Raw genomic sequence first — 55,818 nt, forward strand, 5'->3', positions numbered from 1 at the left:
CCGTTGTCCGACAGCGTGGCGGTCCCATTGAACGTGGTGGCGGTGCTGGTGCTGGAGCAGAACTTGGCCGGATCCAGTGATTTGGAGAATTGAATGGTTATTGTGTCGCCCTTGTCCGCTTGATACTGCTTAGGACCACCGTCCGCCATAGTGATGCCTGTTACTACAGGCGCCACTGTGTCCTTGGTGGTCGTACCGGCAGCGCTCGCCGTTCCACTGTTACCTGCCGCGTCGGTAGTGGCGGCTGTATAGGTCAGGGTGCCGTCTTTCAGAGTGGAGATGTCTATCGTCGTCGACCAGGTTGTGCCGGTGGGGGTGACCTGGCTGGTCACCGTCTTGAACACAGAATCCCTGACCGTGACGTTGACGACGGTTCCCGTCTCCGTGGTGCCGCTGACCTTGCTGCTAGTACTGGCGTACATCGGTGCGGTAATGCTGAGGACCGGTGCCACAGTGTCCTTGATGTCTGAGGTAGTGGCGGCCGCGCTGGTGTTCCCCGCGGCGTCTTTGACCGTCACGGTGTAGGTCACCGTCTCATCTTTGAGCGAGTCGAGATTGAGGTTCAGCGACCAGCTGCCGTCATTAGCCGTTGCCGTGCCTGTCACGGGTAAGGCCGATCCGGGGCTCGTTGCAGTAACAGTCAATGAGGCCCCGGCTTCTGCGCTTCCGGAAACAGGAACTGCAGCAACATTGCCGATGTTCACGTACCCCGGCACGCTCAAGCCCGTTGCCGCGGCCGGCGCCACTGTGTCTTTTGTGCTGGTAGCCGTCTTCGCAGCGCCCGTGTTGCCTGCGGGATCAGTTGCGGTGGCCGTGTAAGTCACGGTGCCTTGATTGAGGCTCGTCAGGTCGGGGCTGGCAGACCAGGTTCCCGTGCCGGAAGCGGTGACAGTAAACGTTACCGAATGGGCAGCGCCCGCGTCAGTGGCAGTAAGGGTGACTTTGGCCCCTGCTTCCGCCGTTCCGGTGACGGGTACGGCGGCAACGTTGGTGGGATTCACAAAGACCGGAGCCGCAAGCGAAGGCGCGTACGGCGCCTGGGTGTCGATCCACACACTCTGGTTCTGAGCAGCCCCGGAGTTGCCCGCGTTATCAGTGGCGAAGTAGGAGACGGTGTGGGTCCAGTCGCCCGTGACGGGAACGTTCGCGACGGCGCCGCTCACGATCTGCTTTGCGCCGCCGTCGACCGCGTAGCTGATGGCGGCCACGCCTGAGCCGCCGGCACCGTCGTCGGCCGTGATGGTCACGGTGACGGGGCTGGTGTTGTTCCAGCCGGCCGCGTTCGGGGTTGGCGAGAGACTGGATACTGTGGCCACCGGGGCGGTGGAGTCGCTGCTGACGCCGCTGCTGCGTGGGCTTTCCGCGCCGGTCCACAGGGCGATGGTGGGCGTGACGGTGTAGTACCAGATACCGCCGGGGACGCTCTGCTCGGTGCAGGTCAGCGTGGTCACGGTCCCGGCGCAACCGCCCGTGGCCGTCGTTCCGGTGCCACCCGTGGCTGCTGCGTACCTGGTGACGGTGTACCCGGTGGCTGCACGGCCGTTGGCGGTGGTGCCGGCTGCCCAGCTGACGCTGAGCGAGGCACCGTTGGCGGTGACGGACGGCTTGGAGCCCGGCGACAGCGCATCCGCAGCGGCGGCCGCGTTGTTGCTGCTGGTGGTGGAGGCCCAGAAGCCGTAGGCCGCGGTGGTTGTGCCGAGCAGGAGCAGGAGTGCGGTGACAATCCAGGGGAGCCGGCGGGAAGTGCCGCGGATCAGCAGGGTGCGTATGGCGAGGCTCATTTCCGGACCTCCGCCGTCACCGGGAGGCTGAAGGTTGCGCCCTGGCAGGCTGCGAGGGAGGTGGTATCCATGGCGGCCGCTCCGGGAAGGGTGACTAGTGCTGATGAGTTCGCGGCAACGGAGGTTGCGGGGGACAGCGGCGCGGCCGTCCCGGTAAAGCTGACGCCGGTGGTGGTGCAGCCGGGGTGCGCTGTATCGGCCGTCGCCGGGCCGTTAGCGGTAACGCTGTACACCTGCACCGAGTAGGGGTTGGGATTGCTCAGGCGGAGTGCGACGTCGGCGCTGCCGCCAGGGATGAGGGCCGTCCTGGGGTTGTCGCCGGCTACGAGCGCATCAACGGTGACTGCCTGCATGGTGCCGGCGGCCGCGGACCCAGTGCCGCTGCCTCCTGCCCCGGTCCAGTAGGCGTAGGCGGTTCCGGCGCCGGCGGTGACCAGGAGGCCGGCGAGTGCCGCTGCCCTGACTCCCCGTCCATGGCGGACCGTCCTTGTAATGGCAGTCATCTCAGTTCCCCTGTCCTGATCCTGAGTATGTGAGCTTGAGGCTTGCGCCTTTGCAGCCGTCCTGGTTCGCGGAGGTGTCCAGCATGGCCACCCGCGGCCACGCGTTTGGTGCGACGTTGAGCCCGGACAGCGCGCTGGTCCCGGTGGGTACGGCCAGCGGGTACGGGCCGCTGTATTGGGTGACCGTGAAGTCCGCCGGCGTGCAGGCGAGGTTTTTGGCCACGGCGTCCACGCTCCTGTTAACCCCCGCGATAGCTACGGACAGGTTTGTGAGGGCGAGGGACTTGCCGGTGGGATTGCTGATTTGCAGGTCCAGGCCGGCGGACGTTCCGGGGGAAAGTGTGCCGGGAACGTTGCCGGAGAGGGCGAACTGCTTGATGCTGGAATCCAGGACCAGCTGGACGTTCGCGTAGGCGTATTGTGCCTTCCCGCTGGAATCCTTGCCCGTGCCCACCAGGCAAAGGCTGGACGTTCCGTTGGGTGACGCCGACGTTGTGGTCACCTGCAGGGTGGTGGAGTTGCCCGTTGCGGGGTTTGGCGAGAACGATGCCGTGGCCCCGGCCGGCAGGCCGCCCAGGACGTTGAAGTTGACGGGACCGCTGAGATTGTTGCGGGTCAACTGCAGGGTGTAGACGGCAGTGGCTCCGGGCGGGATGGTCACCGAGTCCGGGGTGGCGCTCACGGAGAAGGACGTGGACATCTTGTAATTGACGGTGAGGCTGGCCGTGGTGCTGCCCGAGACCTTGCCGCTGGTACCCGTGATGGTGAGTGAGCTGGTCCCCGCCGGCGTGGTGGCCGCGGTGGTGATATTCAAGGTTGCGGTTGCGCTGCTTCCGGACTTGAGGGAGACGGACGACGGCGTATAGGCACCGGCTGCTCCGGCCTGCAGTCCTGCGGTGGTCAAGTTGACCGCACCGCTGAAGCCTCCAGTGGATGTAAGCGTCACGGTATACGTGGCTGACTGGCCCTGTTGGACGGACTGGCTGGCAGGGGAGATCTGCACGGTGATGCCCGGCTTGGGATTGTTCGCCGCCGCGATGAGCGCACCGGCGCTGATCAGTAAAAGCAGAAGTGCGATCAGCGCTGACTTGATGACTCTCCGCTTGCGCCGCGGATGTCCGTCCTGGTTGTGCACCCCGTGCCCCCTCTTTGTTTGGTGCAGTTGACGGCAAGCCGGGGGCGGATTCTCACCGCCCCCGGCCCGCTCGGGTTCTTACTTGCTGGTGACGTTCACCGTGATGGTGGCGGTCTTGCAGGCGTCCTGGTTGGCCGCCGTGTCAGTGAACGTGAGAGTTCCGGTGCCAACGGTCGTTCCGGTCGTCTTTGCCAAAACGGTCGTCGGTGTATTGGACGCGTCTACCGTGAACCAGCTAGCGAGACAGTTCGTCGGATCACTTGTGGCAACGCTCGCAGCCAGGGAACCAACGACGGTGCTGGACGTGTTCGAGTTATCGGCCGTGTAGGTTACAGCCCTTATTTCGCCGGGGGCGATGCCGTCAGCGAAGGTGCTGTGCAGGACAACGGTATTGTTCCCGGACGAAGCCACGGCTGATCCGTTACCAGCACCCGTGGTGCTCCAGTAGGCGTATGCGGTACCGCCACCGACGGCCACCAGCGCGGCGGACATTGCAACAGCGGCGATCTTGTTCTTCTTGGTCATAGGGCGCATGGCAAGACTCCTTGTAAGTGTGATTGAGAACCCGTTCCCCCATAGGTGGCTCCATCGAGGTGCCTTCCGGTGGATCGATGACCCAATAGTTTCTGCTGGAGCAGGCCGCAACAACACGTACCCGTACCCGAATTTCCAGACGGTTGAAATTTCCAGTACTTGGATTGGTACGCCACTACGCGCAGGGCTCAACGCCACCTGAAGTGCGCGATTACTCCCTGGCCCGCCACATCAGGGGCGCGTCGCCCCAATAAGTGGTGCCTGCGGATGGTGCCGGCTGACTCCTCCGACGATGTCCTGGAGCGCCCAGACCTGGCGAGTTACCGCGTCCCCAGAACGTCAAAATAAAGAAATGTTGTCATGCTCAACGGCGTGGTGGATATTGTCCGGTGCTAGGCTCCGGCCATGGGTTCCGGGATCTCAGTGGCGATGTGCACCTACAACGGCGCCCCTTTCCTATCGCGGCAAATAGACAGCATCCTCGCTCAGACTGTCCGGCCATCTCAGGTAGTGATTCGGGACGATGGTTCCACAGACGGCACCCTCCGCATCATTGAGAGCTACGGCGACGCGCTCACCCTGCTTCCAGCGGGACCGCGGTTGGGCGTGACCCGTAACTTCGAGCAGGCGATGTCTGCGTGCAGCGGCCAGTACATCGCCCTCAGCGACCAAGACGACGTATGGGAACCCCACAAACTGGAGCGGATGCGCCAGCCGTTCACCGCTGACGACACACTCCGGCTGGTCGGGGCGAACGCGACGGCGATCGATTCGAGCGACCAGCCAATGGGCTTCGACCTGTTTAGCGCGATTGCCCTCACAGCCGCAGAAAAGGCCGCAGTCTCAGACGGAAGGGCGTTCGACGCCCTGATCAAACGCCCGCTGTTCACAGGGGCGACGATCATGGTCCGGCGTGATCTGCTCGACGCCGCCCGTCCCTTTCCCGAAAACTGGCTCCACGACGAATGGCTCGCCATTATCGCCGCGGCAACAGCGCACGTCCTGCTTCTCCCGGATCAGTTGACCCGCTACCGGCAGCACGGGGCCAACGTCGCTGGAGTGAAGAAGAAGACTGCCTTCCGGAGGCTGAGCACAGCGCGGAAGCTCATCGCCCCGCGGGCGGCGCGCAACCAGGCCCTCTGGGCTCGGCGTGAGTCGTTGCTGGAGCAGCTGGAAAGGATTAACGCACCAGCCAGCGCGATCGCGAAAGCTAAGGACGCGCTGGTCCACGAGGAGTTCCGGTCCGGGCTGCCCAAGTCCCGGGCGATGCGGATCGCACCCATCGTGGGCGAGCGCCGGACGGGCCGCTATGACACCGTCGACTACGGCAACCGTGAGGTGCTGAGGGACCTTCTCGCGTCGCCGCGGTGACCCCCGGCGGCGGTCCCTCGTGTGGCTGATCCCGGCGAGCAGGCTTTCATATCACCCTGTCCTTCCGAGCACCGCCGCCTGTACCTGCAGAGCCGTAGCCCGCTGGAACAGTAATATGGCGCACTCTGCGTCCGTCCGTTTACCGCGTATCCACGTCTTCGAAAACCAGGAACGTCTGGGTGTCCAGCACTCCCGGCATGGTCTGCAGCTGGTCGAAGATGACACGGCGCAGGTCGATGTTGTCCACGGCGCGGACCAGCAGGATCACATCGAAGTCCCCGCCCACCAGGGCGATGTGGTGCACCTCCGGGATAGCACCGAGCTGGTCGCGCAGTTCCCGCCAGGAGTCCTGCTTCAGCTTCAGCGTCACGTACGCCGAGGATTTCAGGCCCGCCTTGATGGGATCCACCAGCGCCGTGAACCGGGTCAGAACACCGTCCCCGGTCAGCCGCGCAATCCGGCTGTAGGCATGGGCCCGGGAAATGTGCACGTTCTCCGCCACCTGGGTTACGGACATCCGGCCGTCCCGGGTGAGCTCACGGATGATGCGCCGGTCGATCTCGTCCAGTTCCGCCGGATCGCTGCCGGCATCCTTGCCCGCCATCTTGCCCACTCCCGCCGGTAATCCAGATCACGCTTACAAATCGTCTCCCATCCTAGGCGGATGTGAGCACGTTTACGTGACTGGAGCCGGCTGCCAGATACGAAGCAGGCAATGGGAGAGGCCTGGGGCTAATAAGTGATATCGAAGGACGGCTACCGCCGAGCCTGTCAGAAGCGCTGGGACGAGGCTTCGCCGTGGGAGGACTCGAACCAATCCGCTGCGCCGCGGATGAAATCGCAGTCGCCGTCGGAGAGCACGGTTTCGCCATGCCGGTCCTGTTCCAGCTCGGCCCCGGTGTTCTTCATGATCGCAGCCGCCACCGTGCGCGGGAGAATTTTGCACCCGGGATTGTCAATCAACCATTGCCGTGTTTCAGGTTCCAGTTGGTCCCACAACTTGGCTATTTCCATTGTTAACGCCCCACCCTTGTCGCTGTTGTTCGGGAAATGCCGCCGGGCCCGGATGTCCCAGGACCCGCGTGTCCAGCTTTTCAACTTCTGCATGCACGGCTGATGCGAAAACCTATGGAGAGGCGGAGGGGACCACGCTGTCCCCTCCGCGTCCATCCCCGCACCATGAACCCCCAATTGGGAACTCCCTGCAACTTGGTGCGAAGTCTTTTCCCTGAGACGAGCGGAAAAGCACGGGACCGACAAAAAGACATTTTCGTCAATTCCCGTCATCAGAGTGTGGCCCCTCCAACGGGGAGAGGTCAATGAATTTCTTCAGACTGGGGGAACCGTGACGCGGGAGAACACGGGGGTTAGGGGCAGGCTCCCACGTCACGAACAAGTTAGGCGCCGGCCGTGTTCCGGAGTCAGCCGTCGCTGCGGCCCTCTGCGGTGCGCAGTTCATCCAGGGCGGCCTCCAGCAAGGTCATGTGGCAGGTACGCGCCGTCATGATGAGGCGCCCGGCGGCTGCCTCAACAGTACAACCGGTCCGTTCAGCTATCGCCTGGCACGCGTCCGCGATTGCCGAGCGCGATACCAGTGCCGCCTCCGGAGCCGAGATCCGTTCGCCCCAGGCTGCCGTGAAGGGCTCTTCCTCCGGCATGGGTCCAAGGGAGTTGAGGGCGGCGGTTATCCGTGCCTGAAGGACGGACCGGGCAGCACCAAGCAGTTCCGCGGCCTCCGGGTAAGTTAGCCGGTAGACCAACCGGCCGCCGGAACGCACGCACTCAATCAACTGCTGGGAGCGCATCTGTGCCAGGTGCCGGGACAAGTGCGTGGGCTTCACGCCGGTGCCGTCGCACAACTGCGGGATGGACAGCTCGCCGCGGGACAGCAACTCCAGGATTGTGGCCCGGACCGGATGCGCTACCGCCTTGAACAACTCCGCCGCTGCCAGCATTGAAGGCCCGGCGCTGCCCCCGTCAACAGGCCGGTCCACTGGGGCAGCCTGGCGGGTTTCAATACCAATGTCGTAACTGCTCATGCCTCTGCTCCCTTCGGCCCCACATTCCATTATCCGGCGACGCAGGATCGCTGTCCGCGCTTTCTTCGAAAAATCGCAACTTTGATATCAGTTCGGACTTCCGCGCCCGGCATTTTGTCCACAACCTCTGCCGGTAACCCACGTCACACTTGCAATTCGTCTTCCAAAGCACGCCCCTGGCTACAGCTTCTCCACAATTCGCCCTGCCGGTGGATACGAAACCTGCCGCAGGACCATACTGGGAGCGAATAGTGGCTACCGAAGGACGGACCAATGACGATCTCCGCAGACCACACCGCGCCGGACACCACCAGCACCGAAGCAGCAGAAAATGCGCTCACGGAAGCTGTGAAGAAGTTCGGCATCACGGTGGAGGACTACATGCTCCCCGCCCGGCACCAGATCCAGATGGTGGACCCGGACGGCCGGCTCATCCCCGAAAGCGAGCAGGGCACCCAGCCCGGCCACGAATACCCCGTGCCCGGCGATAACGAACTGCTGGCCGCGTACGAACAACTCGTCGTCGGCCGCCGCGTCAATGACCAGAATTCCGCCCTGGTCCGGCAGGGCCGCATGGCCGTCTACCCCTCCAGCCACGGCCAGGAAGCGTGCCAGGTGGCCGCCGCCCTGTGCCTCGCCGACGGTGACTGGATGTTCCCCACCTACCGGGACGCCGTGGCCGTGATGACCCGCGGCGTGGACCCCGTGCAGGTGATGACCATCTTCCGCGGAGACTGGCACGGCGGCTACGACCCCCTCAAGAACAAGGTGGGCATCCAGTGCACCCCGCTGACCACCCAGCTGCTGCACGCCGTGGGCGTGGCGCACGCCGCCAAGCTCCGCGGCGAGGACACCGTGGTACTGGCCATGTGCGGTGACGGCGCCACCAGCGAAGGGGACTTCCACGAAGCCCTGAACTTCGCTGCCGTCTTCCACCTGCCGGTGATCTTCTTCGTCCAGAACAACAAGTACGCCATCTCGGTGCCGCTGGCACACCAGTCCGTGGCGCCGTCACTCGCGCACAAGGCCGTGGGCTACGGCATGGCCGGCGAACGCGTGGACGGCAACGACGTGGTGGCCCTCCTCGCCGTCCTGGACCGTGCCGTGACGCTCGCCCGCGAAGGCTCCGGCCCCCTCCTGGTGGAAGCCAACACGTACCGCATGCAGGCGCACACCAACGCCGACGACGACACCCGCTACCGGGAAAACAGCGAAGTTGCGGAGTGGCGGGCCAAAGATCCTGTCAACCGGATGCGCACGTACCTGACGGACCGGGGGCTCCTGGACGACGGCGGCGAGGTACGGATCAAGGGTAAGGCGGAGGCCGTTGCGGCCCAGCTCCGCGAAGGCCTCAGCGAGGACGTCCCCGTGGACCCCCAGGAACTCTTCCGCCACGTCTTCGCCACGCCCACACCGCAGTTGAAGGAACAGTCCGCCATGCTCGCCGACGAGATTGCCCGCGACGCAGCAGCACAGGAGGCCGCCAAGTGAGCCCCACCATCACCACCTCGTCCGAGGCCAACGGCAACGTCAGCGCCGCCACCGCCCGGGCAGCAGCCTCGGCCGCGGCGTCTGCCGAGGCCGCCGGCCCGCAGCCCGTTACCATGGCCAAGGCACTGAATACCGCCCTGGCCGACGCCATGCACGCCGATTCCTCGGTCCTGGTGTTCGGCGAGGACGTGGGCATGCTGGGCGGCGTCTTCCGCATCACGGACGGCCTCACCGCCACGTTCGGCGAGCAGCGCTGCTTCGACACCCCGCTGGCGGAGTCCGGGATCGTGGGCATGGCCGTGGGCATGGCCATCAACGGGATGCGCCCCGTCATCGAGATGCAGTTCGACGCATTCGCCTACCCGGCCTTCGAACAGATCGTCAGCCACGTGGCCAAGATGCACAACCGCACCAAGGGCGCCGTGAAGCTGCCCATGGTCATCCGCATCCCGTACGGCGGCGGCATCGGGGGAGTGGAGCACCACTGCGATTCCTCCGAGTCCTACTACGCCCACACCGCCGGCCTGAAGGTCTACACCCCGGCCACCGTGGCGGACGGCTACCGGATGCTCCGCGAGGCCATCGACTCGGACGATCCCGTCGTCTTCATGGAACCCAAGAAGATGTACTGGACCAAGGATCAGGTGGACTTGGGCGAGCTGCGGCGCCTGCACACGGAAGGTACGACGGCGGGACGCACCACCGAAGGCCGTGCCGCCGTCGCCCGTCCCGGCACCGACGCCACGCTGATTGCCTACGGACCGTCCGTGCCCACGGCGCTCGCCGCCGCCGAAGCGGCCGCGTTGGAAGGGCGCTCGCTGGAAGTCATCGACGTGCGCACCATCGTCCCGTTCGACGATGACACCGTGTGCGAGTCCGTCCGCAAGACCGGCCGGGCCGTGGTGATCGCCGAGGCGCACGGCTTCGCGTCCGTGTCCTCCGAGATCGTGGCCCGGGTCCAGGAGCGCTGTTTCCACTACCTGGCCGCCCCCATCCGCCGGGTGACAGGGTTCGACGTCCCGTACCCGGCGCCCAAACTCGAGAAGTACTACCTGCCCGGCGTGGACCGCATCCTCGACGCCGTTGACGACCTTCAGTGGGAGAACTGACCATGAGCGAACCACGCGTTTTTTTGTTGCCTGATCTGGGCGAGGGCCTCACCGAAGCCGAACTGGTGGCCTGGCATGTGGCCGTGGGCGACGAGATTGCTGTTGACCAGCCGATCGCCGAGGTGGAAACCGCCAAGTCCGCCGTCGAGGTCCCTTCCCCCTATGCCGGGATTGTCACGGAACTGCACGGCCAGCCGGGCGAGACCCTGGACGTGGGGAAGCCGCTGATCTCGGTGACGCCTCTCTCTGTCGTGAACAACGCGGATGATGCCGCCCCCGCCCCTTCGCCGGACGGCCATGCTGCAAGCAGCATGCCGTCCGGCTCAGGAAGGCCCGATGCCACTCCCGGGGCGGCATCATCCGCGTCGACGGACGCTGACACCGCAGCCGAGACCTACCGGGAAGAGGAGAAGGCCGGGTCCGGAAATGTGCTGATCGGGTATGGCACTCCTGGCGGTCATGGCGTTGCCCGCCGTACCCGTGCGCCTAAGACATCTGTCTCAGTACTGGAACCGCAGGAAACCAAGCCCAGTCAAGATGACCTCGCCCTCCTGCGCACCCGCGTCCCCGGCAAACTCGGGGCCGTGATCTCGCCGCTGGTCCGGCGCATGGCCCGGGAGCACGGCGTCGATCTCGGCGACATCTCCGGCTCGGGTGACAGCGGCCTGATCATGCGCCGCGACGTTGAGGCCGCACTGCGGACAGCGGCTCCGGCGGCTGCGCCGGAAGCCACGCCCGTAGAAGCACCGAAAACCACGGCACCTCGCGGAGCCCAGCCAGAGGGAACCGACGCCCGCACCGGCCTCGCCATCGCCGCGCGCACCCCGGTCCGTGGAGTACGCAAGGCCGTGGCCGCCAACATGGCCCGCAGCCGGTCCGAGATTCCGGAAGCAACCGTGTGGGTGGACGTGGACGCAACCGCGCTCATGGAGCTTCGCGGAGGACTCAAAGCCGGTGGGGCGGAGGTTCCGGGGCTGCTCGCGTTCATTGCCCGCTTCGTCACCGCGGGGCTGAAGAAGTACCCGGAGCTGAACACCCGGATCGAAACGGCGGCGGACGGGTCGCAGGAGATCATCGCTTTCGACGGCATCAACCTCGGCATCGCCGCCCAGACCGAGCGCGGCCTGGTGGTGCCCTCGGTGCGCGCCGCGGAGAAGCTGACCGCCCGGGAACTGGACGCGGAGATCCGCCGGCTGACCGACGTCGCACGCCAGGGCAAGGCGACCCCTACCGAACTGGGCAGCGGCACGTTCACCCTGAACAACTACGGCGTGTTCGGCGTGGACGGCTCCGCGGCCATCATCAACCACCCGGAGGTGGCCATCCTCGGCGTCGGCCGGATCATCGACAAACCGTGGGTGGTCAACGGCGAACTGGCCGTCCGCAAGGTCACCGAACTCACCCTCACCTTCGACCACCGGGTCTGCGACGGCGGAACTGCGGCCGGCTTCCTCCGCTTCGTCGCGGACGCCATCGAAAACCCGAATAATCTCCTGGCCGATATTTGACCCCTCCTTCCGCCCCACCCTCTATTGGAGTTTTTGGGCAGATATCCCGACTTCAGAAGCCCGGAAGTCCCCGTATCTGCCCAAAAACTCCTCCAGTCGTGGAAACCTCACCCCTCGCTCCTCGCGGCATTTGATGCACCGGACGGACCGGACCTGCATCACCATTTTTGGGTTGTCGCAGTGGTGGTTCTTATCTTTCATTTCCTTCGTGGCAGGTCCCGGGTCTGACAGTTCCCCTGAGCCTTCCCGGAGAGCGGCGGCCTGACCGCGATGCAATCCTGCCAGCTACATTTTGAGGGGCGGTCCTGGTGATGCAGGAACGGGCCTCAAAACACCCAGAGCGGGTAGCCGCACCCCCTAAGGACCAAAAAAATTGAGTACCCACTACTGGTGACCCCCTAGGGGGTGTGCCCGTAGGGTGAACCGAATAGGGGATCAGGCTCCCGCGCAATGTCTTGGGGAAGGGGTGGAAGCCTTGGAAAGAATTCAGCGCCGCGCGTGGACTTGCGCCGTCTTCGTCTTGATATTGACGGTCTTGTCCGCTGTTGCGTGTGGCGACATCAGTGGTGCTCCAAGGTCAGCGCCGTTCCAGGGTGCTGACCCGGAGAGCACGGTCTCCGGCTCTGCCCAGCCTGGCCAAGAGGAGCCTCCAGCCTCCGAATCCGCACAGCCGCCAACTTACGAGCCATCGCCGGCGGCAGAGCACACTCCCGCCTTCGAGCCTTCCCGGCCCTCAGACCCTTCAGCCGTCTCCGAAGCCATGCCTGTGGGCGATCTGCCCGGCTGGAGGCAGGTCTTCGTGGAGGACTTCGCCGAGGGAGATGTAGGCCCTGGCGCATTTCCCGGTCCCGTCTACGGCTCGCGATGGAGTGAGAACTACCGCGACGGCACGCCGGACACAGCTGCCCAACAGCAAAACAAGGGCGAGAGAACGTCCGGGTATTACCCATCGAAGGTCTTGACTGTCCACGATGGGGTTTTGGACATGTTTCTGCACTCCGAAAACGGCGTAGCAATGGGTGCAGCTCCGTCACCCAAAGTTGATGGAGCCGCTCAACGGCCCTACAACAGCCTGGTGTATGGGCGCTACTCGGTGCGCTTCAAGGCCGACGTGTTGCCCGGATTCAAGCTGGCATGGTTGCTGTGGCCTGACAGCAAGCAGTGGCCCCAGGACGGGGAGATCGATTTTCCAGAGGGGGACCTGTCAAAGGTCATTTACGCCGCCGTGCATGGCGTCGAAAACGGCGTCCACGATAATGAGGTCCTTCGTCCCAATGTGCCCTTCGGCGACTGGCACACAGCCACCACTGAGTGGCGTGCCGACGGCATCGAGTTCTTCCTTGATGGCAAATCGTTGGGCGTTTCCCGGCGGTTCACACCAACCAAGCCGATGCACTACATCCTGCAGACCGAGTCCTGCTCGCCCACATGCCCGTTGCCCGAAACACAGGGACATGTCCTGGTTGACTGGGTAGCCATCTGGGCGCCGTCCTAGCCACGGAGTCCTGACCACGGCACGACGGCGGCCCGCACCGCCGTCGTGCTTCTTCAATTTTTTCGCGGGAGGGTCTTTACGCACTGGCCGCGGATTATTAGAGTGGGTTGGGTCATAGTCCGGATGGACGCCGGGGGCGTCCGGGAAGGGGGAGTGCATCACCACTGACCGTAACCAAAAGACAAATGACCACTACGTTGAAGGCCCCTCCTAGGAGGGGCTTTCCCTTTGCCCCCGTTCCCCTGCTTGCCCTGACCCGCCAGCCAGTGCACCCATGCGGGCCCGGAGGGAACGCCGTTCCGCTTCGTTGTCGGCGAGGATCAGCGCTTCCTGGAACGCCACCCGGGCCTCCTCCTCCCGGCCAAGCCGGGCCAGGAAATCGCCCCGCGCCGCGGCAAGGTACGGGTACCGTGCCAGCTGCGGCTCCGCCCCCAGCGCATCCAGCTCTGCCAGGCCCTCCGCATACCCCAGGGCGAAGCCGAGGGCGATGGCCCTGTTGAGCTGGACCACGGGTGAAGGCCACCGCTCCATGAGCAGGTCATACAGGCCCAGGATCTCCCGCCAGTCTGTGTCGGACCAGATTCCGCTTTCATCGTGTACGGCGGCAATTGCGGCCATGAGGGCGAACCGGCCGGGCGGCCGGGAAACCAAGGCCTCCCGCAGCAGCGCCACACCTTCCGCGATGGCACGCCGGTCCCACCTGGAGCGGTCCTGGTCCTCCAGCAGGACTTGTTCATGGAACTCATTGAGCCGGGCATCCCTGCGGGCGTCGGTGAGAAGGATGAGGGCCAGGAGCCCGGCGACGTCTGGGTCGGCAGGGAGCAGGGCCCGCAGCGTACGCGCCAATTCCAGGCCGCGTTCGGCAAGGTCCGTGCGCATCAGCTGAGCTCCCGACGGAGCGGTGTGTCCGGTGGTGTAGACGAGGTACACGACCGACAGGACGCCGTCGATACGATCGTGCAGCTCGGACGCCGGCGGCACCCGGTAGGGGATGTGCGCGGCGGCAATCTTCTTTTTCGCGCGGGTAATGCGTGCCGCCATGGTGGCCTCCGGGACGAGGAACGCGCGCGCCACATCGGCCGTGGACAGTCCGCACAGGAGCCGCAGCGTCAGGGCAACCTGGGCTTCGAATGCCAGGGCAGGATGGCAACAGGTAAAGATCAGCCGGAGGCGGTCGTCAGCGATCCCTTCATCGTCCAGGCCCGGGCCGTCGGGCAGATACTCCTCCGGGCCGTGAAGCTTGGGGAGCGCCCGCTGTTCCGTCGCGGCGTGGCGGTGCATGTCCAGGGCGCGGTGCCGTGCGGCCACGGTGAGCCAGGCGCCGGGTTTGTCCGGAATGCCCCGCTCACCCCATGTGGCCAATGCGCTGGCGTAGGCGTCCTGGACCGCCTCTTCTGCGGCGTCAATGTCGCCTGCAACACGCACGGTGGCCGCCAGTACGAAAGCCCACTCCCGCCGGTGCGCGTCGGCAACCGCGGCAGCGACCTCCGAGCTGGCAGCCTGCGGCATCAGCTGACCATCCGCACCGGGCGGACCTCCACGCCAATGCCAGCGGGGACTTCCTTTGCGATCTCCAGGGCCTCGTCCAGGTCGGCCGCCTCGATCAGGAAGTAACCGCCCAGGACCTCCTTCGACTCGGCGAACGGACCATCTGTCACCGAATGTCCGCCCGACCCATCGCGCCGGATGGACGTGGCAGTCGAGGCTGACTGGAGTGCGGCCCCGTTGAGCAGGGACGCACCGCGGCGTTGCATGAACTCCTGATAGGGGGCGCTTATTGCTTCGCCTTCGGACTGTTTCGTGGCCGCTTCGTCCTGGAAGATCAGGATCAGGTACTTGGACATTTCGTGTTCCCTTCGCATCTTTCGTATAAGAGCCCCTCATTGCAGCTCTACCCATACGACGCGCACCGGAAGCGAAAATCGACAGCAGCGGGGGGATGTATTTCCCCTTCCATTACCAAGGTACCCCGCCCCCGGGGCCTTGCCGCAAGGCCCCAGGGGTGCCGCATACTGACGGTCGACTGTCGAGGTGAAGAGGGGCACGGCATGCACGACGTGGTGATTGTGGGGAGCGGGCCCACGGGATTGATGCTGGCGGGCGAGCTGCGGCTGGCGGGGGTGGACGCGGTTGTCCTTGAACGGCGGGAATCCCAGGAGCTGGCGGGCTCGCGCGGGGGCGGGATCCATTCCCGCACCCTTGAACTGCTGGACCAGCGCGGCATCGTGGACAGGTTCCTCGCGGAGGGCAAAACGATGGACACCGCCACGTTCGGCAACACCCCGCTGGGCCTCGGCGGCCTGCCCACGCGCCATCCGTACACGCTGGCGCTGTTCCAGAACCACATCGAGCGGCTGTTGCTGCAATGGGTGGAAGAGCTGGGGGTGGAAGTCCGGCGGGGCGCAGAGGTCACCGGGGTAGAGGCGGACGACGACGGCGCTGAGGTCCAGCTTGCCGCCGGCGGTCTGGTGCGGGCCAGGTTCGTTGTGGGCGCCGACGGCGGGCGCAGCATGGTGCGGCGTTCGGCAGGCATCAGGATGGCGGGCCCGGATGCGACCCGGAGCAGCCTGATTGCCGAGGTGAAGGTGGCGGGGGAGCCTGAACAGCAGGGGAAGGTGGACGCCCGCGGCATCCACGGGCTGTACCCGATGGGGGACGGTATGGTCCGGGTGGTGGTGACCGAGGCCGTGCTTGGTCCGGCAACGGAGCCCACTATGGCGGATCTGCGGCAGGCGCTGACTGACGTGTTCGGCACCGACTTTGGCGTGCACAGCCCCACCTGGCTGTCACGGTTCACCGATGCCACGCGGCAGGCGGAGTCCTACCGGAAAGGGCGGGTGCTGCTGGCCGGCGACGCGGCGCACGTGCACTCTCCTACGGGCGGACTGGGGATCGGCCTGGGCGTGCAGGACGCCGTGAACCTCGGCTGGAAGCTGGGGCAGGTGGTACAGGGCATCTCCGGCGAAGAGCTGCTGGACACCTACCACGCGGAACGCCACCCGGCGGGGGAGCGGGCGCTGAAGTACACCATGGCCCAGTCGCTCTTCCAGAAAGCCGACCCCCGGCAGGAGGCCCTGCGCGATTTGCTCGGCGAGGTGCTTCTCGTGGATGGGGCGGGTGTTCCCATCGCCGCGCTGGTCACCGGGCTCGACGTGGCCTACCACCCGGGTCCCGGCCACCCGCTCCTGGGGCGCCGGATGCCGGACCTGGACATCGGCACCGCCCAAGGTCCTGCCCGGGTGTTCGAGCTGCTGCACCAGGCCCGGCCCCTGTTGCTGGAATTCGGCGGGCAGGAGCTGGGAGCAGGCCTTTCCACCGGCAGCGTTTGGCACGTTCCGGCCACGTACGACGGCGGGTGGCAGCTTCCCGTGCTGGGTGCGGTGCCAGCGCCCTCGGCAGTCCTGGTCCGCCCCGACGGGTACGTGGCCTGGGTGGGGGACGGGTCAGCGGACGGGCTTGCCGGGGCGCTCGCCCAGTGGTTCGGCCACGGTTAGCCTGACGAGCCCGGGATTACGTGTTCTGTGCCTCCAAAAGCAGGGGGAACAAGGGGGCTTTTGCCCATAATGCGTGCTTGCTAAGCTGTTTCTCGGGTCAGGCAGACGGCCTCGAGCTGCCGTCCGAGGAAACGATGATGACCCCCAACTCCGCCACAAACCCCCACCCCTCGGGCGCGCCTTCGCCTTGATAGCCGGCGGGGATGTGGCCCATGGAATTTCCAAATTTCGGGGGTGGGCCACCTCCCTGTCCTGCCCTCCGGGAGCCAGCAGCGTGGCTGGCTCCCGGGCCGGAGTGGACAGGTCAGTCGTCGAAGTAAGCCGCTCCGGATCCAGGTCCTGAAAACCTGTCCACCAGGGTTTGGGCGAGATCATTGAGTTTCTGGTTCCGGGTATTCGAAGCGTGGCGGAGAAGGTCGAAAGCCGCCTCCTTGCTGCACTTGTTCTGTGCCATGATGATCCCGCAGGCAAGGTCAATGACCGTGCGGGTGTCCATGGCCGCCTTCAGGTGCTCGGCGCGCTGGTCCGCTGACACTATCCGGACGGCAAGCCGCAGCGCCTTCCCGGCCACCTCGGCGCACCTGATGCCCTCGGACACCGCCTGCTCAGTGAATAGTCCGCTGACCGGAGCAAAAAAATCCAGGACTGCGCCGGCGTCGTCATCCAGCTTCATGGGGATGCCCAGCGCGCCGGCGACGTCTGCCGCCGCAAGGGCGCTGCGGTACTCCGGCCATCGCCGGTCGGACGAAACATCCCCGAGGAGGACGGGAACGCCGCCCTCCAGTGCTTCCACGCAGGGCCCGTCTCCCAGCGTTTGTTCAATCCGGTCAAGCACTACGGCCCTGCCGCTGCTGCCGCCAATCGTGGCTGTACGCTTGCGGCGGTGCAGCGTTACAGCGCATTCGATGGGGACTCCGGTGGCCCTGGTCATGGTGGCTGCCGCAAACCCGGTGAGGCCGTCCAGCACGGATTTGATGTCCTCCGTACCCGCGATCAGGTCCACAAGCTGTTCAAAATCGTCAGCCATCTCTTGGTCCGCCATGAGTTCAATGTAGAAGCGGCGGCAGCCAGCCACAAGGGCGGGAAAACCGGCCGCGATGCCAGCTACCTCCCAGCAACCACCAAGCGCAGTTATGGAAACGTTATATATGCTTGTTTGGTGGTTCTGAGGTCAAGCAGCGAAATTTTGCCAGCACAGGAACGTCCGGCGGCGTCCGAAACAGGGCTCATTGCCGGGCGCAAGCATGCCCTGGACGGGCTCCGGACCATCGCGGTGGCGGGCGTGTTCTTCTTCCACACCGCCACCGACTCCATGCCGGGCGGGTCCATCGGGGTGGACGTGTTCTTCACGCTGAGCGGCTTCGTGATCACGCTGCTGATCATGAAGGAGCGGATTGCCACCGGCCGCCTCCACCTGGGCATCTTCTACGCCAAGCGCCTGGCCCGGCTCTGGCCGGCGCTCCTGGCACTCTGTGCGGTGATCGTCGCCGTCGGTTTCCTGTTCCCGGCCTCAGGCTGGGGCGGGCAGGCGGGGTTCGTCCTTCCCGCCGCCGCCTACGTGATGAACCTGGCGCACTTTGGCATGTTCGGCGACTCCATTGCCGGTGAGACCCTGGGCCCCACCTGGACCCTCGCCGTCGAAGAACAGTTTTACCTGGTGTGGCCGCTGCTCCTGCTGGTGATGCTCCGGTTCTGGAAGGTCCGCAGCGCAGCTATCGCCACCGTGGCCCTGGCTGCCGCTTTTGTGCTGAACCGGTTCCTGCTGGTCAACGCGGGCGAACCGCTGGACCGCATCTACAACGGCCCGGACACCCGGGCGGACGAGCTGCTGGTCGGCTGCGCGCTGGCACTGCTGTTCACCGCCGTGCGGCACGGTTCGCGGCTGCACCTTGCGCTCGCATCCGCCGCCCGCTGGGGTGCCCCGCTGTCCGGCCTCGCCCTGGTGGCCGCACTGTTCCTGCTGAAGGAGCCGGACACCCCCGGGGCCTGGTTCAACACATTCTGGACGGCCGGCCCCACGGCACTCGCGCTGCTGGCTGCCGTGCTCATCGGCTCCCTGGTCCTCCAGCCGGCCGGCTTCCTGTCACGCATCCTCAGCCACCCCTGGCTGGCCCGCCCCGGCCGCGACCTGTCCTACGGCATGTACCTCTGGCACCTTCCGGTCTACCTGCTGCTGATGCCCCTGATCCCGGCGCTGCCGCTCCGCATCGCCCTGACCGCCGCCCTCACCGTGCTGCTGGCCTGCGCGTCCTTCCGCTTGGTTGAGCGTCCGCTCCGCCGCTGGGCGAACAAGAGGCTGGAACCCGCCGTCGTGGCTCCGACCCCTGTGCCCTTCACGGTGCGGGATGCCACCCCCGTGCGCCCTGTTTCCGGGCAGTCCGCGCCTGAACGTGAGCCTGCGGGCCAGCTGATCACCTGACGCAAGAAGCCGCAACGTCAGTCCTTGCGGAGGCCGGGCATGCCCACGGACTGCGGTTTGGTGGTGCTGCAGTCCGGGCAGCATTCGGTGTTTTCGGCTCGGCCTGCTGCGGGGTTGGGAACAGCGCAGCAGCCGTCTCCGCGCCAGGCGTTAATGCCCTCACGGATGGCAATGCCGGCGATCACCAGAGCCGCGCCGGCGTCCGCCCACCACCAGCCCATAGTGCTGTTCAGGACCAGGCCCGCCAGCAGCACGGCTGAAAGATAGGTGCACAGCAGCGTCTGCTTGGAATCAGCCACCGCCGTCCGTGATCCGAGCTCCCGCCCCGCCCGGCGCTGGGCCCAGGAGAGGACCGGCATGATGGCAAGGCTCAATGCAGCGATGACGATGCCGGGCACTGAGTGCCGGGCTTCTCCCGCCCCGGCCAGGGAACGGATGGCCTCCACGGCCACGAACGCGGCCAGGGCGAAGAACGAGACGGCTATGACCCGCAGGGCCAGATGCTCCCGCCGCTCAGGGTCCTTGGCGGAGAACTGCCAGGACAGCGCCAGTGCGGAGGTTACCTCGATCACGGAGTCAAGGCCGAAGCCGATCAGTGCGGAGGAATCAGCCGTGCCGCCCGCCCACAGCGCCGCGATGGCCTCGAGGATGTTGTAGGTGATGGTGGTTGCCGCGAGCAGCCTGATCCGCCGGCTCAAGACCCGCCGGCGTTCCATGCTGGGCGCAGTGACTGCGGCGGTCATGCCAGGCACTCCCCGTCGGGGGCGCAGCAGGCGGGATCCACCGCGAGCACGACGTTGATCAGGTCCTTGATGGCATGGCCAATCCGGCTATCCGCCAGGTCATAGCGGGTCCGCCGCCCGTCCGGGACCGCGACCACCAGCCCGCAGCCGCGCAGGCAGGTCAGGTGATTGGACATGCTTTGCCGGGACACCCCCAAGCTGTCCGCCAGGTCCGAGGGATAGGACGGAGCCTCCGCAAGTGCCAGGAGTACACGGGCGCGGGTGGGGTCCGATACCGCATAGCCGAAGCGGGCCAGTACCGGAGCGTGGGTGAGGGTCTGCATGTCTTCAAAGTACAGACGGCGCTGTATTCACGCAAAGATGGATTGTCCCAGCGGTTACGGCGTGGGCCCGGGGGTGCCCCCACTGAGAGGTATGGGGAAATGTGGAGGCCATGCGGTCATCCACAGGAGATGTTTGATGTCCTTGTGCCTGTGATGGGTGGTGATTAGGTTTGGAGGTCCTGGGACGGCACGTCCGCCGCACCGCACGAAAGGCCTTACCGTTGGCTCCCTACACGTTCCTGGCCCTTGGCCCGGCCTCAGCGAAGGCTGACGCCTCGTGGATTAGCCATCCCATGATCAAGGCCATCTGCCAGTACGAGGGCGCGGCCATCACCGGCAAACGCTGGGGGTCAAGAATCCTGGGAATAGGTTTCGATGCACTCGTGCTGGCCCTGAAAACGCTCAGCCCGTCCGTCAGCGGCCCCTACTTTGCCACAAACCCGTGGATTGGAGCCGCGTTGCGGCTCACGGGCAGGAAAGACTTTGTGGTCACCGGAGTCTACGCTGAGCCCTCCAGCCGGAGCTGGAAAATCCTGCGCCGGCTCATTGGCGACGCGCCCGTCATCACCATGTCCCAGTCCGAGACCCTGCCTTGGAACGCCGATGGCGGTCGCGCCTGGTGCGTTCTCTACGGAAATTCCCTGGGGTACCCGCCCAACAAAAGGTCCGAAGATTTCCACATATTTATCGGCGGCTCATCGGACCGCGACCCCGAGGCCATCAGGGCGCTGGAGGAGGAAGTGCTGGCAAGCACCACGCCCGTTCGGCTGACCATTGCCACTGGCGGGACTGCGCGCGAAATCCGCCGGGGTGGAAACGTGGTCACCCATCCCGGATATGTGGATCAGAAGGAGTTCGGCGAGCTGCTCAGTACCGCATCTGTGGTCTTCCTACCACTGGCGCGGGGGACCAGAGCAGCAGGGCACATGGTCCTGGTGGGCGCGGTTGAGAGCGGCATAGCAGTGGCCGTCACCCCCAATGAAGGCATGAAGGAGTACATGATGGAGCCCGGCATTGCCCGCTGCGACCCCCACCAGCCACTCCTTCCCCAGCTCCGGGAACTGGCGGACGCCACGCGTCACCGGCAGGCGGAAATACGCGGGCTGTGGGAAGAGAAGCTCAGCCTTGACAGTTACATTTCGCGGATCATGGAGTTGCTGGAGTCAGCCCGAGGATCTGCCTAGTACGCGGTGGTGTTGGTGGACTGGCAGGTCTGGTCGCTGCCCGTCTGGGCCACCACACCGCCGGAGGAATCGGCGGAGGCCGGCGGTGCGGCGGGCTTGGTGCCGGCAGCAAAGTCCGTACCGGCGTACAGTTGCACGCCCTGGATGTTCGCCACCTGCTGCACGCTGCCGGCCGGCAGTCCGAACAGCGCGGCCACGTCCGCGGCGACGTCCTCGAACCCGGCCGAGTAGTACACCATGGTCCTGTCCTGCGCCTGGGCCTGGAGCTTGGTCAGGTTGGTGAAACCGGCGTCCGAGAGCAGTCCGGCGATGTCGTTGCTCCGGCCCGTTACGCCAGTGCCGTTGGCCACCGAAACCGGCTGCAGCGACCTGTCGTAGGCGGGCGCCGCGGGAACCGCGGGCGTCTCCGTGGGGCTAGCGGGGGCTGGCTGGCTCAGGTCGGCGCTGTTGCGGAGCACCGCAAACAAGTTCGAGGCTGCCGGTTCATCCAGGGCGAGCCGGTTGGGATCCTCCGGCGCCGGCACCGTGGGCGTGGTGATGAAGTTGATGTTCGCGGGATCGATGTTCTTCAGCCGGTTGGCGATGGTCAGCAGCGATGGGATGGAGGAAAGGTCCGAGTCAACGGTCAGGTTCCTGGTGATGGTATCGGCGATGGTCAGGGTCTTCTGCGGGTTGCCCAGGGTGCCCTCGGACTTGAGCTTCCGGCTGAGGGAAGCCAGGAAGCCCTGCTGGGCCTGGATGCGGCCCAGGTCCCCGCCGTTGGCGAAGGCGTGCCGGGTGCGCAGGAACGCCAGCGCCTGTTCGCCCTGCACCTGGGAGGTGCCGGCAGGCAGGTTCAGGCCGCTGTCCGGATCGCGCACGGCGTCGCTGACACACACATCCACACCGCCCACGGCGTTGGACAGCTCCTTCACCGCGTTGAAGTCGGCCATCATAAAGTGATCCACTTCCAGGCCGGTCAGCTTGTTCACGGTGTCCACCGCGCAGCCGAGACCCGCCTGTTTCATGGCGCTGTTTATCATGGCATCCTGCTGCGCGGGATACTTCTCGCCGGTCTTGGAGTCCGTGCACGAAGGCACGTCTACCAGCAGGTCGCGGGGGAAGCTGACCACGTTCACGTGTTTGTTGTCCGCCGAAATGTCCAGCAGCATCATCACATCGGACTGGCCGTAACCCGAGGAATCACTAGCGCTTCCGTACTGGCTGTTGTTTCCACCCCTGGTGTCCGAACCCAGGACCAGGATCTGCAGCCGGTCTGTGCTGTCATTCACGGCGCCTTCGGTGCGTTGCCCGCCTGCTGTCAGCTCAGAGATGCTGATGTTGGCCTGCAGGCGCCACGCCCAGTAGCCGCCGAACGCCAGGGCGCCCAGCAGCAGCACGGACACCACGGCGGTAACGGCCTTGAGCCAGCGCGGAAGCCGACGGCGGCGCGAACTTGCGGAGTACAGCTCGCCTTGGCCAGGGTAGGCAGCGGGGTTGAAGCCTTCCTGTTCCGGGCCGGGGGATTTTCTGGAACCGAACACGACAAAATAACCTTCGGGAGGGGACAGGTTCCGGCAACCCTACAGGCCCAAGCTGGCAATTCCCCAAGAATGGCGGCCCGGCAGCCGCGCCGCCACCGTCCAGGCGCCGACGGGGGCGTACTCTGTTTTCTCGGCGGTACCGCCCCGGCAATGGGCCCGGCCGTGGGGGAAGCCCGGGTGTGCAGGCTGAGGAACGGACAGATGAATACAGGACAAAAGCAGCGCGTGACGGGCCGTCCTGCCCGCCGCGGGCTGGGGAAACTGGCGGTGTGGCTGGAGGACGAGTCCCCGGGACGCCTCCGGCCGCTGATCCTGGCGGTGGTCCTCACGCTCTCGGCGATCGGACTCGTGGAGGTGGCGTCGGCGTCGTCCGTGGAATCCGTGGCGCAAGGAAACAATCCGTACGATCTTCCCCTGAAGCAGGCCATGTGGACTGTGGCAGGCGTGGTGATCATGCTGCTGCTGGCGCGGATGTCCGTGCGGCGGATACGGTGGCTGGGCTGGCCGCTGCTGATCGGTTCCCTGGTTGCCCTGGTGCTGGTGTTCACGCCGCTGGGCATGTCCGTGAACGGGAACCGGAACTGGCTGAGCGTGGGTGGTTTCACCGCGCAGCCGTCCGAGTTCGCCAAGCTCTCGCTGATTGTCTGGGCCGCCGGCATCCTGGACCGCAAACAGGCCCTGCTGGGGCAGTGGAAGCACGCGGTCATCCCGTTGCTGCCCGCCGGCGGACTCATCATGCTGATCGTTGGGCTGGGACATGACCTGGGCACCACCATGATCATCATGATGATCCTCGCGGCCACCATGTTCTACGGCGGCGTGCGGATGAAGGTATTTTCCGTGGCGGGAATGATCTGCGTGCTGGCAGCCCTGGTGCTCGCGGCCACCAGCGGCAACCGCATGGGCCGGATTTCGTCCTGGCTGGGCATGGGATCGGAGGAGGACGCCCAGGGAGTGGGGTACCAGGCGCAGCATGGCGCCTACGCCCTGGCCTCCGGTGGCTGGTTCGGCGTGGGCCTGGGACAGAGCCGTCAAAAGTGGAACTGGATCCCGGAAGCCCACAATGACTTCATCTTCTCCATACTCGGCGAGGAACTCGGCCTGGCCGGCACGCTCCTGGTACTGGCGCTGTTCGCCATTCTGGCCATCGCCGTGTTCAAGACCATCGCCCGCACCACGGACACTTTTTCACGGATTGTGGCTTGCAGCGTGATCTCCTGGATCCTGGGGCAGGCGGTAATCAACATCGCCATGGTCAGCGGACTGCTGCCGGTGATCGGCGTGCCACTGCCGTTTATTTCCTACGGCGGCTCGGCCATGGTCTCATCGCTGGCCGGCATCGGGGTGATCCTGGCGGTTACGCGCCCCGAAGGTTTGGTTCCTGGTCCCGGCGCCCCCGCCCGGTCGGACCGCTCGAACCGCGCCGCAAAGCAGGTCCGGGAGCATGCATACCAGCGGTAGCCCTACCTAGGCGACAGCCCCCGCAACCTCGGGGCACTCAACGCAGCGGACGTTCGCAACCAAGGCGCCGGCGTCGTCCTTTTGGAAATGGGTGACGTGCTTGGTGGTCCTGCCGCAGGTGGGGCAGAAGCTTTGGCTTTGTTTTGTCCACATGCATGAATAATACGGAACGCCCCGACAAAGAGAAGATCGCGGGGAAAAGTATGTGGATCACCGCAGTTTTCCTTTACCGGATCTTGACCAAACCTGCTGGCGATCCTTCGGGGAACGATGAGTTTGGCCCCGTAGCTTGGGCCCATCAGGCAGTACGGAAGGAGCGCAGGACAATGACCATCACCGACTACTTCATGGCTCTTGGCGGCATGCTGGCTTCACTCGCGTGTGCAGGACTGGTGGCAGGCGGCCTTATCCGGTCGCGGGCGCGGCACTAGGATTTCTCGCGGCAGTTCTACGCGATTGCCGGCGGCTCGAACCGCGTTCCAGGCGTGCCGCTGGGCATCGACTTCAGGATGTTCTCCGCAACGCTGCGGACCTTGAGGTTGCGGTGCCGTGAGCTGCCGGCGAGCTTGCTGAACGCCTCCGCGTAGGAACAGCGGTTCTGCGCCATGAGCACCCCGCAGGCAACGTCGATGCTGGTCCTGCTCTCCAGCACCTGCTTCAGGTTGTCCCCTGCGCGGATGACGCCATGCACTTCAAGGGCCAGTTTCAGGCTGTGCGATGCCACCTCACCGAACCACGCCCCTTCATTGATCACCCTGGCGTTGAATCCGTAATTGGCCGGGCCCAGGAAGACGAGGGCACCGGCCGAACCTGGCTGCAGTTCCAGCGGGACGACCAATGCTGCGCCGAAGCCACTGTCCAGCAGCCGCCTTCGGTACGCCTGCCATCGAGGGCCGGTCTGGTTGATCACTGCTGGAGCAATCAGTGCCGAACCCAGTGCTGTGGGGCCGTCCCCGTGCTGGTCCTCGGATAGTGCCAGGCTGGCCGCGGCCGGGGTGCTTCCGGCGGTGGCAGGAGCTAACCGCTGCCTGTGCAGCACGGCGGCACATTCGAGCACCCTTCCGGCCGTGGCGCTGATCCAGCGGGCGGCAGCATCGGAAAGCTTCTGCAGGGACGCCCCCTCGCCGTCGGCCCCTGTGACCAAATCCAGCAGGAACCCCTGCCTCTCGGGCTCCCTGTTGTCTGCCGGGCCAACCGCCACCCTGCACTCCCGTCTCGTCACGCCCCTCGGCATGTGGCGCCGCGGGTTTCATAGAAATGTAAGGGGCCAGCATGATGTAGGCACGAGTAGCCGGTACTCTACTTTTCCGCACCGCGCGCGGGGGTACTTGCCTGCTGGTTTCCACGTGCGGAGGTGGGCCCGGAACAAGAGCCTCCAGTGGGAGCTGGATGCGGCGCAGGAGCGGTTAGAGACCGCAGTCCGGACCGCTTCAAAGCGGGGTGCAGGGCAGGAAGCCTTGGGCAGGGCGGCTGGCCTCGCGGTTGAGGAGCTTCAGGACATCCAGGGCGCCGGCGTCCAGATGCTGTAATCCGAGATAGCTGTAAGCCGAAAAAGCCCCGCCGGTCCCCGAAGTGCAGCCATCCGTCTGTTCAGATGCAGCTGCACTTCGGGCCCGTTGGAGCGGAATGAGAAGCGGGGGTCGGCCGGCTCTGGCCCGAAAAGCGGGCGCGGCGAGGGGCCGGAAGTTTTATGCGGCCAGGCGCCCTGCCGTTTGGCGCGGATGTCGGCGGTGGGCCAGCACGCTGATGGCGCACGGTGCCTGTGCCGGATCGATCCTGGCGGGCAGGTGCCTGGTTTCGGAGGCGGCGCGGAGCATCTCCAGCGCCTCTTCATCCACCCAGGCGCCGGAGATGTCGAGCTCCAGGTCCAGGCCTCCCTTGAGGGAGTTGGCACGCTTTGCCACTACATAGAGTGCGTTGACGCTGTGGATGGTGATATGCCCCTTTGCAATCACCTTGGCCTTGCTGTGGTCCAGATCCACCCGGACCACGATGTTCAGCTTAGAGTTCAATTTGTAAAGCCTTCCCCGGCATTGGCTGCGACGCTGCAGCTTCTTGCATAGCCTGTTTGCTTAAGCCTCAACCAGATTAGGCAATCAATGTGATGAGCGCAACATTGTGATGTTTGTTACACCGAGGGAAGCCCAATATCAGTTGAGGAGCAGCATGACCACCGACCCCGCCGGAAAGCCTTCCGTCCTCTTTGTCTGTGTCCACAACGCCGGCCGGTCCCAGATGGCGGCGGCGTTCCTAACCTCCCTGGCCCGGGGAGCGGTCGAGGTGCGCTCCGCCGGGTCGCAGCCTGCGCAGAAGGTGAATCCGGCCGCCGTCGAGGCCATGGCAGAGGTGGGTATCGACATGTCGGCCGAGGTCCCCAAGGTGCTCACCACCGGGGCAGTGAAAGAATCGGACGTGGTGATCACCATGGGCTGCGGTGACGAGTGCCCGTATTTCCCCGGCAAGCGTTACGAGGACTGGGTGCTGGAGGATCCGGCCGGCAAGGGCGTTGACTCCGTCCGTCCAATCCGTGATGAGATCAAGGCACGCGTTGAACAACTGATCACCGAACTCCTGCCCGCGCAGCACGCGGACGCCCAGTAGTACCGCCATCGAAGGACAATCCATGAGCAAAGAACAGCTGATCATCATCGGCTCCGGCCCCGCCGGCTACACCGCCGCCATCTACGCCGCCCGCGCCGGCCTGAACCCGCTGGTCCTGGCCGGCTCCGTCACCGCCGGCGGCGCGTTGATGAACACCACCGAGGTGGAAAACTTTCCAGGCTTCCCCGGCGGGATCCAGGGCCCCGAGCTGATGGACGGGCTGCAGCAGCAGGCGGAAAAGTTCGGCGCGCGCATTGAGTACGACGACGCCACGTCCGTTGAGCTGAAGGGTTCCGTCAAGCGCGTGGTCACCGGCGCCGGGGAGACCCACGAGGCTACGGCCGTCATCCTGGCCACCGGCTCCGCCTACAAGGAACTCGGCCTGCCGGAGGAGAAGAAGTTCAGCGGCCACGGTGTTTCCTGGTGCGCCACCTGCGACGGGTTCTTCTTCCGCGACCAGGACATCATCGTGGTGGGCGGCGGCGACTCGGCCATGGAGGAAGCAACCTTCCTGACCCGGTTCGGAAAATCCGTGACCGTGGTGGTGCGCAAGGGTGAACTGCGCGCCTCCCGCATCATGGCCCAGCGCGCCAAGGACAACCCCAAGATCCGTTTCGCCTGGAACTCCGCCGTTACTGCCATCCACGGCGACGGCAAGGTCACCGGCGTCACCCTCACGGATACCCGTACCGGTGAGACCCGGCATCAGGACGCCACCGGCATCTTCGTGGCCATCGGGCACCTGCCCCGCACCGAACTCGTGGCCGGCCAGGTGGAGCTGGACGAGGAAGGCTACATCAAGGTGGATGCCCCCACCACCTGCACCAACCTGCCCGGCGTCTTTGCCTGCGGCGACGCCGTGGACCACCGTTACCGGCAGGCCATCACCGCCGCCGGCACCGGCTGCGCCGCGGCACTGGATGCCGAACGCTTCCTGGCTGCGCTGGAAGACGCAGCCAGCATCGCCACCGCCCTGGTCGAGGAACCCACCCACAGCTGAGTCCCATGCCCGGGCACCCACTGCGTGCCCGGGCAGCCGGCTGCATTCGGCCGTCAGACGACTTCGGGGAGCCGTCCCGTTAATACTGAGACGGGAGCTGCGGACCAGCGCTCGCGTTCCGGCTCGTAGGAGACCACCATCGACGTATCGCTCTCGCGTGCCTCGTCAATGGCCAGCAGCAGCGCGTCCTCCATGTGCTTGGCGTATTCCAGCCGTTCGTGCAGGGAGCCCTGCAGGCCGCCGTCGTCAATCAGCACGTGGCCCTTGCCGTCCACGATGACCTTCAATGAATACCCCTGGTCCTCATAAAGGGACCCTCGGGTGGATGAAATCTCGGTGACCCGATCCGCCCGGACCAGGCCGTTGCCCAGCGTACGGATCCATGCCTCACCCATGAATCGACCTTCCCTTGGATTGGGACGCGATTCAGCGCCCCATAAGGCGAACGCTACTCCTCCACCAGGCTTTTGTGACCCCCCGAATACTGCCTGCTGCCGGCAGTGAACATGGCGAATATCGGCCGCTGCATTCAGCTACTCTTGTGCCAGAACCCGTCCGGGGGTACCTGATTTTTGGGAGGAATATATGTGGTCGAAGTTGGATGCGTACCTCTTCCCATTGCCGATTACCACGGTCTGTCCGTCAGGGACCTTTAAGCTGCACGTTGCCTCCGGGAACATGGACTGGTCCGAGGGCATGTTTGGCCTCCATGGGCTGCGGCCGGGTGAAGTGGTACCCACCTTTGAGGTGCTGATGGCCCACAAACACCCGGCGGACCGTGAACCGGTGCGCGCAGTGTGGGCGGACCTCCTTGAAGCCGGCGGCCAGGGTGCCCTGCTGCACCGGATCATTGACGGCCGCGGCAGGGAGCGGCGGGTCTTTTCGGCGCTCCAGGCCCTCGCAGGCCCGTCCGGAAAGGTGGAGCATGCACGCGGATTCATGGTGGATGTGACCCAGAGCCTGCGCATCGAGTCCCAGCATGCCGCATCCGAGGCCATCGAGGGTGCATTCGGGCACAAGGCGGTCATCGAGCAGGCCAAGGGCATCGTCATGGCCCTCCAAGGTCTGGACGCCCCGGCAGCCTTCCAGGTCCTGGCCGCCAGAAGCCAGCATGCCAACGTCAAGTTGCACATCCTGGCGGAAGAACTGGTCACCGCAGCGGGGAACGGCAAAGCCAGGGAAATCCTGGAAGGGTACTGATTTCCCCTCGCCCATGAGGCGCAGGGGGACCTTCGGCACTTTTTTGGCGTGGTGGTTCCGGCGGATTCTGTTGGGATGGCGGACAGGACTACCACCAGCCGCGGCGGCAACGTTGGCTCTGCCATCGTCAACGCCCTGCTGCTGTACGGGATCAACATCTGGCCCGGGTGGCAGGTGCTGCCGTTCCTGACTGCGGACATGGCCCGCGTGCTGGACCTCATTAATGCGTCCCTGATCGCCGGCATTATCGTGAACCTGGTATGCGTGGTCATCCGCGCCAGGGCCCTCATGGCACTGGGAAACCTGCTGGTCATCGGCTTCGGGCTGGCCGCCATGCTGCGTCTCTGGGAGGTCTTTCCCTTCGACTTTGGCGACGGCTGGTCCGGCTGGCCGGTGCTGGTGCGGGTGTTCCTGGTGGTCGGCATCGTTGGCTCGGTCATCGGCGCCATCGTCGAGGTAGTCAACTTGTTCCGCGCCCTCGTTGGCTTCCAGCCCCGGCCCCGCTGACACCCGGCCCCGCTGAGCCCCGTTCCGCGGACGCCGCGCCGGCCCTGTCCGGTGCGTCACACTGCATCCTTGGGCGGAAGGGGACAGCCATAGGATAAATCTGATGACTTCCCCGGACCAACTTCAGACCTTCAGCCTGCGCAGCATTGCGGTGGCCGCATTCGGCCCCACCCTGCTCTTTGGAATCGGGCAGGGCGCCATCCTTCCGGTAGTGGCACTGTCCGCCCGGGAACTGGGCGCCTCGGTGGCGGTGGCCGCCCTGATCGTCACCCTCATCGGGCTGGGGTCCTGGTTCTTCAACCTGCCGGCGTCCCTGGTGACCCTACGCTTCGGCGAACGCTGGTCCATTGTGGGCGCCGCCGTCGCGGCCGGCCTTGCCCTCGCCGCTGCCGCCACCTCCGCGCTTGCCCCGAACGGACTGTGGCTGCTCGCGGCGGCGATGGTCGTCGTCGGGATGTCCGGGGCGGTGTTTGGCCTGGCCCGGCAGAAGTACCTCACCGAGGCCGTGCCCGTGGCGTTCCGTGCCCGGGCGCTGTCCACGCTGGGCGGCGTGAACCGCATCGGCGTGTTCATCGGCCCGTTCGCCGGGGCAGCGGCGATGCAGTTCTTCGGCATCTCCGGTGCCTACTGGGTGGGCGTGGTGGCCATGGCGGCCGCGGCGCTGCTGTCCCTCACCATCCCGGATCTTGCGACGCCGGATGCCCCCTTGGGCGGGGACGCCGGCTCCCAGCCCACGCTCCGCAGCGTGGCGGTCTCGCATGCCGGCGTGTTCCTTTCGCTGGGCATGGGCATCCTGCTGCTCAGCGCGCTGCGGTCCTCCCGGCAGGTGGTGATCCCGCTCTGGGCCGACCACCTGGGCATGGACGCCACCTCCGCGTCCCTTATTTACGGTCTCTCCGGTGCCATCGACATGCTGGTGTTCTATCCGGCCGGAAGACTGATGGACCGCAAGGGGAGGCAGTGGGTGGCGATTCCGTCCACGCTGCTCATGGGAACAGCGCTGCTCCTGATCCCGCTTACGGGCTCCTTCGTGGGTCTGCTGCTGGCGGCGCTGCTGATCGGGTTCGGCAACGGCATCAGCTCCGGGCTGGTGATGACCCTGGGCGCCGACTTCTCACCTGACCGCGGGCGGGGGCAGTTCCTGGGCCTCTGGCGGTTCATGGCGGATGCCGGCTCCACCGGCGGCCCGGTCCTCCTCTCCGGGGTGACGGCACTGGCCTCCCTAGGGCCGGGGATCTCAGCCACGGGCGTCCTGGGGTTCGCGGCGGCGGCCGTGTTCGCCGTCGTCCTTCCCCGGCTGAAGCACCGCCGCAACTACTGACCCCAGCCCGCTTGCTCCCTCACTTTTGGTCCCTAAAACCGTGGTTTAGGGACCAAAAGTGATGGAGCATCTGGGGAATAGCGCCGTACGGTGCAGGGTAGTCACGGCAGGCGGGCCAAGCGTGCGCAGGCATCCCACAAACGCCTGCGCGCTTCCGGGTCCGACCCCATGCCGGGCGTGGGCAACTCCTTGCGCTTCGCCCAGAGCTTCCCTGAGACTCCGGCTGTCTCCGGCGCCGTGGCGAGCCAGAGAGCGGTGTCTGCCGCTTTTTCCGCCGGTGCACCGAACGTGTTCGTGAGCAGGCGGAACGGGCCCCCGACGTTCTTCAGCAGGGACGTGTTCCTGACCAGCCCGGGGTGGACGGCGTTGGCCACCACGCCCGAGCCACGCAGGCGTTCGGCGAACTCCTGGGTGAGGAGAACACGGGCAAGCATGGTGGGTGGCGTGGAGCGAAGGTAGCTGTACCGGCCCTTGGCGGTCTGGAGGTCATCGAAGTTGAGTTTGGTGTTGCCGTACTTGGATGCGATATTCACGATCCGCGGCGTGCCGGCCGGTGCTGCGTTCTTAAGCGCGTCAAGCATCAGGTTGGTCAGCAGGAAGTACGCCATCACATTGGTTGCGAATGTCAGTTCCAGCCCGTCGGGGGTTACCTGGCGCTCCTTGCGGAACACGCCCGCTGAGTTCACCAGCACATCAAGCCTGCTGTGGCGCGACAGGAAGTCAGTCGCCGCGCGTGGATCGAGGACTGGGCCGAGAGGTCACACACCAGCGGCTCCAGAAGGGCGGACGGGACGGCGCGGCGAATGGCGCCCGCCGCCTCGTTCGCGCACGCGGGGGAGCGCCCCACCACGACGACCAGCGCGCCTTCGCGTGCGAGGCCGGTTGCCACGGCCTGTCCCAGGCCGCTTCCCGCGCCTGTCACCAGCGCCACGGTTCCATTCATGGAGGCCATCCTTTTCGCGGGGGGATTACTGGTCAGCGGACGATCTTGAAGTTGAACGCGGGTGTGCCGAGTGCGCCCCAGAGGCGGAGCCAGACGGGGAGGAGCATTTCCGTGCCGCGGGCCGTGGAAATGTCGCCGAGATCGATGACGTCCTGGTGGCCGAAATCCTTTAACAGCTGGGTGACGGTGTGCTTGGCGTCAGCATCGTTTCCGGAGATGAAGACCGTGCTTGCCTCCGGGAGGGTTTCCGGGTGTGCCATGAGGTCGGCGTTGAGGGTGTTGAGGGACTTCACCACGCGGGCGCTGGGGAAACTGCGCTGGATCTGCTCACCGAGGGAATCGGTGTCCTTGACAAACAGGGTGGGGGGCATGCCGTGGCGGAAGTCGAGCGGGTTGGCGATGTCCAGGATGACCTTGCCGTCCAGGTTTTCCTCGCCCGCCTGGGCCAGGACGTCCAGGGAGGCGCCGCCATTGGTGGCGTTGACGATGAGCTCTGCCCCGACCGCGGCGTCGGCGAAGCCGGCCAGGGTGATACCGGGGTTGGCTGCAGCCCAAGTAGCGAAGGGCGCGGTACCCATGGCATCCGCCTCCGTGCGGGCGAGCGTGGCTTCGGTGCTGCGGGTGCCCATGGTCACGGTGTGGCCGAGCTCTGCCAGCCGGGTGGCGATGGTGCGTCCGACAGTGCCGGTTCCGAGGACAGCGGTCTTCATAGTTGAGTTCCTTAGGTTGATCTGAAGCGTGGTCAATCCAATGTGACGGATCGTTCTCATTAGTTTGTGACGGATCGATCCGTCTGTCAAACTTATGGGCAGGACTTTGGAACCGGATTTTGGAAGGAGTGGGGTTTTTCGTGGCACGCAAGAGCGGCGAGGAGAACCGGCGCAATGTGCTTGAGGTGGCGACGCGGCTGTTCTACCAGCGGGGGATCCGTGCGGTGGGAATGGACACCGTGGTCAAGGAATGCGGGGTGGGAAACGCCACCATTTACCGTCAGTTCCCCACCAAGGACGCACTCGCCACGGCCTACGTGCAAGGACGCGCGGACGCTTGGTTCGAGCGGATGCGGCAGGCGGCCGGGGAATGCGCCGATCCACGCGACAAGCTCATGGCCGTCTTCGGGGTACTCGCCGGAGACACTGCCGGCGCCACCTACCGCGGGTGCCCGATGCTGAACACCAGTACCGAGTTTCCGGAGGGCAACCACCCGGCACATCTGGTGGCCGTGGCGCACAAACAGCAGGTGCGGGACTGGTTCACGTCTTTGGCATCCGACGCCGGTGCGCAGGACCCGGATGAGCTGGCCCAGGAGCTGCTCATCGTCCTCAACGGCGCATACGCCACAGGCGCGGTCCTCGATGGCGCCCTGTATGGCAAGCGGGCGCTGAACCTGGCCGGGCGCCTCGTCGACGACGCCTGCGGCCGGCGCTAGTCGAGGGTAAGTGCGCCACGCCTGGCCCCAGGCCTACTGGAACGAGCCGTCCTGACAAGAAGAGTCGCAGGGGCACGTTATCCTCGACACATGAGTGATCCCGGCGTCGAAGCCCGCATCAGTCCGCTGCAGAAAGCCGTGTGGTGGGCGCAGGACTATATCTACGCCGCGGCCTGGCAGGTCCGCGGATTCCTGTCGCGCGTGCAGCCAGGGTCCTTCCGCAACGGGACCCGCCCGCCTGTGTTGATCATCCCGGGCGTGTATGAAAACTGGCAGTTCATGATGCCCCTTATCCAGGCGATCCACGACGCCGGACATCCCGTGCACGTGGTCACGGTGCTCCAGCGCAACAAAATGAAGGTTCCGGACGCCGCCAGGCTGGTGGCCCAGCACCTTGAGGAGGCGGGGCTGCGCGATGCCATCCTGGTGGCGCACAGCAAGGGCGGCCTGATCGGGAAGTACGCCATGCTCTCCCTGGACCCTGAGCACCGGATCGACCGGATGATCGCCGTGTGTGCACCGTTTTCCGGCTCGCGCTACGCCCGGTACATGCTGCTGCCCAGCCTGCGGATTTTCTCGCCGCGGAACGCCCTGACCCTGCAGATGTCACGCGAGCTGGCCATCAACAGCCGGATCACGTCCATCTACGGGCCGTTCGATCCGCATATTCCCGAGCGGAGCGTCCTGCCCGGGGCCACCAACATTGAGCTGCCGGTGGCGGGGCATTTCCGCATCCTCGGCGACCCTGCCACGGCGCGGATCATTGTGGAGCAGCTGAACCTTCCCGCCTGATGTCACCGCGTGCTGGCGGTGCTGTTGTTGCGGCGATGCGCCGCGCGGAGCAGTTGTGCGCGCATTTCGACTACAAGCGCGGTTAGCCGCAGGTGTACTTTCCAGTAACTTGAGCCTTTGTTGACGCTTTACGCCCTCGCTTCCTGAGGTTGGCCGTGCAGTGTTGTCCTCAGTTCGGCATTTCCGGCCACGGTCAAAATCGTGGCAACGTTCTTGAGCGGATTGCAGTCTCCACGGCGTTCGCAAAGGTGAACCTGGAAATCGGCACTGGAAACAAGAAGATCTACTGCGCCTGGCCGCCAGTTCGGTGGAAGAAGGCGCCGCTGCAAAACCCCCAACGCAGCGGCGCCGCCTCCCACCGAGCTGGCATCTTCGTTCCTTAATCTGCTTGGTGGCCCGCTGCGAGCCGCCCACTGAGGGGTGGGTGATCCGCGGAGGACCGCTGGCGACGCGCATACCCTCCTCCGAGCCGCAGTTTCCTTTCCGCTGCCGGTATTCGCGCCGCGAGGGGGAATCTGCGTGTCGGAAATGAGTGTCCGCGTCGGGAAGCAGGGTGAGGGTCGCAAGTGAAGGGCCCGCGTCGAGGATGACTGTCCGCGTCGAAGGACATGCTCCGGAGCGAAAAGAGGTCGCCGCCGAAAGGAGTGCGTGCCCCGGAAGGCGCGTGCCGCCGTCGTAATTTCCCGCCCGTGTCTCCCGGCAGGCAGGCGCAACGCATCCGTACACTGGCACCATGTCATGCCGTATCAGCGAACTGGTCCTGAAATGCGCCGACCCCGAACTGCTTGCCAGGTTCTGGAGCGACGTACTTGGTTATGTGGAGATCGACCGGGAGGACGGTGCCATTGAGATCGGCCCGCCCGATGCCGGGTTCGGCGGCCTGCAGCCCACGATCTTCCTGAGTCCCAGCGGCAACCCGAAGGTGGGGAGGCTCCCGCTGCATATCGACGTCAACCCGGTGGACCGTGACCAGGACGCGGAGCTGGAACGCCTGCTGGCCCTCGGCGCGCGGCCGGCCGACTTGGGGCAGACCGGCGAAGAGCAGTGGCACGTGCTGCAGGACCCCGAAGGCAACGAGTTCTGCCTCCTGCGCAAGCGGCTCGATCCCTGATACTGAGGCCGTAAACGGGAGAGCGGTGGAGGTGTACCGGGCGGCGCCTACTTCAAGACGCCGCCCAGGCACCTGCAACTATCCACGGCGTGGCTCAAGCTGGAGGGCACCAATTCCTCAAGATTCGCTCAAAACGCCACTGCCGGGCGTCCTTCCGTGCTACGGCAGGGGATGACGGAACTCCCACAGCGAACAGGAGCACACATGCACAAGCGCACCCTGGGCCGCGGCCTTGGCGTATCTGCCATTGGACTTGGCTGCATGAACATGACCGGCGGCTATGGCAGCACGCCCGAGCGGAAGGACATGGTGACGCTGCTCCGGGCGGCGGTGGACCGCGGCGTCACGTTCTTCGATACCGCTGAAATCTACGGGCCCTACGCCAACGAGGAGCTGGTGGGGGAGGCCCTGGCCCCGTACCGCGGGCAGGTGGTGATCGCCACGAAGTTCGGCTTCGACATCGATCCGGTGGCCCGGAAGCCGCGTGGCAACGTCACCAGCGATCCCGGCCGCATCCGTGCCGCCGCGGAGGGCTCCCTGCAGAGGCTCGGGGTCGAGGCCATCGACCTGTACTACCAGCACCGGGTGGATCCGCAGGTTCCCATCGAAGACGTGGCCGGCACGGTGAAGGAACTCATCGAAGCCGGCAAGGTGAAGCACTTCGGCATGTCCGAGGCCTCGGCGGGCACCATCCGGCGCGCCCACGCCGTCCAGCCCGTTACCGCCGTCCAAAGCGAATACTCCCTGTGGTGGCGCCGCCCGGAGGAAGAGGTCCTGGGTACGTGCGAGGAGTTGGGCATCGGCTTCGTCCCCTACAGCCCGCTGGGAAGGGGCTTCCTCACCGGGACGCTGGCCCCGTCCAGCACGTTCGACGGCGGCAACGACGCGCGTGCCAACATCCCCCGGTTCGAGCCGGACGCCATGGCCCACAACCAAGCCCTGGTTGAGGCGGTGCGCAGCATCGCCCGTGGAAAGGGTGCCACGCCGGGCCAAGTGGCCCTGGCCTGGCTGCTGGCCCAACAACCCTGGATTGTGCCCATCCCCGGCACCCGGAAACTGGACCGCCTTGAGGAGAACCTCGCCGCCGCGGACCTGGCCCTCACTGACGCGGAACTGGCGGCGCTGAACGGCCTGACCAGCAAAATTACCGTCCAGGGCGCCCGCTATGGCGAAGCGGCGGAGGCCCGGACCAACCTGTAGGAATGGACCCGCACTTCTCGCGGGCCGCTGGCGACGCGCATATTCTCCTGCGCCTCGCAGCTTCGTTCCCGCTCCCGGAATTTGGGCCGCGAAGAGGACTATGCGCGTCGCGGGCGGATATCCGAGTCGAAAATGTAGGGTCGTCTCCGGGGCGGGATGTCAGTATCGAAGGGGATCATCAGGGGCGAATCAGAGTGGGGTCCGCGACGGCAACTGACATGTGATTTTGATCTGCCCGAAACATACCGGTGCTCCTGCTCTTATACGCTTGAGGGAGAGATTTTCCCGGAAGGAATGCAGCAGCATATGGAAACCACGGACGCCGTCGTAAAGCCCGTCATCGGCCTTAGCACCTACCTCGAGCAGGCAGGTACTGCCGGTTGTGGTGACGTCAGCGCGGCGTTCCTGCCGGAGACGTACCTTGCGCCCGTCATCGCTGCAGGCGGCATCCCCGTCCTCCTGCCGCCGCAGCCCGTGGCGGCAGGCGTGATCGAGGTCTTGGTGAGCAGGTTGGACGGCCTGCTGATCCCTGGCGGCTGGGACATTGACCCGGCTCTCTACGGCCAGGAACCCCACCCCAGTACCGACCGGCCACGGCCCGAACGCGACGCCTGGGAACAGGCCCTGATCCGCGAAGCCATCCGCCAGGACATTCCGCTGCTGTGCATCTGCCGCGGCGAGCAGCTGCTGAACGTCACCCTCGGCGGCACGCTGCACCAGCACCTGCCCGAGGTGGTTGGCCACGGCGGGCACCAGTTGGGCGGCTTCCAGTACAACCGGATCCCGGTCGAGGTGGGACCTGGATCCCAGCTCGCGCAGCTCATCGGTTCCGATGTCCAGATGGTTCCCGTGGCCCACCACCAGGCGGTCAACAAGCTGGGGGAAGGCCTGGTTGCCTCCGCCTGGACCGAAGAACAGGTGGTGGAGGCGATCGAGTACCCCGCAGCCACCTTTGCCCTGGGCATCCAGTGGCACCCGGAGGAACTTTCCGAGGATTACGGGCTCTTCCAGGGGTTCGTCGAAGCAGCCCGGGCAAAGTACCTGTCCCGGCTGCGTCCGGCAGCGCCGTCGTCCATTGCCGACTCGGCCGCCTCCTTTTTGCCCGGTTCGACGCCGGCGATTTCCGTTCACCCCGAAGCCTTTTGACCTGCGGAAACACCCCCTAAGGGGCTCGTCGCAGGCGATACGCGCCACACCTCTACCTTGCCGCGCATAACTAAGCATGCTTACTATGTGGGCGTACGGTGAAGCAGCCGCCCTACGGTTCATTGACCTTGGGAGCGTTGTGGCTGACCTTACCCGGAATTGCTTGGTATCCGCAGTTGGGCGGGTCGTTGCCCAGTTGCATTGCATCGGAAGTGTGCGATGACGCGCAGAGTGGGTGTTGAAGAAGAGTTCCTGATTGTCGACGGCGCCTGTGGTTACCCCGTTGCGCTGGGCGGCACGCTGCAGCGCGTCGCGGAATATCCCAACCTCAGCAGCGAGATGAAGCAGGAGCAGATTGAAACCTGCACGTTCCCCCGGCTGACCCTCTCGGAAATCGCCCAGGACATCACGGCGGGGCGCCGGAACGCGGACGCCCTGGCGCGCCTGGCCGGAGCCAGGGCTGTTGCGCTTGCAACGTCTCCGCTGCCTGTCGACTCCACCGTGGCGCCCGGCGAACGCTGTGGGCAGCTGATGGAACGGTACGGGCTGACTGCAGTGGAGCAGCTCACCTGCGGCTGCCACGTGCATGTGGAGATCGAGTCGGACGAGGAAGGCGTCGCCATCCTGGACCGCATCCGGATCTGGCTGCCGGTCCTGCAGGCCCTCGCCTCAAACTCGCCCTTTTGGAATGGAACAGATTCGGGCTATGCGGGCTACCGCTCCCAGGCGTGGAACCGGTGGCCCACCACCGGGCCGAGTGGGATCTTCGGGTCGGCCGCCGCCTACCACGCGCATGTCCGGCAGATCCTCGGCTCCGCTGTCCCCCTGGACAAGGCAAGCCTCTACTTCGATGCCCGGCTCAGCGACCGCCATCCCACCGTGGAGGTCCGGGTGGCTGACGTCTGTCTCTTCGCGGACGACGCTGTCCTGGTGGCCGCACTGGTCCGGGCACTGGCAGAAACGGCCGTCCGGCAGTGGCGCGACGGCGTGTCCCCGGCGCCCGTGCCCGCCGCCCAGTTGCGGCTCGCCTCCTGGCAGGCCAGCCGCTTCGGGCTGGAGACTGATCTCCTCGATCCCGTTGCCGGGGAACCGCGGTCCGCGTCCGACGTGCTGGCAGCCCTGCTGGACCACGTCCGTCCAGTGCTGGAAGAGCAGGGCGAACTGGCCACAGTGGAGTTGCTGCTGTTCCAGGTGATGACCCGGGGCACCGGGGCCATTGCGCAGCGGGAGGGGTTCGTCCGGACCGGCGGTCTTCCGGGCATGATCGCCCAGGCCATCGACACCACCGCCCTGCCCGCCACCTCCGTCCGGGGGCAGGCTGGGCCTACCCGCCGCAGGCAGGGTGACACCAGCCGGGTGCGCGGGCAGGCTCCGATGCACCCCCGGGGCGGCACGCCGCAGCTGGACAACCAGACCCTGTAAACCGACAGCAGGAGGTCCCCCTTGGGCCAGAATGAATTGGACCAGAACCAGGCACCGGTGGTTGACGCCCTGGCAGAACACCAGAAGTTGGAACGGTACGGCTTCACCCCGCCGGCCCACCGCCAGGGCCGGGGCGTGGACCCCCGGGTGCTGGAGGTGCTGGGGGAGCAAAGCTTCAAGGCCGACGTCGTTGCCTCCTCGGGCTTGGACGACCGCAAGTCCTCCAACGGCTACCTGTCCAAAGCTGAAGAACTTCTGGCGGCCGCCGTGGGTGCCGATCAGGCCTTCTTCTCCACCTGCGGCAGCTCCCTGTCCATCAAGGCCGCCATCCTGGCCGTGACCCGCGGCGAAGGGGAGCTCCTGATCAGCCGGGACGCGCACAAGTCCGTGGTGTCCGGCCTGGTCCTGTCCGGGCTGCAGCCGCGGTGGATCAAGCCCCGCTGGGACGAAGAGCTGAAGATGAGCCACCCGCCGGCACCGGAGACCGTGGAGGAAATGTGGCAGCGCTACCCGGATGCCTCCGCAGCCCTGATCGTGAGCCCCACCCCCTACGGCACCTGCGCGGACATCGAAGCCATCGCTGAGATCTGCCACAAACGGGGCAAACCGCTGATCGTGGACGAAGCGTGGGGCGCACAGTTGCCCTTCCACCCCGACACCCCCACCTGGGCCATGTCCGCCGGCGCGGACATCTGCGTGGTCAGCGTCCACAAGATGGGCCTGGGGTTTGAACAGGGCTCCATCTTCCACCTGCAAGGAAACCTGGTGGACCCGGTCCGGCTCAACCAGTGCGCCGACGTCCTCTCCACCACCAGCGCCAACACCCTGATCTACGGGGCCATGGACGGCTGGCGGCGGCAGATGGTGCAGGAAGGCAAGGCCATGATCGACCGAGCGCTGGACCTGGCCCGCCGGGTGCGCAGGGAGATCGGGGACATCCCGGGGCTGCACGTCCTGGAGGACGAGCTGGTCCATGCCGAGGCCTCCCACGACCTGGACATCCTGCACATCCTGATCGACGTGTCGCAGCTGGGCATCAGCGGCTACCAGGCGACGGACTGGATGCGGGAGAACTGCCGGATTGACCTGGGCACCAACGACCACCGACGGACGGAGGCGGTGATTTCCGTTTCCGACGACGACGAAACTGCCGACCGGCTGCTGGCCGGACTGCGCCAACTGGCAGACGCCGCGCCGTCCCTGCCGCGACCACCCGCCGTCGTCATCCCCAAGGAGGAGGACCTTTTCCTGGAAACCGTGATGCTGCCCCGCGACGCCTTCTTTGGGCCTGTGGAAGTCATTCCCGTGGAGGAATCGCCGGGCCGGATCGCGGCGGAAATGGCCACCCCGTACCCGCCCGGAGTCCCGCTCCTGCTGCCCGGCGAACGGATCAACCAGGCAGCCATCGACTATCTGCGGAGCGGCGTGGAAGCAGGAATGGTCCTGCCCGATCCCGCCGACCCGTCCCTGAAGACCATCCGCGTGGTGCGCGAAGAACACCATAAACGGCAGCAGTAGTACCCGAAAAGTGGCAGTAAAGAGCAAGGAACAACCATGTGTGGCATAGCCGGCGAAATCGCATTCAATGGCAGGGCGGCGTCGGGGGAAGCAGTTCTGAAAATCATGGGGGCCATGGCCTCCAGGGGACCGGACGGAAGGGGAAGCTGGAACGGCGGCTGGGTGGCTCTGGGGCACCGGCGGCTCAGCATCATCGACCTTTCCGAGGCAGGGGCGCAGCCCATGGAGGACGACGGCGGCCTGACCGTCACCTTCAACGGCTGCATCTACAACTACCAGGAGCTGCGCCGGGAGCTGGAGCCGGAGTTCCGCTTCCGCTCAACCAGCGACACGGAGGTGATCCTCAAGGCCTACCGGAAATGGAGTGACGACTTTGTCCACCACCTTGTGGGCATGTTCGCGATCGCCATTTACGATCCGCAGCGGGCGGAGGTCCTCCTGGTCCGCGACCGGCTGGGTATCAAGCCGCTCTACGTGGCCGCGCTTCCGGGGAAGCTGCGCTTCGCCTCCACGCTGCCCGCGCTGGCGGCTTCCGGCGGGATCGACACGGGCATTGACGAGGTGGCGCTGCACCACTACCTGAGCTGGCACTCGATCGTCCCGGCGCCGCGCACCATCCTGCGGGGTGTCCGGAAGCTGCCGGCCGCCACCATCCGCACCGTCCGTGCCGACGGCACGTGGCAGGACCGCGAGTACTGGCGTCCGGACTACATCCGGAAACCGGAGCATGCCGGCTGGTCAGCCGTCGACTGGCGTGACGCCGTGCGGGATGCGTTGAGGACAGCAGTACGACGGCGGATGGTTGCCGATGTGCCGGTGGGTGTCCTTTTGTCCGGCGGACTGGATTCGAGCCTCCTGGTTGCCCTGCTCGCCGAGGAAGGCCAGCATGGGTTGTCCACGTTCAGCATCGGGTTCGACGACGGCGCGGGCGGCGACGCCGGAAACGAGTTCGAGTACTCCGATCTGGTGGCGCGCGAATTCGGTACCCGGCACGAGCGGCTGCACGTGCCCACGGCCGATTTTGCGCCCTCGATTGCCGGTGCCCTGGACGCGATGTCCGAGCCCATGGCCAGCCACGACGTCACCGCCTTCCACTTGCTCTCCGACACCGTGTCCCGGCACCTGAAAGTAGTGCAGTGCGGACAGGGCGCCGATGAGGTGTTTGGCGGGTACGAATACCACCAGCCGCTGGCCGGCGTCGCCCGGGACCAGGCCCTGGCCGCCTTCACGGCCTCCTTCGTTGACCACAGCCACGAAGAGCTCCTCGGCATCCTGGAGCCGGAATGGCTGCCAGGCTCCGACGTCAGCCGCAAAGTGCTCGCCGACCACCTGCAGGCACCCGGAGCCGACACCGCCCTGGACGCGGTCCTCCGGCTGGACACGCACCTGCTCATGGTGGACGATCCGGTGAAGCGGCTGGACAACATGAGCATGGCCTGGGGGCTGGAGGCCCGGGTGCCGTTCCTGGACCACGAACTGGTGGAGCTTGCCGGGGCCTGCCCGCCGGAACTGAAGGCAAGCCAGGGCGGCAAGGGAATCCTGAAGGACCTGGGCCGGCAACTGCTCCCATCGGCCGTGATCGACCGCCCCAAGGGGTACTTCCCGGTCCCGGCGCTGCGGCACCTGGAAGAACCATTCATCACCATGGTCGCCGATGCCCTCCACGCGCCCGAGGCCAAGCAGCGCGGCCTCTTCCGCCCCGAGTACATCGACGGGCTGCTGGCGGATCCCAACAGCCAGCGGACCCCGGTGAAGAGCAACGTCCTGTGGCAGTTCGCACTGCTGGAAATGTGGCTGCAGCGCCACGGGGTGGGGTAGGGCATGGCGCGTCTGGGCCAGGAGGTCCTGGCCGGTCTCCGGCACGCTGTCCGCGGTGACTTTCCCGCCGTCATCGGGGAACTTTCGGCGCTGGTCCGCATCCCCGCGATGGCGTGGGACTCGTTCGACCCCTCCCAGCTGGACCAGGCCGCCCAGCAGGTGGCGGGCCTGGTCCGCGAAGCCGGCCTTACCGACGTCGACATCCTGCAGGGACCACGCCCTGATGGAAAGCCCGGCGCGCCGGCCGTGGTGGGACGCCGTCCGGCCCTTCCCGGCAAACCCACCATTCTGCTGTACGCGCACTACGACGTCCAGCCCGCCGGCCAGCTGGAGCTGTGGGAGAGCCCGCCGTTCGAGGCGCTGGAGCGCGGCGGGCGGCTGTGGGGCAGGGGAGTGGCGGACAACAAGGCGGGGGTGCTGCTGCACGTGGCCGCCGTCCGCAACGCCCTACGGGTCCTGGGTGACGATCTTGGCGTCGGCGTGACGGTGTTCATTGACGGAGAGGAGGAGGCAGGCTCGCCGTCGCTGCCCCTGCTGCTGCAGCAGCACGCCGACCTGCTGCGGGCCGACGTGCTGGTGGTGGCCGACTCCGGGAACTGGAAGGTGGGCGTGCCGGCGCTGACCACCAGCCTGCGCGGGCTGGTCCTGGGCACCATCGAGGTCCGGGTGCTGGAGCACGCCCTGCATTCCGGGACATATGGCGGGCCGCTGGTGGATGCCGTTGCGGCGCTGTCCCGGCTTCTCGCGTCCTTCCATCACGACGACGGGAGCGTGGCGGTGGAGGGCCTGCCGGCTTCGGAGGAGCCGGGCCCGTCCTTGACCGAAGCCGAGTTCAGGGCGGATTCGCGGGTCCGTCCGGGAGTGCCGCTGGCCGGCAGCGGCAGCATCACGTCGCGGTTATGGACCAAGCCGGCCCTGGCCATCATCGGGATCGACGCGCCGTCCGTGGCGCTGTCCTCCGACACACTGCAGCCGGCGGCCCGGGCGCGGTTCAGCCTCAGCCTGGCGCCGTCCTCTGATACGGCGGCTGCCATGGAGGCGGTCCGGCGGCATGTGGAAGACCATGTGCCGTTCGGCGCCGAGGTGGTATTCACCCCGGGCGGGCGGACGGAGGGGTTTGCAGGGGACGCGTCCTCGCCTGCCTCCCGTTCGATGCTCCACGTCATGGGTGAGGTGTGGCGTGTGCCGGCGGTGTCAATGGGAGTGGGCGGATCCATTCCCGCCGTCAACATCCTGAACAAGCTGTACCCGGAATCGGAAATCCTGATCACGGGTGCCGAGGACCCCGATTCGCGGGCGCACGGAGCCAACGAGTCCATCCACCTTGGCGATTTCGGGAACGCCATCGTGGCCGAGGCCCTGCTGCTGGCCCGCCTCAACGCCGGGCACTGAACCGCGGGGACCGGACCGTTAACCCGTCAGCGGCGGGGCGCGTTCCGCCGTCGCGCCGCGAACGCGAACAGGGAGGTGGTGGCCACCGTGGCCAAGTAGCCTGCGATCACAATCAGCGAGATGCCCGCCCAGAAGTAGTTGGTGGTGCTGGCCTCCTGCCACGGGCTGGGCGCAATCCGGATCAGCGAATACACCGCCACCACAGCCGAAGCCAGCCCGATCAGCACCGGCAGGTTGAGCCAGATCCGGGCCGACCCGACGTGCTCGCCGAACCCGTCCCACTCGTTCCATGAACCACGGCGGAGGATCAGCCAGCCCGCCGGAATCATGAACGCCCCCACCAGCAGGAACGCGGCCACCACATCGGCAGGCCGGTGCCATTGGTTGATCAGCGTGGACACGCCGGAGGCGATGGCAAACGTGCCGCCAATGAAGCCCGCCATGGGGCGCCAGCGCGGGGACGACATCAGGAACACCGCTGCCGCCGCGGATGCCGCGAGCGTCGTGTGCCCGGACGGCAGTGAATTCAGCTCCAGCGTCAACACACCCTTGTCCGGCCGCGCCGGCAGCAGGTCCTTGAGTACCTGCGTGGCGACGTTCGCGCCGACGCACGCTGCCACCGCTATTCCTGCCTCGGCCCAGTGCCGCCGGATCACCGTGACAAACAGGACCACGACGGCGGCCATCACCAGCGAGATGGTGGGCAGCCAATCCAGGAACCGGGTGGCGGCCTTGCCCGCGGGGCCGTGGATCTGCACCGCTTCCACCAGCGCGGACTCGTCGATGAACTGTCCGGTGGTGGTCTGGACGAAGAAGTAGTAGGTGGCAGCCAGGCCGGCAAGGCACGCCATAGTGGACAGCACGAACAGGAACGCCGAGCCGGGGGCAGGCCGGGCCGCGGTCCTGGTGGGTAGTTGCCGGTAAGAAGTCATCGCAGTTAAGGGTGGCACAGAAAGCTGGAAGGCCCCTTAGGGGTTGGGGGTGGGTTGGACCGGGTCCAGCCGGGGGATGCTCGCCGCGGCCACCAGCAGCGCCAGTACGCCCAGCCCGAACGGCAGCGCCGTGGCGGTGGCAATGCCGCCCACCAGCAGGGGTCCGCCGGCGTCTCCCAGTTCACGCCCCAGTTCCGCCGAGCCCATGGTCCGGCCCATCCGCTCCGGCGGGGTGGTGTCCGCAAGGTGGGCGAAACCGAGAGGGGTTACCGCGCCGATCCCCACCCCAATGAATGCCCCGGCAATAAAGATGGTGACCACGCCCGGGGCCGCCGCTACCAGGCCGACGCCCATGGCAATCAGCAGCAGGCCCGCCGTCGTACCCCTGTTGTCCGTGACGGCGTGCCGGTCCCGCCGCCGCCCGATCCATGGCTGGGTCAGCACCGAACCCAGCGCCACCACGCTCACCGCTGCCGTGCCGGCGAAAGCGTCCAGGCCGTGCCGCGTGGCCAGCGCCGGAAGGAAGCCGACGGCGGCGCCCAGCGCTCCCGTGGAGGCGGCCAGCACCAGCGTGGGGACCAGGAACCGGCGCTCGCCCACCTGCCGCGCCAGGTCCAGCACCGTGTACCGCTTCCGCGGCAGCGGCGCCAGGTGCGGCACGGACACCAGCACCCACACGGCGGTGACCACCGCAAGCGCCGACAGCGTTCCGAACAGCAGCGGGAAGCCACCGGCCAGGATCAGGCCGGCCCCCAGCGGCGGGCCGATAATGTAACCCAGGCTCTTCCAGGACCCGTAGCGGCCAAAGTAGGTGCCGGCTTTCCCGCCGCTGGCCATCCTTGCCACCATGGCGGACGACGCCGGCGAGAAGGCTGACGCGGCGGCCCCCTGTCCCAGCCGGGCCAGGGCAAGGATCAACGGGTCAGCGGCGCCCAAACCGATCAGGGACAGGGCGGCGAAAGCGACGAGTCCGCCGACGACCACCGGTTTGGCACCAATACGGTCGCTGAGCGCACCAAAGACGGGTTTCAGGAACACCTCGGCGACGTCGTAGAGGGCCAGCAGGATGCCGAGGTTCAGCAGGGTCAGGCCGATGTTGCCGCTCTGCGAGCCCAGCCCGGCCGCGATGCTGTGGGCGCCGAAAGCGGTGACGAACCCCGCCGCGTACAACGGTGCCGTGGATGAGCGGGTGGCGTGGTCGCTGGACGGGGGTTTGCCGGGGCTCATAGTGGGGACTTTAGTACCTTCACAACTTTGTGAAAACTTCGAAGACTTGGAACATGAACACCGTTGTCCAGACTGTGGATCTGCATAAGCACTTCGGCCGGGTCAGGGCCCTGGACGGGCTCGACCTCGAAGTCCGGCACGGTGAAATCCACGGCTTCCTTGGCCCCAACGGCGCCGGCAAGTCCACCACCCTGCGCGTCCTGCTGGGCCTGGCCAGGGCAACCTCCGGCTCCGCCACCGTCCTTGGCTTCGATCCCTGGACCCAGGCCGTGGAGCTGCACCGGCGACTGGCGTATGTTCCCGGCGACGTCCGGCTCTGGCCCAACCTCTCCGGCGGCGAAACCATCGACCTGCTCTCCCGGCTGCGCGGGGGCACCGCGGACGGGTCCGCCTACCGGCAGCGCAGGGACCGGCTGTGCCAGGTGTTTGATTTCGATCCAGCGAAGAAGGGCCGCGCCTACTCCAAGGGCAACCGGCAGAAGGTCGCCCTGATCGCGGCCCTGGCCACCGAAGCCGAGCTCTACCTGCTGGACGAGCCCACCAGCGGCCTTGACCCGCTCATGGAGGAGGTCTTCCGCCGGGAGCTGCTCGCCGCCGTCGAACGCGGTGCAACCGTGCTGCTCTCCAGCCACATCCTCTCCGAGGTGGAGGCGCTGTGCCACCGCGTGAGCATCATCCGCGCCGGCAGGATTGTCGACGGCGGCACGCTGGACTCGCTGCGGCACCTCACCAGGTCCGAGGTTTCTTTCGCCTCGGACGGCCTGGACACGCAGTCGCTCGCCGGGCTGGGTGCCGTGCATGACCTGACGCTCGACGCCGGGCGGGTCCGGTTCGGCGCGGACTCGGACCGGATCGCGGAGCTGCTTCCCGCCCTGGGCGCACTGGGCGTGCAGGGCCTGACGATTGTCCCGCCGTCGCTGGAGGAGCTGTTCCTGCGGCATTACGGGGATGCGGCGGCCACCTTGAGCCAGGACGCCCCCGAACCCGACAAAGACGGCCATGGTCCCCGGCGGCACCTGCCCGGTGTACGGGGGCGGAGCTGACATGGCCGTCCTTCTGGTCCTCTGGGGGCAGCGCCTGCGGCGGGACCGTTGGCAGTTGGTGAGCTGGGTGGTGGCCATCGGGGCGTTCGCACTGTTCGCGGCGGCCGCCGTCACCCAGACCTACGGCAATGTGGCGGCCCGCACCGAGATCCTGCAGGTGGCCATCGCCACCCCCGCCATCCTGATGCTGCGCGGACTGCCCCGCGGCGCCGACCAGGGGGCCTTCACGTTCTTCCTCATCTACGCGTTCCTTGCCCTCCTGGCCGGCCTGATGAGCACCTTCCTGGCCGTACGCCACACCCGCGCCGACGAGGAATCCGGCGGGGCGGAACTGGTGGCCGCCACACCTGCCGGACGCCTGCTGCCCACTATCGCCACCCTGCTGCACGGGGTCACCGCGAACATCCTCGTGGCGCTCGCCGTATTCGCCGGCTTTGCGGCCCAGGGCCTGGACCCACAAGGTTCCCTGACCGCCGGAGCCGCAACGGGCGCCGTCGGCCTCGCTTTCCTTGGCGTGGGGCTGTTGGTGGCCCAGTTCATGGGGACGTCGCGCGGCGCGAACGGCGTCTCTGCCGCGCTGGTTGTCCTTGCCTACGTCCTGCGCGGCATCGGGGATGCCACCGGAACGCCCGGCCCCGACGGAACCACCATGACCGAGGGGGCGGCCAGTTGGTTCTCACCCATCGGCTGGGGCCAGCAGACGTTCGCCTACTCGGGGAACCGCGGCTGGCCGCTGCTGCTGCCGGTGGGGCTCGGCGTCGTCTGTCTCGCCGCCGCCTGGCTCATCCTGCGCACGCGTGACAGCGGTGCCAGCGTCTGGGGTGCACGGCCGGGACGAGCCGCCGCCCGGGCAGGGCTTGCGGGCCCGGTGGCCCTGGCCTTGCGGCTGCAAAGCGGATCGATCATCGGCTGGGCGCTGAGCGGGCTCGCCTTGGGGTTGCTCGCGGGGTCGCTGGGCAAAGCGGTGGCCGCACTCGATACGCCCGGGACGGGTATCACGGCAGTCATGCGGGCCATGCTCCAGTCGCAGGGAACCTCGCTGACCCAGCTCATGGTCTCAGTGATCTTCTCGATGGCCGGGGTCCTGGCGGCGGCCTGTGCGCTGCAGGCGGTGATCAGGGCGCGGCAGGAGGAGGCGGCCGGAACCGCCGAACTCCTGCTGGCCGCTCCGGTGGGGCGGGTCCGGTGGCTGGCCGGTTACCTGCTGTTGGGTGCATCGGCCGTGGTGCTGGTGGTCGGCCTGACAGGTGTGGGTGCGTGGGCCACGCTCAACGGGTCCGGCGATATGTCCATGCCGGCAGATGCGCTGTGGGAAACCGCGCTGGCCCAACTGCCGGCAGCGCTGATCTACCTCTCCGTTCCCGCGCTGGTGTTCGTCGTGTGGCCCGCCGCGACCATTGGCGCCAGCTGGGGGTTGCTGGCCCTGGGTGTGATGCTGGGAATCTTCGGCGGCATGCTGGGCCTGGACCAACGCGTGCGCGACCTGTCCCCGTTCAGCCACACACCGGTTCCGCACGGGGACGCCACGGATTGGAGCGGTGCCTGGTGGATGCTGGGCATCGCCGCCCTCGCGGCCGTGCTGGCTGTGGTGATGATGCGCCGGCGGGAGGTGGGTTCCGCATGAGTACGGACGCCGGGGTGCGCGCCGGCCGCTATGCCCAGGCGACCGGCGGGGCCTCTGTTGACTCGGGGGCCGCCGGGGAAACCGCCACTGCTGCTGAAAGGACCGCAGCGGCATTCGCCGCGGCGGGTTTCCCGAAGATGCCGGCCCGGACGCTGCTGGCCCTCGTGTCGTCCGAGCACGCAAGCCTCACGGCCGCCGAGCTCGCGGAGCGGCTGGGCGCCAGCGCCGCAGCGGTGTCCGGAGCCGTGCGGTACCTGCAGACCGTGGGCTTCGTCCACCGGGTTTCGCAGCCCGGCAGCCGCCGCGACCTGTACGCGCTGCATGAGGACGAATGGTACGTGGTGTCCATGCGGAACAACCCCGCCTACGAAAAGCTCGCGGCCCTGACGGATGCCACCGCCGAAACCCTCCCGGAGGGATCACCGGCCCGGACCCGCGTAGCGGAGATGGCGCGGTTCTACCGGTTCCTCAACTCCCGGCTGCCGGCCTTGCTGAACGAGTGGGAGCGTGAGCGGGAGGCGCAGCCGTGACGATTATCGACAATGCCGTCTATGTGAACGGGCTCCGCACGGAGGACCCCGGGGACCTTGACGAGACCTACTTCCTGCTCCGCCAGCGGGAGGGCATGGCATGGATCGGGCTCTACCGGCCCGATGCCGGGGAGCTGCAATCCGTGGGCGAGGAATTCGACCTCAACCCCCTTGCCGTCGAGGACGCGCTAGCGGGCCACCAGCGGGCCAAACTGGAACACTACAGCGGGTGCCTGTTCCTGGTGCTGCGGCCCGCCAGGTACCGCGACGACGAGGAAAAGGTGGACTTCGGCGAGATCCATGTCTTTGCCGGCGATGAGTACGTGGTGACGGTCCGGCACGCTGAATCGCCGGACTTGGCCAAGGTCCGCCGCCGCATGGAGTCCATGCCGGAATTCCTGGCCCTCGGCCCCGACGCCGTGCTCTACGGGATCCTGGACCAGGTGGTGGACGAGTACGAACCCGTGGCTGCGGGCCTGGAGAACGACATCGACGAGATCGAGGACGACCTCTTCGGCGCAGACCCGGACGTCTCCCGCCGGATCTATGAGCTTTCCCGCCAGGTCATCACCTTCCAGCGCGCAACCAGTCCGCTGGCCGGGATCCTGCACGCCCTCATGTCCGGGACTCCGGACCGCGAGCAGGCAGCCGAGCTCCGGAACCACTACCGCGACGTCCTGGACCACGTCCTCCGGCTCAATGAGCGGGTGGCGTCCTTCCGGGCCCTCCTGCAGAATGCCCTCGCAGTCAACGCCGCACTGGTGGCGCAACGGCAAAACGACGAGATGCAGCGGATGACCGAGTCCAGTTTCGAACAAAACGAGCAGGTCAAGCGGATCTCCTCCTGGGCCGCCATCCTCTTTGCACCCACGCTGGTGGCGTCCATCTACGGCATGAATTTCACCAGCATTCCCGAGCTTGGCTGGACCTACGGCTACCCCTACGCGCTGGGCGTGATGGCTGCCATGGGACTGGTCCTGTACTTTGCGTTCAAGCACAACAAGTGGATCTAGGTTGTCCACATAGCTCTTGTTTCCTGGCTGCCGCATGCGGTGCCGCCGGTACAGTGAATCCATGCCTGCCCGCGATTCCCGGATCCCCCCACTGGATGAGTTGCTGTCAGGCGCCTACGTGGTCAGCCTGCCCATGCGGGTGAAGTTCCGCGGCATCATGGAACGCGAGTCCCTGCTGCTGCGCGGCCCCGCGGGCTGGGGCGAGTTCTGCCCGTTCCCGGAGTACGGCGACGCCGAGGCCTCCCGGTGGCTGACCGCCGCCATCGAAGCGGGCTGGCAGGGCTTTCCCCCGCCTTTGCGTCCGTCCATCCCGGTGAACGCTACCGTGCCCGCCGTTTCAGCGGACCGCGTGCCGGACGTGCTGGCCCGGTTCGGGCGGGTGGACGCGGTCAAGGTCAAGGTTGCCGAGCAGGGGCAGTCCCTGGACGAGGACGCTGCCCGGCTTGGGGCCGTCCGCGCCGCATTGCCGGACGCGGCCATCCGGGTGGATGCCAACGGCGGGTGGGACGTGCCCACCGCGGTGAAGGCACTGACGCGGCTGTCCGCCGTCGGGCTGGAGTACGCCGAGCAGCCGGTTCCCTCCATCGAGGGCCTGGCCGAGGTCCGGTCCCGGCTGCAGGATGCCGGTACGCCGGTGCTGATCGCCGCGGACGAAAGCGTGCGCAAGGAAACCGACCCCCTCCGGGTGGCCCGTGCGGGCGCGGCGGACCTGATTGTGGTCAAGGTGGCACCGCTTGGGGGAGTGCGGCGCGCCCTGGACATCGTGGCGCAGGCCGGACTTCCCGCCGTCGTCAGCTCTGCCCTGGACACGTCCGTGGGCATCCGCGCCGGCCTGGCGCTTGCGGCGGCACTGCCGGAGCTCCCGTATGCCTGCGGCCTGGGAACGGTGTCCCTGTTCGAATCGGACGTCACCTTGGATCCGTTGGTGGCCGACGACGGCGCCATCCGCCTCCGCGACGTTGCGGCCGACGCCGGGCTGCTTGAGCAGTTTGCGGCTCCCGCGGAACGCCGGGACTGGTGGCTGGCCCGGCTCCGCCGCGTCCACGCCCTCCTCGCCTCATCGGTTGCTCCCCACCGGCACCCTAACCTCGCAAGCTCGGCCAGGGAACCCGGCCGGCGTGGGGCCACGTAACTGCCGTGGTGGGAACGTTCCTGCAGGTCATGGGCGGTTCACCATAACTTCATCCAGTTGATGGCTTCCCGTAGGAACCGGCTGGAATGGTGGTCGGGCACCCCAGTGAGATTCCTTGGAAGGTTCCCATGTCTGAAACTGCCCGCAAATTTCCGCTCCTGCCCATGCTTGGCCACACCAAGGGCAAGCGGAGCCCCGTTACCTGCGCGCTCAAGTGTGACAATGCCTGCGCCGGCGATGTCTGCAACACGAGCTCCAACAGCTACTTCCGCGACATCGCCTCCGCGACGCTGTCCCGCCGCGCCGCCCTGGGCATGGGAGCCGCCGGTGCCCTCGCCGTCGTCCTCGGCTCAGCCGTGACCTCCGCCGAACCCGCCTCCGCTGCCGGCTTGTCCAAGGCCGCCAAGGAAGGCTTTGGCGAATCCAAGCTGAAGTTCACCGCCATCAAGCCCGTGGACAAGGCCGTTGACGCCTTCACGGTTCCGGAAGGCTTTACCTGGCAGCCCATCATCCGCTGGGGTGACCCGCTGTTCGCTGACTCACCCGACTTCGACCTGGACAACCAGACCGCAGCAGCCCAGGCCCGCCAGTTCGGCTACAACAACGACTACACGGACATCGTGGACATCCCAGGCAGCAAGGGCCGCCGCGCGGTGCTGTTCACCAACCACGAGTACACCAACGAGAACATCATGGTTCCGGCCGGCTACGACGCCAGGGAAACCCGCGCAATCGGCCGGGCCGCGCATGGCCTGGCCGTTGTGGAGCTGGAGCGCAAGAACACCACGAAGCCGTGGAGCTACGTCAAGGGCGCGCCGCTGAACCGCCGCTACCTCTCCGACACCACCTACGAACTGACGGGCCCCGTTGCCGGCTCGGCTCTGGTCAAGACCGCGGCCCACCCCTCCGGCCGCGCCATCAAGGGCACGTTGGGCAACTGCTCCGGCGGCACCACCCCCTGGGGCACCATCCTCTCCGGTGAGGAGAACTTCAACGGCTACTTCGTGGCCGGGGGGACCTCGGCCAGCGACAAGCGCTACGGCCTCACCGCCAAGCCCACTGCCCGGCAATGGGAACTCGACGACCCCCGCTTCGACACCCGCAACCCCGGCTACGAGAACGAGGTCAACCGCTTCGGCTGGATCGTCGAAGTCGACCCGTTCGACCCCACCTCCACCCCCAAGAAGCGCTCCGCCATGGGCCGCTTCAAGCATGAGGGCGCCAACGTGATCGTGGCCGAGTCCGGCCACGTGGTGGCCTACATGGGCGACGACGAGAAGTTCGACTACCTCTACAAGTTCGTTTCTGCCGGGACCTACCGTCCAGGTACATCGGCTGCCGACCGCAAGAACAACATGAACCTGCTCTCCGAGGGCGACCTCTACGTCGCCAGGTTCACCGGCAACTCGCCGGCTGCGGAAATCACGGGCACCGGGGCGCTTCCTTCCGACGGCGCGTTCGACGGCACCGGCGAATGGCTGCCCCTGGTGGTCGGCGGCAAGTCCGCCGTCCCCGGCATGTCCGTCGAGGAGGTCCTGGTGTACACCCGCCTTGCCGCCGACAAGGTGGGCCCCACCAAGATGGACCGCTGCGAGGACGTCCAGCCCAGCCTGCACACCGGCAAGGTCTACGTGGTCTGTACCAACAACTCGGACCGGGGCACCGGCACCACGGAAGGCGCTACGGAAGTCAACCCGCGCACCCAGAACCGTGACGGGCACATCGTGGAAATCACCGAAACCGGCGGCCAGTCCTCCACAAAGTTCAACTGGACCCTCCTGATGGTCTGCGGCGATCCGGCCCAGGGCGACGTCACCTACTTCTCCGGCTACCCCGTGGACAAGGTTTCGCCCATCTCCTGCCCGGACAACGTGGCCTTCGACTCCGTCGGCAACCTCTGGATCTCCACCGACGGCGCCCCCTCCGGCATCGGCTACAACGATGGCCTCTTCAAGGTCACCCTGGACGGCGCCGAACGCGGCAAGGTGGAGCAGTTCCTCTCCGTTCCCCGCGACGCCGAGACCTGCGGCCCCGTCATCCACGACGACGAGCGTACGGTGTTCGTCGCCGTCCAGCACCCGGGCGAGGACGGCACCTTCGAGGCGCCCAACTCCTACTTCCCGGACTACGTCCCGGCAGGTGCGACGCCGGCCCCCGGCCAGGCACGCGCGCCCCGTCCCGCGGTGGTCCAGGTGTTCCGCGGCTAACCCCTTCGTTGCTCCATCACTTATGGTCCCCAAAACCCCGGTTTAGGGACCATAAGTGATGGAGCAACGCGGGAATAAGGGCGGGGTTCGGGGTGGGAGACTGATTGGGTGACTTTGCCGAACGAATCTGGACCGAACGCCCCTGAGTTGGAAGCACCTGAGTTGAGCGCGCTTGCCGCGGCGCGGATCGCCGTCGACGTCCTGCTCGACGGCGGCGTGCGGCACGTGGTGGTTTCGCCGGGTTCCCGGTCGGCACCCATGGCGTATGCCCTTGCCGAGGCCTCGGCCGCTGGCCGGGTGGACCTCCTGGTCCGGATCGATGAGCGGTCTGCCGGGTTTACGGCGCTGGGCCTGGCGCTGGCCACCGGCACGCCCGCCGCCGTCCTCACCACGTCCGGGACCGCCGTCGGAAACCTGATGCCTGCGGTGATGGAAGCGAACCACGCCGCCGTGCCGCTGATTGTCCTCTCCGCCGACCGGCCCGACGAGCTGCGGGGGACCGGCGCCAACCAGACCACGGTGCAGCCGGATCTGTTCGGCGAGCAGGTCCGGTTCGCCGCTGATGTTCCTGCGGGGACCAGTCCTGCGCGGGCCGTCCAAACCGGGCTCTCCGCGGCCACCGGCGCGTTCCCGGACCTGCCGCCGGGCCCGGTCCAGCTCAACCTCGCGTTCCGCGACCCCTTGGTTCCGGCCCCGTCGGACCAACTGCCGGCGCTGGTGGAACGGCAACGCTACCGGGTGGGCGCCGAACCGCTGGTCATGAACCTGCCGCCGGCGCCCGGGACCCTGCCGGTGCGGCGGACGGTGGTGCTGGCAGGGCACGACGCCGGGCCGGTCGCCGAGGCCTTCGCCCGCGCCCACAACCTGCCGCTGCTGGCCGAGCCGTCCTCCAATTCCCGGTTCGGCCCGAACGCGGTGGGCCCGTACCGGCTGCTCCTGGAACACTTCGGGCCCGGTTCGGCGCAGCCCATCGAGCGCGTGGTGCTGTTCGGCCGGCCCACCCTGTCCCGTCCGGTGGCAGCCCTTTTGGCTCGCGCCGATGTTGAATCCGCCCTGTACCAGCCGGTTCCCGTCGCCTGGTACCAGCCCGGGCGCCGCACCGAGCTGCCGCTGGAAAACCTCGCGGACCTCGCCGATTTCGCCGGCCGCGGGACCGCCGCCTGGCTGGACACCTGGCTCCTTGCCGCCTCGGCTGCCCAGCATGCCCTGGACCAGGTCGTGGCCGCGGATGCCGCCGCCACCGGTCCATCCGTCGCCGCACTGGTGTGGAAGCACACGCGCGGCCAGCTGCTGCTGGGGTCCTCCAACGGCATCCGTGACGTTGACCTCGCCGGGCTGCCCGCGGCTGATCCTGCCGCCACCGTCTACGCCAACCGCGGCCTCGCCGGCATCGACGGCACCATCTCCACCGCCACGGGCATCGCCCTGGGCGGAGGCCAGGAGACCACCGTCCTGATGGGCGACGTCACCTTCCTGCACGACGCCGGCGGCCTCCTCCTCGGCGCAGGGGAGGAGCAGCCGGACCTGCGGATCGTGGTCCTGAACGATTCCGGCGGCGCCATCTTCGGGCTGCTGGAGCACGGGGGAGTGGAGGAGGGCGGCCGCTACGGGGACGCCGTCGAACGCCTCTTTGCCACCCCGCACTCGGTGGACATCGCGGCACTCGCCGCAGCATACGGCGTCGGACATTCACTGGTAAGTACGACGGCGGGACTCGCCGAAGCGCTGGCCCGGCCCGTGCAGGGGCGCAGCATCGTGGAGGTCCGCACTGACCGCCGATTGCTCAGGCAACTTCACGGCCGGATCAAGGAAGCCGTGGCCGCCGCAGTCGAGGGCGTGCTCTCCGGGCAGTAGCGGCCACATGACCCCAGGACGCAAAAGTTCCCTGGCGCTGCCGAAATAACGGCAGCGCCAGGGAACTTGGGCATCGAAAAGCGGAGGGCTATTCCTCGATCTCGATGTGCGTGGGATCCAGGACGCGGCGGAGGAACTCCTTGGTGCGGGGCTGGGTGGGGGCACCAATGACCTGTTCGGCCACACCCTCCTCCACCACCACGCCGCCGTCCATGAACACCACGCGGTCGGCCACCTCGCGGGCGAAGGCCATCTCGTGGGTCACCACCAGCATGGTCATTCCCTCCTGGGCCAGGTTGCGCATGACCGAGAGGACATCGCCCACGGTCTCCGGGTCCAGTGCGGACGTGGGCTCGTCAAAGAGCATCAATTCCGGGTCCATGCTCAGCGCCCTGGCGATCGCCACGCGCTGCTGCTGGCCGCCGGAAAGCTGATCCGGGAAGCGGTCGGCCAGGTGGCCAAGGCCCACGCGCTCAAGGTTGTGCCGGGCCACCTTGTCCGCCTCGGCCTGCGAACGCTTGAGCACCTTGGTCTGCGCCACGGTGCAGTTGCGCATGGCGTTCAGGTGCGGAAACAGGTTGAACTGCTGGAACACCATGCCCACCTTGCGGCGCATCCTGTCGATGTCCACGTCGGGGTCCGTTGCTTCGAAGCCGCCCACCTGGATACTGCCCTGGTTGGGCTGCTCCAGCAGGTTGACGCAGCGGAGGAGTGTGGACTTGCCGGACCCCGATGGCCCGATC

54 protein-coding genes (2 of these 54 only partly in view) are annotated in these 55,818 nt (G+C 66.6%); 31 read left to right on the top strand and 23 right to left on the bottom strand.

Annotation, left to right across the window (positions count from 1 at the left end; translation table 11 throughout):
• From QFZ57_RS09740 to QFZ57_RS09755, 4 genes are all read right to left on the bottom strand, one after another.
• On the bottom strand, positions 1-1,781 hold the 5' portion of the coding sequence (locus QFZ57_RS09740) for an Ig-like domain-containing protein (protein WP_306899856.1). 322 nt of this gene lie to the left of the window's left edge; 1,781 of the gene's 2,103 nt are visible here — the first part of the coding sequence; the start codon lies at positions 1,779-1,781; the stop codon falls past the left edge of the window.
• Positions 1,778-2,284 (bottom strand): hypothetical protein, encoded by a 507-nt coding sequence (locus QFZ57_RS09745; protein WP_306899858.1) that lies wholly within the window; start codon positions 2,282-2,284, stop codon positions 1,778-1,780. The genes QFZ57_RS09740 and QFZ57_RS09745 overlap by 4 nt, the downstream gene beginning before the upstream one ends.
• 1 nt (position 2,285) lies before the next feature.
• Positions 2,286-3,419 carry a COG1470 family protein gene (locus QFZ57_RS09750; RefSeq protein WP_306899860.1) on the bottom strand — a complete coding sequence of 378 codons (1,134 nt, stop codon included), beginning with the start codon at positions 3,417-3,419 and terminating at the stop codon, positions 2,286-2,288.
• 78 nt (positions 3,420-3,497) lie between these two features.
• The gene (locus tag QFZ57_RS09755) at positions 3,498-3,953 is read right to left on the bottom strand and encodes a hypothetical protein (RefSeq protein WP_306899862.1); all 456 of its coding nucleotides are present in this window, start codon (positions 3,951-3,953) and stop codon (positions 3,498-3,500) included.
• Between the two features lie 429 nt (positions 3,954-4,382).
• Between QFZ57_RS09755 and QFZ57_RS09760 the strand changes: the two genes are divergently transcribed.
• Positions 4,383-5,324, top strand: a complete 942-nt coding sequence (locus QFZ57_RS09760) for a glycosyltransferase family 2 protein (protein WP_306901565.1) — start codon at positions 4,383-4,385, stop codon at positions 5,322-5,324.
• Between the two features lie 139 nt (positions 5,325-5,463).
• On the opposite strand, the gene QFZ57_RS09765 is transcribed toward QFZ57_RS09760, so the two are convergent.
• The 3 genes from QFZ57_RS09765 to QFZ57_RS09775 form a co-directional block, all read right to left on the bottom strand.
• Positions 5,464-5,928 carry an Lrp/AsnC family transcriptional regulator gene (locus QFZ57_RS09765; protein ID WP_306899864.1) on the bottom strand — a complete coding sequence of 155 codons (465 nt, stop codon included), beginning with the start codon at positions 5,926-5,928 and terminating at the stop codon, positions 5,464-5,466.
• A gap of 167 nt (positions 5,929-6,095) precedes the next feature.
• Complete coding sequence (locus tag QFZ57_RS09770; RefSeq protein ID WP_306899866.1) at positions 6,096-6,233, bottom strand: hypothetical protein; 138 nt, start codon at positions 6,231-6,233, stop codon at positions 6,096-6,098.
• Between the two features lie 512 nt (positions 6,234-6,745).
• On the bottom strand, positions 6,746-7,363 hold the full coding sequence (locus QFZ57_RS09775) for an ArsR/SmtB family transcription factor (protein WP_306899868.1): 618 nt from the start codon (positions 7,361-7,363) through the stop codon (positions 6,746-6,748).
• Between the two features lie 273 nt (positions 7,364-7,636).
• On the opposite strand from QFZ57_RS09775, the gene pdhA reads away from it, so the two are divergent.
• The 4 genes from pdhA (at position 7,637) to QFZ57_RS09795 (ending at position 12,966) form a co-directional block, all read left to right on the top strand.
• Positions 7,637-8,854, top strand: coding sequence for a pyruvate dehydrogenase (acetyl-transferring) E1 component subunit alpha (gene pdhA / locus QFZ57_RS09780; RefSeq protein WP_306899870.1), 1,218 nt, complete (start codon positions 7,637-7,639; stop codon positions 8,852-8,854).
• Entirely contained in the window at positions 8,851-9,963 is a 1,113-nt protein-coding gene (locus QFZ57_RS09785) for an alpha-ketoacid dehydrogenase subunit beta (RefSeq protein WP_306630241.1), read from the top strand. Before pdhA ends, QFZ57_RS09785 begins: the two co-directional genes overlap by 4 nt.
• A gap of 2 nt (positions 9,964-9,965) precedes the next feature.
• The gene (locus QFZ57_RS09790; protein ID WP_306899871.1) at positions 9,966-11,471 is read left to right on the top strand and encodes a dihydrolipoamide acetyltransferase family protein; all 1,506 of its coding nucleotides are present in this window, start codon (positions 9,966-9,968) and stop codon (positions 11,469-11,471) included.
• A 985-nt stretch (positions 11,472-12,456) separates the two neighbouring features.
• Positions 12,457-12,966, top strand: a complete 510-nt coding sequence (locus tag QFZ57_RS09795; RefSeq protein ID WP_306632477.1) for a glycoside hydrolase family 16 protein — start codon at positions 12,457-12,459, stop codon at positions 12,964-12,966.
• Positions 12,967-13,176: 210 nt separating this feature from the next.
• Here the strand turns inward: QFZ57_RS09795 and QFZ57_RS09800 are convergent, their stop codons facing one another.
• Together QFZ57_RS09800 and QFZ57_RS09805 are read right to left on the bottom strand one after the other, a co-directional pair.
• The gene (locus QFZ57_RS09800) at positions 13,177-14,475 is read right to left on the bottom strand and encodes an RNA polymerase sigma factor (protein ID WP_306630243.1); all 1,299 of its coding nucleotides are present in this window, start codon (positions 14,473-14,475) and stop codon (positions 13,177-13,179) included.
• Positions 14,475-14,810, bottom strand: a complete 336-nt coding sequence (locus tag QFZ57_RS09805) for a YciI family protein (RefSeq protein WP_306630244.1) — start codon at positions 14,808-14,810, stop codon at positions 14,475-14,477. The genes QFZ57_RS09800 and QFZ57_RS09805 overlap by 1 nt, the downstream gene beginning before the upstream one ends.
• A 204-nt stretch (positions 14,811-15,014) precedes the next feature.
• Here QFZ57_RS09805 and QFZ57_RS09810 point away from each other — a divergent pair, with 204 nt between their 5' ends.
• Complete coding sequence (locus tag QFZ57_RS09810) at positions 15,015-16,460, top strand: FAD-dependent monooxygenase (RefSeq protein WP_306899875.1); 1,446 nt, start codon at positions 15,015-15,017, stop codon at positions 16,458-16,460.
• 304 nt (positions 16,461-16,764) lie between these two features.
• On the opposite strand, the gene QFZ57_RS09815 is transcribed toward QFZ57_RS09810, so the two are convergent.
• Positions 16,765-17,502 (bottom strand): ANTAR domain-containing protein, encoded by a 738-nt coding sequence (locus tag QFZ57_RS09815; protein WP_306630246.1) that lies wholly within the window; start codon positions 17,500-17,502, stop codon positions 16,765-16,767.
• 144 nt (positions 17,503-17,646) lie between these two features.
• Here QFZ57_RS09815 and QFZ57_RS09820 point away from each other — a divergent pair, with 144 nt between their 5' ends.
• Complete coding sequence (locus QFZ57_RS09820; RefSeq protein WP_306630247.1) at positions 17,647-18,879, top strand: acyltransferase family protein; 1,233 nt, start codon at positions 17,647-17,649, stop codon at positions 18,877-18,879.
• A gap of 17 nt (positions 18,880-18,896) precedes the next feature.
• Here QFZ57_RS09820 and QFZ57_RS09825 read toward each other — a convergent pair whose 3' ends face one another.
• Together QFZ57_RS09825 and QFZ57_RS09830 are read right to left on the bottom strand one after the other, a co-directional pair.
• Entirely contained in the window at positions 18,897-19,622 is a 726-nt protein-coding gene (locus QFZ57_RS09825; RefSeq protein WP_306899877.1) for a cation diffusion facilitator family transporter, read from the bottom strand.
• Positions 19,619-19,945 carry an ArsR/SmtB family transcription factor gene (locus QFZ57_RS09830; RefSeq protein WP_306630249.1) on the bottom strand — a complete coding sequence of 109 codons (327 nt, stop codon included), beginning with the start codon at positions 19,943-19,945 and terminating at the stop codon, positions 19,619-19,621. The genes QFZ57_RS09825 and QFZ57_RS09830 overlap by 4 nt, the downstream gene beginning before the upstream one ends.
• A 221-nt stretch (positions 19,946-20,166) precedes the next feature.
• Here QFZ57_RS09830 and QFZ57_RS09835 point away from each other — a divergent pair, with 221 nt between their 5' ends.
• Positions 20,167-21,129 (top strand): hypothetical protein, encoded by a 963-nt coding sequence (locus tag QFZ57_RS09835; protein ID WP_306899881.1) that lies wholly within the window; start codon positions 20,167-20,169, stop codon positions 21,127-21,129.
• Here the strand turns inward: QFZ57_RS09835 and QFZ57_RS09840 are convergent.
• Entirely contained in the window at positions 21,126-22,652 is a 1,527-nt protein-coding gene (locus QFZ57_RS09840) for an LCP family protein (RefSeq protein WP_306630251.1), read from the bottom strand. The two genes, QFZ57_RS09835 and QFZ57_RS09840, sit on opposite strands and share 4 nt — an antisense overlap.
• A gap of 201 nt (positions 22,653-22,853) precedes the next feature.
• Between QFZ57_RS09840 and ftsW the strand changes: the two genes are divergently transcribed.
• Entirely contained in the window at positions 22,854-24,113 is a 1,260-nt protein-coding gene (gene ftsW / locus QFZ57_RS09845; RefSeq protein WP_306630252.1) for a putative lipid II flippase FtsW, read from the top strand.
• Between the two features lie 6 nt (positions 24,114-24,119).
• Here ftsW and QFZ57_RS09850 read toward each other — a convergent pair whose 3' ends face one another.
• Positions 24,120-24,266: a hypothetical protein gene (locus QFZ57_RS09850; RefSeq protein WP_306630253.1), complete on the bottom strand. Its 147-nt coding sequence runs from the start codon at positions 24,264-24,266 to the stop codon at positions 24,120-24,122.
• Between the two features lie 295 nt (positions 24,267-24,561).
• A complete protein-coding gene (locus tag QFZ57_RS09855) occupies positions 24,562-25,314 on the bottom strand; it encodes an ANTAR domain-containing protein (RefSeq protein WP_306899884.1) in 753 nt (250 codons plus the stop codon).
• A gap of 145 nt (positions 25,315-25,459) precedes the next feature.
• On the opposite strand from QFZ57_RS09855, the gene QFZ57_RS09860 reads away from it, so the two are divergent.
• Positions 25,460-25,642: a hypothetical protein gene (locus tag QFZ57_RS09860; protein WP_306899886.1), complete on the top strand. Its 183-nt coding sequence runs from the start codon at positions 25,460-25,462 to the stop codon at positions 25,640-25,642.
• A 159-nt stretch (positions 25,643-25,801) separates the two neighbouring features.
• On the opposite strand, the gene QFZ57_RS09865 is transcribed toward QFZ57_RS09860, so the two are convergent.
• The gene (locus QFZ57_RS09865; RefSeq protein ID WP_306899888.1) at positions 25,802-26,125 is read right to left on the bottom strand and encodes a hypothetical protein; all 324 of its coding nucleotides are present in this window, start codon (positions 26,123-26,125) and stop codon (positions 25,802-25,804) included.
• A gap of 154 nt (positions 26,126-26,279) precedes the next feature.
• Here QFZ57_RS09865 and QFZ57_RS09870 point away from each other — a divergent pair, with 154 nt between their 5' ends.
• Positions 26,280-26,714 (top strand): arsenate reductase ArsC, encoded by a 435-nt coding sequence (locus QFZ57_RS09870; protein ID WP_306899890.1) that lies wholly within the window; start codon positions 26,280-26,282, stop codon positions 26,712-26,714.
• Positions 26,715-26,736: 22 nt separating this feature from the next.
• A complete protein-coding gene (trxB, locus tag QFZ57_RS09875; protein WP_306899892.1) occupies positions 26,737-27,714 on the top strand; it encodes a thioredoxin-disulfide reductase in 978 nt (325 codons plus the stop codon).
• A 53-nt stretch (positions 27,715-27,767) separates the two neighbouring features.
• On the opposite strand, the gene QFZ57_RS09880 is transcribed toward trxB, so the two are convergent.
• Positions 27,768-28,109: a hypothetical protein gene (locus tag QFZ57_RS09880; RefSeq protein ID WP_306630259.1), complete on the bottom strand. Its 342-nt coding sequence runs from the start codon at positions 28,107-28,109 to the stop codon at positions 27,768-27,770.
• 283 nt (positions 28,110-28,392) lie between these two features.
• Between QFZ57_RS09880 and QFZ57_RS09885 the strand changes: the two genes are divergently transcribed.
• The 3 genes from QFZ57_RS09885 (at position 28,393) to QFZ57_RS09895 (ending at position 30,742) form a co-directional block, all read left to right on the top strand.
• Positions 28,393-28,914: a PAS and ANTAR domain-containing protein gene (locus QFZ57_RS09885; protein WP_306630260.1), complete on the top strand. Its 522-nt coding sequence runs from the start codon at positions 28,393-28,395 to the stop codon at positions 28,912-28,914.
• Between the two features lie 75 nt (positions 28,915-28,989).
• Positions 28,990-29,421, top strand: coding sequence for a hypothetical protein (locus tag QFZ57_RS09890; RefSeq protein ID WP_306630261.1), 432 nt, complete (start codon positions 28,990-28,992; stop codon positions 29,419-29,421).
• Positions 29,422-29,524: 103 nt separating this feature from the next.
• The gene (locus tag QFZ57_RS09895) at positions 29,525-30,742 is read left to right on the top strand and encodes an MFS transporter (protein WP_306899896.1); all 1,218 of its coding nucleotides are present in this window, start codon (positions 29,525-29,527) and stop codon (positions 30,740-30,742) included.
• Between the two features lie 101 nt (positions 30,743-30,843).
• On the opposite strand, the gene QFZ57_RS09900 is transcribed toward QFZ57_RS09895, so the two are convergent.
• The 3 genes from QFZ57_RS09900 to QFZ57_RS09910 are packed head-to-tail and all read right to left on the bottom strand — an operon-like array spanning position 30,844 to position 32,395.
• Positions 30,844-31,428, bottom strand: coding sequence for a hypothetical protein (locus tag QFZ57_RS09900; protein ID WP_306630263.1), 585 nt, complete (start codon positions 31,426-31,428; stop codon positions 30,844-30,846).
• Complete coding sequence (locus QFZ57_RS09905; RefSeq protein ID WP_306630264.1) at positions 31,425-31,685, bottom strand: SDR family NAD(P)-dependent oxidoreductase; 261 nt, start codon at positions 31,683-31,685, stop codon at positions 31,425-31,427. The genes QFZ57_RS09900 and QFZ57_RS09905 overlap by 4 nt, the downstream gene beginning before the upstream one ends.
• Positions 31,686-31,717: 32 nt before the next feature.
• Entirely contained in the window at positions 31,718-32,395 is a 678-nt protein-coding gene (locus tag QFZ57_RS09910; protein WP_306630265.1) for an NADPH-dependent F420 reductase, read from the bottom strand.
• A 140-nt stretch (positions 32,396-32,535) separates the two neighbouring features.
• Here QFZ57_RS09910 and QFZ57_RS09915 point away from each other — a divergent pair, with 140 nt between their 5' ends.
• From QFZ57_RS09915 to QFZ57_RS09955, 9 genes are all read left to right on the top strand, one after another.
• Positions 32,536-33,114 (top strand): TetR/AcrR family transcriptional regulator, encoded by a 579-nt coding sequence (locus QFZ57_RS09915; RefSeq protein ID WP_306630266.1) that lies wholly within the window; start codon positions 32,536-32,538, stop codon positions 33,112-33,114.
• Positions 33,115-33,204: 90 nt separating this feature from the next.
• Positions 33,205-33,906, top strand: coding sequence for an esterase/lipase family protein (locus QFZ57_RS09920; protein WP_306630267.1), 702 nt, complete (start codon positions 33,205-33,207; stop codon positions 33,904-33,906).
• 733 nt (positions 33,907-34,639) lie between these two features.
• Positions 34,640-35,017: a VOC family protein gene (locus tag QFZ57_RS09925; protein WP_306899900.1), complete on the top strand. Its 378-nt coding sequence runs from the start codon at positions 34,640-34,642 to the stop codon at positions 35,015-35,017.
• A 204-nt stretch (positions 35,018-35,221) separates the two neighbouring features.
• Positions 35,222-36,217: an aldo/keto reductase gene (locus QFZ57_RS09930; RefSeq protein WP_306899903.1), complete on the top strand. Its 996-nt coding sequence runs from the start codon at positions 35,222-35,224 to the stop codon at positions 36,215-36,217.
• Between the two features lie 306 nt (positions 36,218-36,523).
• Positions 36,524-37,363, top strand: coding sequence for a gamma-glutamyl-gamma-aminobutyrate hydrolase family protein (locus QFZ57_RS09935; protein WP_306899905.1), 840 nt, complete (start codon positions 36,524-36,526; stop codon positions 37,361-37,363).
• A 219-nt stretch (positions 37,364-37,582) separates the two neighbouring features.
• Positions 37,583-38,785, top strand: coding sequence for a carboxylate-amine ligase (locus QFZ57_RS09940; RefSeq protein WP_306899907.1), 1,203 nt, complete (start codon positions 37,583-37,585; stop codon positions 38,783-38,785).
• A gap of 21 nt (positions 38,786-38,806) precedes the next feature.
• Positions 38,807-40,303 carry an aminotransferase class I/II-fold pyridoxal phosphate-dependent enzyme gene (locus QFZ57_RS09945; protein WP_306899909.1) on the top strand — a complete coding sequence of 499 codons (1,497 nt, stop codon included), beginning with the start codon at positions 38,807-38,809 and terminating at the stop codon, positions 40,301-40,303.
• 36 nt (positions 40,304-40,339) lie between these two features.
• Positions 40,340-42,121, top strand: coding sequence for an N-acetylglutaminylglutamine amidotransferase (locus QFZ57_RS09950; protein ID WP_306899911.1), 1,782 nt, complete (start codon positions 40,340-40,342; stop codon positions 42,119-42,121).
• 3 nt (positions 42,122-42,124) lie between these two features.
• Positions 42,125-43,513 carry a M20/M25/M40 family metallo-hydrolase gene (locus tag QFZ57_RS09955; RefSeq protein ID WP_306899913.1) on the top strand — a complete coding sequence of 463 codons (1,389 nt, stop codon included), beginning with the start codon at positions 42,125-42,127 and terminating at the stop codon, positions 43,511-43,513.
• A 26-nt stretch (positions 43,514-43,539) separates the two neighbouring features.
• Here the strand turns inward: QFZ57_RS09955 and QFZ57_RS09960 are convergent, their stop codons facing one another.
• Both QFZ57_RS09960 and QFZ57_RS09965 read right to left on the bottom strand, forming a co-directional pair.
• A complete protein-coding gene (locus tag QFZ57_RS09960) occupies positions 43,540-44,445 on the bottom strand; it encodes a phosphatase PAP2 family protein (protein WP_306899915.1) in 906 nt (301 codons plus the stop codon).
• A 36-nt stretch (positions 44,446-44,481) separates the two neighbouring features.
• Positions 44,482-45,672: an MFS transporter gene (locus QFZ57_RS09965; RefSeq protein WP_306899917.1), complete on the bottom strand. Its 1,191-nt coding sequence runs from the start codon at positions 45,670-45,672 to the stop codon at positions 44,482-44,484.
• Between the two features lie 53 nt (positions 45,673-45,725).
• On the opposite strand from QFZ57_RS09965, the gene QFZ57_RS09970 reads away from it, so the two are divergent.
• From QFZ57_RS09970 to menD, 7 genes are all read left to right on the top strand, one after another.
• Complete coding sequence (locus QFZ57_RS09970) at positions 45,726-46,715, top strand: ABC transporter ATP-binding protein (protein WP_306899919.1); 990 nt, start codon at positions 45,726-45,728, stop codon at positions 46,713-46,715.
• Position 46,716: 1 nt separating this feature from the next.
• Positions 46,717-48,339, top strand: a complete 1,623-nt coding sequence (locus QFZ57_RS09975; RefSeq protein ID WP_306899922.1) for an ABC transporter permease — start codon at positions 46,717-46,719, stop codon at positions 48,337-48,339.
• Positions 48,336-48,869 carry a GbsR/MarR family transcriptional regulator gene (locus tag QFZ57_RS09980; RefSeq protein ID WP_306899924.1) on the top strand — a complete coding sequence of 178 codons (534 nt, stop codon included), beginning with the start codon at positions 48,336-48,338 and terminating at the stop codon, positions 48,867-48,869. The genes QFZ57_RS09975 and QFZ57_RS09980 overlap by 4 nt, the downstream gene beginning before the upstream one ends.
• On the top strand, positions 48,866-49,882 hold the full coding sequence (locus tag QFZ57_RS09985) for a magnesium and cobalt transport protein CorA (protein ID WP_306630280.1): 1,017 nt from the start codon (positions 48,866-48,868) through the stop codon (positions 49,880-49,882). The genes QFZ57_RS09980 and QFZ57_RS09985 overlap by 4 nt, the downstream gene beginning before the upstream one ends.
• A 61-nt stretch (positions 49,883-49,943) precedes the next feature.
• Positions 49,944-51,014: an o-succinylbenzoate synthase gene (locus QFZ57_RS09990; RefSeq protein ID WP_306899926.1), complete on the top strand. Its 1,071-nt coding sequence runs from the start codon at positions 49,944-49,946 to the stop codon at positions 51,012-51,014.
• Positions 51,015-51,142: 128 nt separating this feature from the next.
• A complete protein-coding gene (locus tag QFZ57_RS09995; RefSeq protein WP_306899928.1) occupies positions 51,143-53,221 on the top strand; it encodes a PhoX family protein in 2,079 nt (692 codons plus the stop codon).
• Positions 53,222-53,335: 114 nt separating this feature from the next.
• Positions 53,336-55,075: a 2-succinyl-5-enolpyruvyl-6-hydroxy-3-cyclohexene-1-carboxylic-acid synthase gene (gene menD / locus QFZ57_RS10000; RefSeq protein WP_373461304.1), complete on the top strand. Its 1,740-nt coding sequence runs from the start codon at positions 53,336-53,338 to the stop codon at positions 55,073-55,075.
• Between the two features lie 88 nt (positions 55,076-55,163).
• On the opposite strand, the gene QFZ57_RS10005 is transcribed toward menD, so the two are convergent.
• Positions 55,164-55,818 carry the 3' portion of an amino acid ABC transporter ATP-binding protein gene (locus QFZ57_RS10005; protein WP_306630284.1) on the bottom strand. The gene runs 149 nt beyond the window's last position, so 655 of the gene's 804 nt are visible here — the last part of the coding sequence; the start codon falls outside the window, past its right edge — the gene reads right to left on this strand; its stop codon occupies positions 55,164-55,166.

Origin of the sequence: Arthrobacter sp. B1I2 (assembly GCF_030816485.1) — a bacterium.
Taxonomy (GTDB): domain Bacteria; phylum Actinomycetota; class Actinomycetes; order Actinomycetales; family Micrococcaceae; genus Arthrobacter.

Excerpts from the sequence above, each read along its gene's own strand:
- QFZ57_RS09935 (WP_306899905.1), top strand. The coding sequence starts at position 36,524 with ATGGAAACCACGGACGCCGTCGTAAAGCCCGTCATCGGCCTTAGCACC.
- QFZ57_RS09795 (WP_306632477.1), top strand. The coding sequence starts at position 12,457 with ATGTTTCTGCACTCCGAAAACGGCGTAGCAATGGGTGCAGCTCCGTCA.
- pdhA (WP_306899870.1), top strand. The coding sequence starts at position 7,637 with ATGACGATCTCCGCAGACCACACCGCGCCGGACACCACCAGCACCGAA.
- QFZ57_RS09870 (WP_306899890.1), top strand. The coding sequence starts at position 26,280 with ATGACCACCGACCCCGCCGGAAAGCCTTCCGTCCTCTTTGTCTGTGTC.
- QFZ57_RS09850 (WP_306630253.1), bottom strand. The coding sequence starts at position 24,266 with ATGTGGACAAAACAAAGCCAAAGCTTCTGCCCCACCTGCGGCAGGACC.
- QFZ57_RS09925 (WP_306899900.1), top strand. The coding sequence starts at position 34,640 with ATGTCATGCCGTATCAGCGAACTGGTCCTGAAATGCGCCGACCCCGAA.
- QFZ57_RS09930 (WP_306899903.1), top strand. The coding sequence starts at position 35,222 with ATGCACAAGCGCACCCTGGGCCGCGGCCTTGGCGTATCTGCCATTGGA.
- QFZ57_RS09880 (WP_306630259.1), bottom strand. The coding sequence starts at position 28,109 with ATGGGTGAGGCATGGATCCGTACGCTGGGCAACGGCCTGGTCCGGGCG.
- QFZ57_RS09960 (WP_306899915.1), bottom strand. The coding sequence starts at position 44,445 with ATGACTTCTTACCGGCAACTACCCACCAGGACCGCGGCCCGGCCTGCC.
- QFZ57_RS09765 (WP_306899864.1), bottom strand. The coding sequence starts at position 5,928 with ATGGCGGGCAAGGATGCCGGCAGCGATCCGGCGGAACTGGACGAGATC.
- QFZ57_RS09905 (WP_306630264.1), bottom strand. The coding sequence starts at position 31,685 with ATGAATGGAACCGTGGCGCTGGTGACAGGCGCGGGAAGCGGCCTGGGA.
- QFZ57_RS09770 (WP_306899866.1), bottom strand. The coding sequence starts at position 6,233 with ATGAAGAACACCGGGGCCGAGCTGGAACAGGACCGGCATGGCGAAACC.
- QFZ57_RS09815 (WP_306630246.1), bottom strand. The coding sequence starts at position 17,502 with ATGGCGGACCAAGAGATGGCTGACGATTTTGAACAGCTTGTGGACCTG.
- QFZ57_RS09890 (WP_306630261.1), top strand. The coding sequence starts at position 28,990 with ATGGCGGACAGGACTACCACCAGCCGCGGCGGCAACGTTGGCTCTGCC.
- QFZ57_RS09760 (WP_306901565.1), top strand. The coding sequence starts at position 4,383 with ATGTGCACCTACAACGGCGCCCCTTTCCTATCGCGGCAAATAGACAGC.
- trxB (WP_306899892.1), top strand. The coding sequence starts at position 26,737 with ATGAGCAAAGAACAGCTGATCATCATCGGCTCCGGCCCCGCCGGCTAC.
- QFZ57_RS09745 (WP_306899858.1), bottom strand. The coding sequence starts at position 2,284 with ATGACTGCCATTACAAGGACGGTCCGCCATGGACGGGGAGTCAGGGCA.
- QFZ57_RS09940 (WP_306899907.1), top strand. The coding sequence starts at position 37,583 with ATGACGCGCAGAGTGGGTGTTGAAGAAGAGTTCCTGATTGTCGACGGC.
- QFZ57_RS09965 (WP_306899917.1), bottom strand. The coding sequence starts at position 45,672 with ATGAGCCCCGGCAAACCCCCGTCCAGCGACCACGCCACCCGCTCATCC.
- QFZ57_RS09800 (WP_306630243.1), bottom strand. The coding sequence starts at position 14,475 with ATGCCGCAGGCTGCCAGCTCGGAGGTCGCTGCCGCGGTTGCCGACGCG.
- QFZ57_RS09990 (WP_306899926.1), top strand. The coding sequence starts at position 49,944 with ATGCCTGCCCGCGATTCCCGGATCCCCCCACTGGATGAGTTGCTGTCA.
- ftsW (WP_306630252.1), top strand. The coding sequence starts at position 22,854 with ATGAATACAGGACAAAAGCAGCGCGTGACGGGCCGTCCTGCCCGCCGC.
- QFZ57_RS09810 (WP_306899875.1), top strand. The coding sequence starts at position 15,015 with ATGCACGACGTGGTGATTGTGGGGAGCGGGCCCACGGGATTGATGCTG.
- QFZ57_RS09950 (WP_306899911.1), top strand. The coding sequence starts at position 40,340 with ATGTGTGGCATAGCCGGCGAAATCGCATTCAATGGCAGGGCGGCGTCG.
- QFZ57_RS09805 (WP_306630244.1), bottom strand. The coding sequence starts at position 14,810 with ATGTCCAAGTACCTGATCCTGATCTTCCAGGACGAAGCGGCCACGAAA.
- QFZ57_RS09910 (WP_306630265.1), bottom strand. The coding sequence starts at position 32,395 with ATGAAGACCGCTGTCCTCGGAACCGGCACTGTCGGACGCACCATCGCC.
- QFZ57_RS09895 (WP_306899896.1), top strand. The coding sequence starts at position 29,525 with ATGACTTCCCCGGACCAACTTCAGACCTTCAGCCTGCGCAGCATTGCG.
- QFZ57_RS09995 (WP_306899928.1), top strand. The coding sequence starts at position 51,143 with ATGTCTGAAACTGCCCGCAAATTTCCGCTCCTGCCCATGCTTGGCCAC.
- QFZ57_RS09885 (WP_306630260.1), top strand. The coding sequence starts at position 28,393 with ATGGACTGGTCCGAGGGCATGTTTGGCCTCCATGGGCTGCGGCCGGGT.
- QFZ57_RS09775 (WP_306899868.1), bottom strand. The coding sequence starts at position 7,363 with ATGAGCAGTTACGACATTGGTATTGAAACCCGCCAGGCTGCCCCAGTG.
- QFZ57_RS09980 (WP_306899924.1), top strand. The coding sequence starts at position 48,336 with ATGAGTACGGACGCCGGGGTGCGCGCCGGCCGCTATGCCCAGGCGACC.
- QFZ57_RS09830 (WP_306630249.1), bottom strand. The coding sequence starts at position 19,945 with ATGCAGACCCTCACCCACGCTCCGGTACTGGCCCGCTTCGGCTATGCG.
- QFZ57_RS09920 (WP_306630267.1), top strand. The coding sequence starts at position 33,205 with ATGAGTGATCCCGGCGTCGAAGCCCGCATCAGTCCGCTGCAGAAAGCC.
- QFZ57_RS09825 (WP_306899877.1), bottom strand. The coding sequence starts at position 19,622 with ATGACCGCCGCAGTCACTGCGCCCAGCATGGAACGCCGGCGGGTCTTG.
- QFZ57_RS09755 (WP_306899862.1), bottom strand. The coding sequence starts at position 3,953 with ATGCGCCCTATGACCAAGAAGAACAAGATCGCCGCTGTTGCAATGTCC.
- QFZ57_RS09790 (WP_306899871.1), top strand. The coding sequence starts at position 9,966 with ATGAGCGAACCACGCGTTTTTTTGTTGCCTGATCTGGGCGAGGGCCTC.
- QFZ57_RS09955 (WP_306899913.1), top strand. The coding sequence starts at position 42,125 with ATGGCGCGTCTGGGCCAGGAGGTCCTGGCCGGTCTCCGGCACGCTGTC.
- QFZ57_RS09970 (WP_306899919.1), top strand. The coding sequence starts at position 45,726 with ATGAACACCGTTGTCCAGACTGTGGATCTGCATAAGCACTTCGGCCGG.
- QFZ57_RS09975 (WP_306899922.1), top strand. The coding sequence starts at position 46,717 with ATGGCCGTCCTTCTGGTCCTCTGGGGGCAGCGCCTGCGGCGGGACCGT.